Source organism: Bradyrhizobium sp. Kon69, assembly GCF_055807515.1.
On record NZ_JBVVOS010000002.1, the window covers coordinates 334,630 to 391,529 of the forward strand.

Annotated in this window: 54 protein-coding genes and 1 tRNA gene (2 of these 55 only partly in view); 30 read left to right on the forward strand and 25 right to left on the reverse strand. The window is 58.7% G+C overall.

Going from position 1 to position 56,900, the window contains the following annotated elements; translation table 11 throughout:
* From AC0L3U_RS03820 to AC0L3U_RS03845, 6 genes are all read right to left on the reverse strand, one after another.
* Positions 1 to 579: the 5' portion of a branched-chain amino acid ABC transporter permease gene (locus AC0L3U_RS03820; RefSeq protein WP_219683503.1), read on the reverse strand. Its footprint begins 348 nt before the window's first position; 579 of the gene's 927 nt are visible here — the first part of the coding sequence; the start codon lies at positions 577 to 579; its stop codon lies off the left edge, out of view.
* Position 580: 1 nt separating this feature from the next.
* Positions 581 to 1,456: a branched-chain amino acid ABC transporter permease gene (locus AC0L3U_RS03825; protein WP_473360736.1), complete on the reverse strand. Its 876-nt coding sequence runs from the start codon at positions 1,454 to 1,456 to the stop codon at positions 581 to 583.
* Between the two features lie 104 nt (positions 1,457 to 1,560).
* Positions 1,561 to 2,802: an ABC transporter substrate-binding protein gene (locus AC0L3U_RS03830; RefSeq protein ID WP_473360737.1), complete on the reverse strand. Its 1,242-nt coding sequence runs from the start codon at positions 2,800 to 2,802 to the stop codon at positions 1,561 to 1,563.
* Between the two features lie 250 nt (positions 2,803 to 3,052).
* On the reverse strand, positions 3,053 to 4,156 hold the full coding sequence (locus tag AC0L3U_RS03835) for an NAD(P)/FAD-dependent oxidoreductase (protein WP_473360738.1): 1,104 nt from the start codon (positions 4,154 to 4,156) through the stop codon (positions 3,053 to 3,055).
* A gap of 10 nt (positions 4,157 to 4,166) precedes the next feature.
* Positions 4,167 to 5,351 (reverse strand): calcium-binding protein, encoded by a 1,185-nt coding sequence (locus AC0L3U_RS03840; RefSeq protein WP_473360739.1) that lies wholly within the window; start codon positions 5,349 to 5,351, stop codon positions 4,167 to 4,169.
* 198 nt (positions 5,352 to 5,549) lie between these two features.
* Positions 5,550 to 6,770 carry an SMP-30/gluconolactonase/LRE family protein gene (locus AC0L3U_RS03845; RefSeq protein ID WP_473360740.1) on the reverse strand — a complete coding sequence of 407 codons (1,221 nt, stop codon included), beginning with the start codon at positions 6,768 to 6,770 and terminating at the stop codon, positions 5,550 to 5,552.
* 281 nt (positions 6,771 to 7,051) lie between these two features.
* On the opposite strand from AC0L3U_RS03845, the gene AC0L3U_RS03850 reads away from it, so the two are divergent.
* From AC0L3U_RS03850 to AC0L3U_RS03875, 6 genes are all read left to right on the forward strand, one after another.
* Positions 7,052 to 7,315 carry a hypothetical protein gene (locus AC0L3U_RS03850; protein ID WP_247818505.1) on the forward strand — a complete coding sequence of 88 codons (264 nt, stop codon included), beginning with the start codon at positions 7,052 to 7,054 and terminating at the stop codon, positions 7,313 to 7,315.
* A 478-nt stretch (positions 7,316 to 7,793) separates the two neighbouring features.
* Positions 7,794 to 9,035, forward strand: coding sequence for a hypothetical protein (locus AC0L3U_RS03855; protein ID WP_473360741.1), 1,242 nt, complete (start codon positions 7,794 to 7,796; stop codon positions 9,033 to 9,035).
* A 371-nt stretch (positions 9,036 to 9,406) separates the two neighbouring features.
* On the forward strand, positions 9,407 to 10,969 hold the full coding sequence (locus AC0L3U_RS03860) for a 2-isopropylmalate synthase (RefSeq protein ID WP_027519477.1): 1,563 nt from the start codon (positions 9,407 to 9,409) through the stop codon (positions 10,967 to 10,969).
* A 170-nt stretch (positions 10,970 to 11,139) separates the two neighbouring features.
* Entirely contained in the window at positions 11,140 to 12,144 is a 1,005-nt protein-coding gene (locus tag AC0L3U_RS03865) for a TRAP transporter substrate-binding protein (RefSeq protein WP_473360742.1), read from the forward strand.
* A 196-nt stretch (positions 12,145 to 12,340) separates the two neighbouring features.
* Complete coding sequence (locus AC0L3U_RS03870) at positions 12,341 to 12,964, forward strand: Spy/CpxP family protein refolding chaperone (RefSeq protein ID WP_473360743.1); 624 nt, start codon at positions 12,341 to 12,343, stop codon at positions 12,962 to 12,964.
* A gap of 167 nt (positions 12,965 to 13,131) precedes the next feature.
* Positions 13,132 to 13,207, forward strand: a tRNA-Lys gene (locus tag AC0L3U_RS03875).
* Between the two features lie 61 nt (positions 13,208 to 13,268).
* Here AC0L3U_RS03875 and AC0L3U_RS03880 read toward each other — a convergent pair.
* A complete protein-coding gene (locus AC0L3U_RS03880) occupies positions 13,269 to 14,291 on the reverse strand; it encodes a tyrosine-type recombinase/integrase (protein ID WP_354208894.1) in 1,023 nt (340 codons plus the stop codon).
* 550 nt (positions 14,292 to 14,841) lie between these two features.
* A complete protein-coding gene (locus tag AC0L3U_RS03885; protein WP_473360744.1) occupies positions 14,842 to 15,231 on the reverse strand; it encodes a hypothetical protein in 390 nt (129 codons plus the stop codon).
* Between the two features lie 334 nt (positions 15,232 to 15,565).
* Here AC0L3U_RS03885 and AC0L3U_RS03890 point away from each other — a divergent pair, with 334 nt between their 5' ends.
* The 4 genes from AC0L3U_RS03890 (at position 15,566) to AC0L3U_RS03905 (ending at position 19,568) form a co-directional block, all read left to right on the forward strand.
* The gene (locus AC0L3U_RS03890; protein WP_473360745.1) at positions 15,566 to 16,264 is read left to right on the forward strand and encodes a hypothetical protein; all 699 of its coding nucleotides are present in this window, start codon (positions 15,566 to 15,568) and stop codon (positions 16,262 to 16,264) included.
* Between the two features lie 114 nt (positions 16,265 to 16,378).
* Positions 16,379 to 17,185 carry a hypothetical protein gene (locus AC0L3U_RS03895; RefSeq protein WP_473360746.1) on the forward strand — a complete coding sequence of 269 codons (807 nt, stop codon included), beginning with the start codon at positions 16,379 to 16,381 and terminating at the stop codon, positions 17,183 to 17,185.
* A gap of 702 nt (positions 17,186 to 17,887) precedes the next feature.
* A complete protein-coding gene (locus tag AC0L3U_RS03900; RefSeq protein ID WP_473360747.1) occupies positions 17,888 to 18,313 on the forward strand; it encodes a hypothetical protein in 426 nt (141 codons plus the stop codon).
* A gap of 439 nt (positions 18,314 to 18,752) precedes the next feature.
* On the forward strand, positions 18,753 to 19,568 hold the full coding sequence (locus AC0L3U_RS03905) for a DUF5131 family protein (protein WP_473360748.1): 816 nt from the start codon (positions 18,753 to 18,755) through the stop codon (positions 19,566 to 19,568).
* Positions 19,569 to 19,999: 431 nt separating this feature from the next.
* Here the strand turns inward: AC0L3U_RS03905 and AC0L3U_RS03910 are convergent, their stop codons facing one another.
* From AC0L3U_RS03910 to AC0L3U_RS03920, 3 genes are all read right to left on the reverse strand, one after another.
* A complete protein-coding gene (locus tag AC0L3U_RS03910; protein WP_473360749.1) occupies positions 20,000 to 20,341 on the reverse strand; it encodes a hypothetical protein in 342 nt (113 codons plus the stop codon).
* A 46-nt stretch (positions 20,342 to 20,387) separates the two neighbouring features.
* Positions 20,388 to 21,365: a dienelactone hydrolase family protein gene (locus AC0L3U_RS03915; RefSeq protein WP_473360750.1), complete on the reverse strand. Its 978-nt coding sequence runs from the start codon at positions 21,363 to 21,365 to the stop codon at positions 20,388 to 20,390.
* A gap of 134 nt (positions 21,366 to 21,499) precedes the next feature.
* Positions 21,500 to 22,132 (reverse strand): DUF4339 domain-containing protein, encoded by a 633-nt coding sequence (locus tag AC0L3U_RS03920; protein ID WP_473360751.1) that lies wholly within the window; start codon positions 22,130 to 22,132, stop codon positions 21,500 to 21,502.
* A gap of 93 nt (positions 22,133 to 22,225) precedes the next feature.
* Here AC0L3U_RS03920 and AC0L3U_RS03925 point away from each other — a divergent pair, with 93 nt between their 5' ends.
* On the forward strand, positions 22,226 to 22,471 hold the full coding sequence (locus AC0L3U_RS03925) for a helix-turn-helix domain-containing protein (protein WP_473360752.1): 246 nt from the start codon (positions 22,226 to 22,228) through the stop codon (positions 22,469 to 22,471).
* 21 nt (positions 22,472 to 22,492) lie between these two features.
* On the opposite strand, the gene AC0L3U_RS03930 is transcribed toward AC0L3U_RS03925, so the two are convergent.
* The 4 genes from AC0L3U_RS03930 to AC0L3U_RS03945 form a co-directional block, all read right to left on the reverse strand.
* Positions 22,493 to 22,834 (reverse strand): DUF3768 domain-containing protein, encoded by a 342-nt coding sequence (locus AC0L3U_RS03930; RefSeq protein WP_473360753.1) that lies wholly within the window; start codon positions 22,832 to 22,834, stop codon positions 22,493 to 22,495.
* Positions 22,835 to 22,932: 98 nt separating this feature from the next.
* Positions 22,933 to 23,499, reverse strand: coding sequence for a hypothetical protein (locus tag AC0L3U_RS03935; RefSeq protein WP_473360754.1), 567 nt, complete (start codon positions 23,497 to 23,499; stop codon positions 22,933 to 22,935).
* A 237-nt stretch (positions 23,500 to 23,736) separates the two neighbouring features.
* Positions 23,737 to 24,666 (reverse strand): hypothetical protein, encoded by a 930-nt coding sequence (locus AC0L3U_RS03940; protein ID WP_473360755.1) that lies wholly within the window; start codon positions 24,664 to 24,666, stop codon positions 23,737 to 23,739.
* A 128-nt stretch (positions 24,667 to 24,794) separates the two neighbouring features.
* Positions 24,795 to 25,370: a tyrosine-type recombinase/integrase gene (locus tag AC0L3U_RS03945; protein WP_473360756.1), complete on the reverse strand. Its 576-nt coding sequence runs from the start codon at positions 25,368 to 25,370 to the stop codon at positions 24,795 to 24,797.
* Positions 25,371 to 25,737: 367 nt separating this feature from the next.
* Between AC0L3U_RS03945 and AC0L3U_RS03950 the strand changes: the two genes are divergently transcribed.
* The 3 genes from AC0L3U_RS03950 to AC0L3U_RS03960 all read left to right on the forward strand — a co-directional run bounded on the left by AC0L3U_RS03950 (position 25,738) and on the right by AC0L3U_RS03960 (position 27,486).
* Positions 25,738 to 26,145, forward strand: a complete 408-nt coding sequence (locus AC0L3U_RS03950) for a hypothetical protein (RefSeq protein WP_473360757.1) — start codon at positions 25,738 to 25,740, stop codon at positions 26,143 to 26,145.
* A 338-nt stretch (positions 26,146 to 26,483) separates the two neighbouring features.
* The gene (locus AC0L3U_RS03955) at positions 26,484 to 26,927 is read left to right on the forward strand and encodes a hypothetical protein (RefSeq protein ID WP_473360758.1); all 444 of its coding nucleotides are present in this window, start codon (positions 26,484 to 26,486) and stop codon (positions 26,925 to 26,927) included.
* A 394-nt stretch (positions 26,928 to 27,321) separates the two neighbouring features.
* A complete protein-coding gene (locus AC0L3U_RS03960; RefSeq protein WP_473360759.1) occupies positions 27,322 to 27,486 on the forward strand; it encodes a hypothetical protein in 165 nt (54 codons plus the stop codon).
* A gap of 26 nt (positions 27,487 to 27,512) precedes the next feature.
* On the opposite strand, the gene AC0L3U_RS03965 is transcribed toward AC0L3U_RS03960, so the two are convergent.
* Together AC0L3U_RS03965 and AC0L3U_RS03970 are read right to left on the reverse strand one after the other, a co-directional pair.
* A complete protein-coding gene (locus AC0L3U_RS03965) occupies positions 27,513 to 28,922 on the reverse strand; it encodes an SEC-C metal-binding domain-containing protein (RefSeq protein ID WP_473360760.1) in 1,410 nt (469 codons plus the stop codon).
* 18 nt (positions 28,923 to 28,940) lie between these two features.
* Positions 28,941 to 29,618, reverse strand: a complete 678-nt coding sequence (locus AC0L3U_RS03970) for an HNH endonuclease (RefSeq protein WP_473360761.1) — start codon at positions 29,616 to 29,618, stop codon at positions 28,941 to 28,943.
* Between the two features lie 324 nt (positions 29,619 to 29,942).
* Here AC0L3U_RS03970 and AC0L3U_RS03975 point away from each other — a divergent pair, with 324 nt between their 5' ends.
* The 4 genes from AC0L3U_RS03975 to AC0L3U_RS03990 all read left to right on the forward strand — a co-directional run bounded on the left by AC0L3U_RS03975 (position 29,943) and on the right by AC0L3U_RS03990 (position 34,323).
* On the forward strand, positions 29,943 to 31,352 hold the full coding sequence (locus AC0L3U_RS03975; RefSeq protein ID WP_473360762.1) for a DUF2130 domain-containing protein: 1,410 nt from the start codon (positions 29,943 to 29,945) through the stop codon (positions 31,350 to 31,352).
* Between the two features lie 345 nt (positions 31,353 to 31,697).
* On the forward strand, positions 31,698 to 31,931 hold the full coding sequence (locus AC0L3U_RS03980) for a hypothetical protein (RefSeq protein ID WP_473360763.1): 234 nt from the start codon (positions 31,698 to 31,700) through the stop codon (positions 31,929 to 31,931).
* Between the two features lie 614 nt (positions 31,932 to 32,545).
* Positions 32,546 to 32,800: a hypothetical protein gene (locus AC0L3U_RS03985; RefSeq protein ID WP_473360764.1), complete on the forward strand. Its 255-nt coding sequence runs from the start codon at positions 32,546 to 32,548 to the stop codon at positions 32,798 to 32,800.
* Between the two features lie 56 nt (positions 32,801 to 32,856).
* Positions 32,857 to 34,323, forward strand: a complete 1,467-nt coding sequence (locus tag AC0L3U_RS03990; protein ID WP_473360765.1) for a hypothetical protein — start codon at positions 32,857 to 32,859, stop codon at positions 34,321 to 34,323.
* Between the two features lie 26 nt (positions 34,324 to 34,349).
* Here the strand turns inward: AC0L3U_RS03990 and AC0L3U_RS03995 are convergent, their stop codons facing one another.
* Positions 34,350 to 34,592 (reverse strand): hypothetical protein, encoded by a 243-nt coding sequence (locus AC0L3U_RS03995; RefSeq protein ID WP_473360766.1) that lies wholly within the window; start codon positions 34,590 to 34,592, stop codon positions 34,350 to 34,352.
* 110 nt (positions 34,593 to 34,702) lie between these two features.
* Here AC0L3U_RS03995 and AC0L3U_RS04000 point away from each other — a divergent pair, with 110 nt between their 5' ends.
* On the forward strand, positions 34,703 to 34,825 hold the full coding sequence (locus tag AC0L3U_RS04000) for a hypothetical protein (protein WP_473360767.1): 123 nt from the start codon (positions 34,703 to 34,705) through the stop codon (positions 34,823 to 34,825).
* Here AC0L3U_RS04000 and AC0L3U_RS04005 read toward each other — a convergent pair.
* The 4 genes from AC0L3U_RS04005 to AC0L3U_RS04020 form a co-directional block, all read right to left on the reverse strand.
* Positions 34,794 to 35,126 carry a hypothetical protein gene (locus AC0L3U_RS04005; RefSeq protein WP_473360768.1) on the reverse strand — a complete coding sequence of 111 codons (333 nt, stop codon included), beginning with the start codon at positions 35,124 to 35,126 and terminating at the stop codon, positions 34,794 to 34,796. The two genes, AC0L3U_RS04000 and AC0L3U_RS04005, sit on opposite strands and share 32 nt — an antisense overlap.
* 8 nt (positions 35,127 to 35,134) lie before the next feature.
* A complete protein-coding gene (locus AC0L3U_RS04010; protein WP_473360769.1) occupies positions 35,135 to 35,473 on the reverse strand; it encodes a KTSC domain-containing protein in 339 nt (112 codons plus the stop codon).
* A 99-nt stretch (positions 35,474 to 35,572) separates the two neighbouring features.
* Positions 35,573 to 35,806, reverse strand: a complete 234-nt coding sequence (locus AC0L3U_RS04015; RefSeq protein ID WP_473360770.1) for a hypothetical protein — start codon at positions 35,804 to 35,806, stop codon at positions 35,573 to 35,575.
* A 353-nt stretch (positions 35,807 to 36,159) separates the two neighbouring features.
* Positions 36,160 to 36,561 carry a hypothetical protein gene (locus AC0L3U_RS04020; protein ID WP_473360771.1) on the reverse strand — a complete coding sequence of 134 codons (402 nt, stop codon included), beginning with the start codon at positions 36,559 to 36,561 and terminating at the stop codon, positions 36,160 to 36,162.
* Positions 36,562 to 37,191: 630 nt separating this feature from the next.
* Between AC0L3U_RS04020 and AC0L3U_RS04025 the strand changes: the two genes are divergently transcribed.
* Both AC0L3U_RS04025 and AC0L3U_RS04030 read left to right on the forward strand, forming a co-directional pair.
* On the forward strand, positions 37,192 to 37,401 hold the full coding sequence (locus tag AC0L3U_RS04025; protein ID WP_473360772.1) for a hypothetical protein: 210 nt from the start codon (positions 37,192 to 37,194) through the stop codon (positions 37,399 to 37,401).
* A 13-nt stretch (positions 37,402 to 37,414) separates the two neighbouring features.
* The gene (locus tag AC0L3U_RS04030) at positions 37,415 to 38,206 is read left to right on the forward strand and encodes a hypothetical protein (RefSeq protein ID WP_473360773.1); all 792 of its coding nucleotides are present in this window, start codon (positions 37,415 to 37,417) and stop codon (positions 38,204 to 38,206) included.
* A gap of 285 nt (positions 38,207 to 38,491) precedes the next feature.
* Here AC0L3U_RS04030 and AC0L3U_RS04035 read toward each other — a convergent pair whose 3' ends face one another.
* From AC0L3U_RS04035 to AC0L3U_RS04045, 3 genes are all read right to left on the reverse strand, one after another.
* On the reverse strand, positions 38,492 to 39,229 hold the full coding sequence (locus AC0L3U_RS04035; RefSeq protein ID WP_473360774.1) for a hypothetical protein: 738 nt from the start codon (positions 39,227 to 39,229) through the stop codon (positions 38,492 to 38,494).
* A gap of 161 nt (positions 39,230 to 39,390) precedes the next feature.
* Positions 39,391 to 40,092, reverse strand: coding sequence for a hypothetical protein (locus tag AC0L3U_RS04040; protein WP_473360775.1), 702 nt, complete (start codon positions 40,090 to 40,092; stop codon positions 39,391 to 39,393).
* A gap of 300 nt (positions 40,093 to 40,392) precedes the next feature.
* Entirely contained in the window at positions 40,393 to 41,115 is a 723-nt protein-coding gene (locus tag AC0L3U_RS04045) for a metallophosphoesterase (protein WP_473360776.1), read from the reverse strand.
* Between the two features lie 410 nt (positions 41,116 to 41,525).
* On the opposite strand from AC0L3U_RS04045, the gene AC0L3U_RS04050 reads away from it, so the two are divergent.
* The 9 genes from AC0L3U_RS04050 to AC0L3U_RS04090 all read left to right on the forward strand — a co-directional run.
* Positions 41,526 to 42,530 (forward strand): MBL fold metallo-hydrolase, encoded by a 1,005-nt coding sequence (locus AC0L3U_RS04050; RefSeq protein WP_473360777.1) that lies wholly within the window; start codon positions 41,526 to 41,528, stop codon positions 42,528 to 42,530.
* Complete coding sequence (locus tag AC0L3U_RS04055; RefSeq protein ID WP_473360778.1) at positions 42,508 to 43,539, forward strand: hypothetical protein; 1,032 nt, start codon at positions 42,508 to 42,510, stop codon at positions 43,537 to 43,539. Before AC0L3U_RS04050 ends, AC0L3U_RS04055 begins: the two co-directional genes overlap by 23 nt.
* Positions 43,518 to 44,531, forward strand: coding sequence for a hypothetical protein (locus AC0L3U_RS04060; RefSeq protein WP_473360779.1), 1,014 nt, complete (start codon positions 43,518 to 43,520; stop codon positions 44,529 to 44,531). Before AC0L3U_RS04055 ends, AC0L3U_RS04060 begins: the two co-directional genes overlap by 22 nt.
* 545 nt (positions 44,532 to 45,076) lie before the next feature.
* Positions 45,077 to 49,777, forward strand: coding sequence for a DUF3320 domain-containing protein (locus tag AC0L3U_RS04065; RefSeq protein ID WP_473360780.1), 4,701 nt, complete (start codon positions 45,077 to 45,079; stop codon positions 49,775 to 49,777).
* Between the two features lie 208 nt (positions 49,778 to 49,985).
* Positions 49,986 to 50,663, forward strand: coding sequence for a uracil-DNA glycosylase family protein (locus tag AC0L3U_RS04070; protein WP_473360781.1), 678 nt, complete (start codon positions 49,986 to 49,988; stop codon positions 50,661 to 50,663).
* A 166-nt stretch (positions 50,664 to 50,829) separates the two neighbouring features.
* A complete protein-coding gene (locus AC0L3U_RS04075) occupies positions 50,830 to 52,206 on the forward strand; it encodes an HNH endonuclease (RefSeq protein WP_473360782.1) in 1,377 nt (458 codons plus the stop codon).
* 634 nt (positions 52,207 to 52,840) lie between these two features.
* Entirely contained in the window at positions 52,841 to 53,827 is a 987-nt protein-coding gene (locus AC0L3U_RS04080) for an ABC transporter permease (RefSeq protein WP_473360783.1), read from the forward strand.
* Positions 53,828 to 53,888: 61 nt separating this feature from the next.
* Positions 53,889 to 54,911 carry a sugar ABC transporter substrate-binding protein gene (locus AC0L3U_RS04085; RefSeq protein ID WP_473360784.1) on the forward strand — a complete coding sequence of 341 codons (1,023 nt, stop codon included), beginning with the start codon at positions 53,889 to 53,891 and terminating at the stop codon, positions 54,909 to 54,911.
* A 124-nt stretch (positions 54,912 to 55,035) separates the two neighbouring features.
* On the forward strand, positions 55,036 to 56,900 hold the 5' portion of the coding sequence (locus AC0L3U_RS04090) for an ABC transporter permease (RefSeq protein WP_473360785.1). It continues 247 nt past the right edge of the window; only the first 1,865 of its 2,112 coding nucleotides appear in the window; its start codon is at positions 55,036 to 55,038; its stop codon lies off the right edge, out of view.

Below are 56,900 nucleotides of genomic sequence, written 5' to 3' on the forward strand. Positions count from 1 at the left end.
GCCAGCCTGTACCGGATCCTGGCCGCTGGCTTGCAGCACCAGGCCAACAGGCGATTGCGACAGGCCATAGAGGATCGCCGCCGAGATCGTCATGAAGCCGAGCGCGATCCAGTAATTGACGCCGGCATTGATGGAGATGACGTCGGGAATGGTCAGGCCGATCTCGCCACCAGTCAGGTCGGCGAACACCACGATGAAATTCTGCAGCATCAGCACCGCGACCAGCGTAGTCAGGCCGAAATACGGTCCGCGCACCCGAAGCGCCGGCAGCGCCAGCACGAGGCCCGCGATGACGGAGGCGAGCGCGCCGAGCACGATGCAGGCGTAAACCGACCAGCCGAACTGGGCATTCAGGATGCCGGCGGTGTAGGCACCGACGCCGATCAGGAAGGTCGGGCCGAAATTGACCTCGCCGGCGAAGCCGAACAGCAGGTCCCATGCCATCGCGAACACGCCGAAATAGAAGGCGACGGTGAGAAGCCCGAGCACGTAGCCGGAGACGTAGAGCGGCAGCGTTGCCGCGATGACGACGAGCGCGAGCGAGATGAAGAACAGGCGTGTCGTAAAGAAGCTGGCCATCTCAGCGCCTCCCCAGAAGGCCCTGGGGCCGGATGTACATCACGAACACGAGCAGCAGCAGCGCCGGAATGGTGCGGTAGGCCGGTGAGATTAGATAAGCCGTGAGCGTTTCGAGATAGCCGACCACGAAGGCCGCGATCAGCGAGCCGGAGACGCTGCCGAGGCCGCCGAGCACGACGATGGAGAACGCGCTCGCGGTCAGCGGTCCGACGCTGTAGGAGCTGACGCCGAGGAACATTCCGAGCAGCACGCCGGCGATGCCGGCGAGGATGCCGTAGATCGCCCATACCACGACGTAAATGTTGGTGAGCTCGAGGCCGAGCAGGGTGACGCCGCGCGGGTTCATCGAGGCCGCCAGCACCGCCTTGCCGGTGCGGGTGCGGTTCACCAGGAGCCACAGCAGCGCAATGACGAAGCAGCACACGATCGCGGTAAAGATCTCGTTCCTGGGCGTGCGTACGCCAAGGATATCGACGACGCCCTCGACGATCGGCAGCACGGTCTTGGCGTTGTTGGTGAAGAAATAAGCGATCACCTCCTGGATCATGATTCCCCATAGCAGCGTGCCAGTGAGGACGAAGATCTCCTTCTCTTCATTCGGGATGCGCCGGGAGTCCTGGATCGGCTTCACCACAGCGAAATAGGTCGCAAAGGAGGTGAGGAGGGCGACACCGACCCCGATCAGCGCGCCGGCATAGGTGCCGACATTCAGGATGCTGGCGGCGGCCCAGGCCGCCACCGCTGCAGCCACCATGATAGCGCCGTGGGAGAGGTTGAGGACGCCGGACACGCCGAAGATCAGCGTGAAGCCGGTGGCACCGAGAGCATAGAGAGCGCTGATGGCAAAGCCATCGATCAGAATCTGGAAAGCACGCATCTAGAATTGGCAATCTGATTTGTGAGAGACGATGTTGCTGGAGCAACGTGCTGCGGGGGCCGCATGTGGAAGCTCCCGGGAGCTGGTCCCGGGAGCTTGTCCTGCTAGTTCGAGAGCTTGATGAAGCTCGGGAACTTGATTTCGACCTTGGCGACTTCCTTGGGCCAGACCGCGCTCTGCTTGCCGCCCTGCCATTGCAGCATCAGCCCGGTGATCAGGCCCTTGCCGTATTTGATCGAGTGCGTGAACGGATCGTCCTTGCCGTAGAACTGGACGCGGCCGATCGTGCCTTCCCAGTCGGTCGTCTCAAGCGCGGCGACCAGCTTGTCGGCGTCGGTCGAGCCCGCGCGCTTCACCGCGTCGGCGATGTAGTAGACCTCGTCATAGGCGGTGTAGCCGGCATAGGAGGGATAGTTGCCGAACTTCTTCTTGAAGGCTTCGGCGAACGGCACCGATTTCGGCGTCACCGCGACGCCTGGGCCGGAGACGCCCTGGTAGAGCACGCCCTCGGCCGCCTGATTGGTGTCCTTGCCAAACGTCTCGTTGGTGGCCTGCGAGGCGATGCCGAACATCGGGATCGGCACCTGCTGGTTCTTCCACTGCACCGTCGGCTGCACGCCGACATGGGAGATGCCGGTGATGATCACGTCGGGCTTGGCGCCTTCGATCTTGTTGAAGATCGGCGTGAAGTCGGTGGTATCAGGCGAGAAGCGGATGTGGTCGAGCACCTTCAGCCCGATCTTGGGCAGGCATTCCTCGTAGCCGATGTCGAGCGGCTTGGTCCAAGCGGCGTCCTCGCTCATGATGACGGCGGTCTTCATGTGCATCTTGTCGACCAGCAGGTCCTTGGCGCCGTCGCAGACCGAGAGCGCCAGCGCGGCGGAGGTCAGATAGCCGTGGAAGGTGTATTTGTTCTTCTCGTAATCGGCATGCACGCTCTTGCTGATCTCGTTGGACGCGGCACCGGGCGTGACGAACGGCGTCTTCAGCCGCGAGGCCCAGGGCTCCAGTGCCAGCACGACCTCGCTGATGTAGCTGGCGATGACCGCATTGACCTTGTCCTCGTTTACCGCGCGCTGGAAGGCGCGCACTGAATCTGCCGAGGACGAGTGATTGTCGTAAGAGACGATCTCGATCTTGCGGCCGTCGACGCCGCCATTGGCGTTGATCTCGTCGGCGGCGAGCTGTGCCGCCTGGGGGATGGAGGCGCCGGCAATCGCCTGCGCTTCCGCGATCACACCGATCTTGATCGGATCGGCTGCAAGTGCCGCGCCTGACGTCATCAACACAGCGGCCGCGGCGGTACCGAGTGTTATTCGCAACGCAACAGAGAGCGGTTTCTTCATCTTGTTCTCTCCCTTAACAGGCCTCTTATGAGCCATTATGCCGCGACTATACCGGCGGAGACATTCTCGGCAAGTGAAACCGCGTCCAGGATCGTGAGGCACGGACTAAAGTCTAGCGCTGCGCAAATAGCGGGCAGGAAAGCCGTCGGACCCGTTTCACGCGTAGGCATGCAGATTTCGTTGGTAGGCATGCGCAGCTATCGCGGGCGCACAGCAACGCGATCGATGAATGCGATGCCGTCGCGTCGGCTCAGCGCGCTCGCAGCAGCGATGCATCGAGCGGCGCGAGCCGGGCCGGATCAAATGGCGAGATGTCGACGCTGCGCGTCGCACCCTCCGCGATCAGTTGCGCCATGGCCTCGCCCGTGGCGGGCGCATTCAGGATGCCCCATACATTGTGCCCGGTCGCAACATAGAGATCTTCACTTTGCGGCACCTTGCCGATCAGCGGCAGGCCGTCCTGTGTCACTGGCCGGAAGCAGGCTTGCCGCGCAATGATCCTCTCGGAGCGGAACAGTGGCGACAGCCGCTCGGACATGGCCTGCAGGCGCGCGACCGCGTCGTGGTCCGGCGTCACCGCCGCCGGATCGAGCGGAAGCGGCGCGATGTCGGAGAGAGCGGTGATATGCGTGCTGCCGTCGGCGCGAGGGAAGACCTCGATCGGCACGGCACTGCCATTCTCTTCAGACTCCAGGAACAGCGCATCGGCCGGCACATCCGTGCCGGTGTCGTACACGATGCTCGGGCTGCGCTGGCCGTAGACGGCGGGCAGGCTCATCCATTGGGCGGCGAGCAGCGACCATGGTCCCATCGCGATCACGACGGCGTCCGCCTCGACGATGCGGCCGTCGACCTCGACGCCCGTCGCGGTCGTGCCGTTCGCATCGCGCATGATGCCGGTCACCTGGCCGGGACGAAACTCGGCGCCTTCCGCGAGCGCCGCGTTCATCACGGCCGAGGTGAATTTTTTGGGGTGAACGATCGCAGTGGTCTCCGTCGTGCCGATGCGCTGCGCGATGACGACGCCGTTGCTGAGCCAGCCGAGCGCAGACGGTGCATCCCGGCGCGGATGGCCGGCGGCGGCAACGAAGCCGCTATAAGCGGTCATCGGGCGATACCCCCAATCGCCTGCGATCTCGTCCGGCAGCTGCGCATGGATCGCAAAGCTCCGTCGCGCCAGCGCATCGAGCGGCGAGCCCTCGCACCAGTCGCGCGCGAGGAATCCGCCCGCCTTGCCTGACGCTGCGGCCGCGACGTCCGTCCGCTCCACGACGAGGACTTCGATGCCGCGGCGGCGGAGAAACCAGGCGGTGCAGGCGCCGATCACGCCCCCGCCGCAGATCACAACGCGCATGAATGCTCTCTCATACAATGAAGTCCCTTGCATGGAGATCCGCGGTATGGATCCCCTCCAGCGTGATCGTATCGGTCGCCGTCAGGTGGATCACCGCATTTCCTGTGCTGTCATCGCTGATCAGACTTTTCAGCGCCGCCCAGTCTGCGAAGCCGTAATCGTGCACGTTGATTACGTCATGCTCGCGCGCCGTGCTGTCGACAGCCTTGTTGCCCTGGTCGAAATCGTTGATCACGTCCAGGCCGGAATTTTTGTTGAAGACGAATCTGTCGTTGTTCGGTCCGCCCCAGAGCTGGTCATTTCCGCGACCGCCATTCAGCATGTCCTTGCCGCCCGTGATCGAGCCGGCCGTGAACGGAGCGTAGGTCTGTGCATCGCCATACAGCAAATCGTCGCGGCTGCTGCCGTGGAGGATATCATCTCCGCCATGCGCATTGCCTGACATGTTCGACGCATCTCCGACGAGCACGATGGACGTGGAGTCCGGGTTGCCGTCGACGGTAGCGATCAGGATATCGTTGCCGCCACGGGTATCGTCGCTCATATAGCCGGCGTCTCCGACCAGAGACGCGCCCCCGGAATGGGCGGTGGCGCCGACGGTGTAGCTGAGGATGTCGTTGCCGCCGCGCGCATCGCCGCTCATGGAGACGAGGGCATCGCCTGATATCGCAGCGCCGCCGTAACTGCCGACCTGGGTCACGCTGAGGATATCATTGCCGCCATGTGCATGATCGCTCATGGAACTGCCGGAGTCTCCGCTGAACGCGCCGGACGATCTGTTTCCCATCGATGCAATGACGACGTCATTGCCGCCGCTCGTGTCGGCCGACATGGTGGTTTCGGCATCGCCAAAAACACCGAGGGTCGCGTAGATCGATGTCGATGCATCGACATGAAGCACATCGTTGCCGCCATGGGCCTCGCCGGACATCGCCTGCGCGTCGCCGTCGACGAACACATAATCGCCGAAGCCTGTTACGGTCGCAGCGAGATGGTCGCTTCCTCCGTGAGAATGTCCTTGCAGGGTCTGGTCGTCGCCAACGAATATCAGGACCGCGTTGCCCCCGTCGACCGTTGCGATCATCTTGTCGTTGCCGCCGCGGCCGTCGTTCGGCAGGGCCGGGTCTCCGAACTCAGTCACGAATTGCTGGTCCCCAACGCTGACGATGATGGTGTCGTTTGGCATACGGCGCATCGCGCAACTCCCCGTTCAAGTCGGGCGCGGGAACGAAGAGCATCATGCCTTCGCACCGCGCTGCGGCCCTTCCGCGCGATACAATCTTCGTTGGATTGATGGCGGAGATTTGCCCGGGGCGTAGCTTGATTGCGATCAGGGAACCGAGGGCGCCGGCGGTCCACGCCGACGCCCGTGCTTGTGCTCTCTCGCGCGGGCTTAGCCCGGGCCTGCGCCTTGCGTGGCCGTGTACACCGCATAGAGCGACTGGCTCGCGGCCATGAACAGGCGGTTGCGCTTGGGGCCGCCGAAGCAGATGTTGCCGCACACTTCGGGCAGCCGGATGCGGCCGAGCAGCTTGCCGTCCGGCGACCACGTCGTCACGCCGCTATAGCCGACGGCGCGGCCCGCATTGCTGGAGGCCCAGACATTGCCGTTGACATCGCAGCGCACGCCGTCCGGCCCGCACTTCACACCGTCGATCACGCACTCGCTGAACCGCTTCTGGTTGGTGAGCTTGTTGTCGGCGCCGACGTCGAACACGAAAATCTCGCCCTTGCCGCCGGGCCCGGTGTCGCCGGGTCCCTTGCCGGTTGAGACGACGTAGAGCTTCTTGAAGTCCGGCGAGAAGCATAGCCCGTTTGGATCTGGCACCTGCTCCTCGGTGACGACGAGATCGACACGGCCACTAGGATCGATGCGATAGCAATTGGTCGGCAGCTCGCGCTTGCCCGGTGCGAAGCCGGCCGGCTGTCCAATCCGCGGATTGAGCTTGCCACTGGTGTTGCTCGGACCACCCGCGGCGTCGGGCTCACCTTCGTAGAGCTGGCCGCCATAGGGCGGATCGGTAAACCAGTAGCTGCCGTCAGGATGCGCGACGACATCGTTCGGCGAGTTCAGCTTCTTGCCGTTGTAATTGTCGCAAAGCACGGTCGCGGTACCGTCATGTTCATAACGCGTCACCCGCCGGGTCAAATGTTCGCAGGAGAGCTGCCGGCCCTGGAAATCGAACGAGTTGCCGTTGGAGTTGTTGGACGGCGAGCGGAACACGCTGACGCGACCGTCGTCTTCGCTCCAGCGCATCTGCCTGTTGTTGGGAATGTCGCTCCAGAGCAGATAGCGGCCCTGTGCACTCCACGCCGGGCCTTCAGCCCACAGCAGGCCCGTATAGAGACGCTTGATCGCCGTGTTGGGCTGCGCGAGATCGTTGAAGGACGGATCGACCGCGACGACGTCGGGGTCCCAGAAATAGGTGGTCGGCGCGCCGTTGGGACCGAAATCGCGTGGTGGGGTGGTAATCGTCGTCGGCGGCGCGGCAGGTCCGGTCTGGGCCAGCGCGGAGCCGGCGCCGGCTATTGTGGCGGCGCCGAGCGCAAGCCCCTGAACGAGCGTTCGTCGTGAAAGCGCAGCATCATGGTCACGCTGCTTTTGGCGTATCATCGCGTCCTCCCGGTCATGTTCGGCTAGCCGGTTGATCCGGCCGAGCAGGGCGAGGTTAGTCCGGTCCGATGACGGTTGCGAGGGGGAGGTACGCATCCTCAGCGAGATATCGGGGCGGCAAAAGCGCTGCAACATCGAACACGGAAACGACAAATTCGTCCGGCGTGACGGAGTTTACCCGAACTGCGTTCGGGACATTGCCAAGCTGTGGAGCATGTCAAGCCTTGACCTCCTGCGCGAGGCTGGCAGAACCTCATTGGGGGCGTAAGTCGGAGTTTGCTGTGGTCGCTGTCGTCGTACTGGTTTTGCTGCTCGGGATTGCATTTGCGGCCGGCTATTTCACCCGCGACTACGTGTCCCGCAAAAGGCGGGCCGAGGCGCGCCGCTGGCGTGAGTACAGCGAGCCGGATTGGCTGAGTGCCAACGCACCGGCCAATACCAACGAGATCGCGATCGCCGGCAAGGCTGCGCCGGTCGCCACCGGCGAGCTCGGTCAGATGCTGAACCGCTGGGAGAGCAGGGCTCGCGCTCGCCGCGTTGGGTAGCGGCCAGATCGCCTGATGGCTGATCGGTCTGTACCCCTCAGTCCCGAGTGGCTCGGAGCGTAGGGGCGTGTCTGCGCATCGAGTCCGCCTCCCTGAAAGCAAAAGAGGAACGCGTCGGGTGTGACTGCCGCGCTCGCTCTTGTGCCGGTCCTAGGCTCGTTGCGAGCAAGATGACCGAGTCGGCGGCAGCAGACCGGGGGCGGCGCGGGTCATCATGTCGCCAAGTGGGCCGCCGGCGAAAGCGCGTGTGCACTGCCACCTCGCCCGACATGCGGCGATTTGCTCGTGCAATTCTCCCAGGTTGTGTGAACCATTTAACACACCTGATGCGGCAATGCGCCTAATCGTGGTCCGACCGGATTCACCGGCAGGCGCAAAGGAGCCCGTCATGAGAGCGGCAGGGGTTGTCGTCGTTCTGGCTATGATTGCGGGCTCGTCGTGCCAGGCCGATGAGTGTCAGAGCTTTTCGGCGAGTACAATGAAGGCGAATGGCACGGTTGCCGCCGCCAAGTGGCGACTAGACTATCCGCCGGTGCGCCCCAATCCCAATGATCCGCAGCCTTGGGAATCGGTCGATTTTCGCACCAAGCCGGCTGACTACATGAATGCCGTGCTCAGTACCGCGAAGACGTCCTTCAAGATCGTGGACCGCAAGCTCGTCGGCACCGGTCAGGAGCAGTGGTGGATCTCGCAATGGCTCGACTACGGAAACTCCGGGCGCGAGCCGTTGATGGGGCTGACCAAGGAACGCGGCCCCGATCCCGGCGATCTGTCCAAGACCAACACACGAGGTTCCCAGGTCTGGGCGGTCGGCTTCTACAACAGGCCGGGAGCAGCAGTCTTCGGGGAGGTCTTCGCCGAGCCTTGCAATCCGTCTTTCCCGGTCGCGATGAAATTTCCGAATGACACTGTCTCCGTCAAATTTCTGTTCACCGATGCCTCACCCGACGAAGTTGCCTACCTCCAGGGCGCACCCGAATACGACGCCTTTATCGACAATTTGGGCGCTGGCTCCGTCGGTCAGGATCCCGGCACCCGCACGATCCGCTCGGTGCGCCTGCTTCAGGTCGATATTTCAGTGAAGGATTCAGCGAAGACCGGCCGGTCGCTGGACACCGGATGGGTGTTCGGGACGTTTGTCTGGCGCGGCCCGGCAAAGGGCGACGCCCTGTTCGACAATCTCGTGCCGGTATCGCTGCAATGGGGCAACGACCCCGGTGTCTACGACGGCGCGATCCGTGAGAGCTGGATCAATCCCGATTTGCGGAACGTCACCTATGGCTGGGACCAGCGTCTCACCATGGGCTTCATGGGGCGCGCCAACGGACCTGCCGACAATATCCGCTCATCCTGCCTGTCGTGTCACTCAGCGGCGCGCACGCCGCGCGCCTCGATCGGGCTGCTCGACAGTCGCTTCAACATGGACGACCTCGCCAATCCTGCGAAGGTGAAGGGCCACATCGACACCTGGTTCCAGAACATCAAGGGCAGCCAGCTCTTCCAGCCGTCCGAGCCGGCTGCATCGACGCTCGACTATTCGCTCCAGCTCGAGGCGGCGGCGTTCCGAATTTGCCTTGCCTGCCAGGCCGGCGACCTTCGCGGTCCGACGCCCACCTTGTGTCGCAGCAGCGGCTTCTACAATCGGCCGGTCTGCAACGCGCCTCTGGAAGTGAGCGTCCGCAAGCGGTTGCTCGACCTCGTGCCGCCGCCCCGGCAATAGCCGGGGGAAACCAGGTCAATGGTTCTGTCCATCTTTTGGCGTTGCGGTTGCTGCCATTTCTCGTCTAGAAACGGTAGATCGAGCCTCCCGGCAACCAACCGTCAACGGTTTTGACCGAGGATTGAGGGCTCAAAGGGTCTGGTAATGCTGATTCGCGGCCAAATCGATGGGATTTCGGGGGAGGTGGCTCTGGCCGCCGCCACGATCCCGGCCGCGCTGCTGCCCACCCTCCTGATTGGCGGGCTTCTTCTTACTTGCCCCTGAGGGCCGGCTGGGCGCCATGCGCCTGGGCGCTCAGGGGTTGGTCGAGATCACCGGACACCTCAAGCGCCTAGAAGACTGACGGCGCAAAAGCTCAAAAGGAAATTCAAATGGCCCCCGTGAACAAGTCCGATAAGGACCGCGTCATCATTTTCGACACCACCCTGCGCGACGGCGAGCAGTGCCCCGGCGCCACCATGACCTTCGAGGAGAAGCTCGAGGTCGCCGAGATGCTGGACGATATGGGCGTCGACGTCATCGAGGCCGGCTTCCCCATCACCTCGGAAGGCGACTTCCAGGCGGTCAGCGAGATCGCCCGCCGCTCCAAGAACGCCGTCATCGCCGGTCTGTCGCGCGCCCATCCCGCCGACATCGACCGTTGCGCGGAGGCAGTGAAATTCGCAAAGCGCGGCCGCGTCCACACCGTGATCGCGACCTCGCCGCTGCATATGCGCGTGAAGCTGAACAAGACCCCGGAGCAGGTGCTCGAGACTTCGGTTGCCATGGTCGCGCGCGCCCGCAACCAGATCGACGACGTCGAATGGTCGGCCGAGGACGGCACCCGCAGCGAGATGGACTATCTGTGCCGCATCGTCGAAGCCGTCATCAAGGCCGGCGCCACCACGGTGAACATTCCTGACACTGTCGGCTACACCACGCCCGACGAATACACCCACTTCATGAAGACGCTGATCGAGCGCGTGCCGAACTCGGACAAGGCGGTGTTCTCCGTGCACTGCCATAACGATCTCGGCATGGCGGTGGCGAATTCGCTGGCCGGCGTCGTCGGCGGCGCGCGCCAGGTCGAGTGCACCATCAACGGCATCGGCGAGCGCGCCGGCAACGCCGCGCTGGAAGAGATCGTGATGGCGATCAACGTGCGCAACGACAAATTCCCCTACTGGAACAAGATCGACACCACGCAGCTGACCCGCGCCTCGAAGGTGGTGTCGGCGGCGACCTCGTTCCCGGTGCAGTACAACAAGGCCATCGTCGGTCGCAACGCGTTCGCGCATGAGAGCGGCATTCACCAGGACGGCGTGCTGAAGGACGCTTCCACCTACGAGATCATGCGGCCCGAGATGGTCGGCCTGAAGCAGTCCTCGCTGGTGCTGGGCAAGCATTCCGGCCGCCATGCCTTCGTGCACAAGCTGGAGGAGATGGGCTACAAGCTCGGCCCGAATCAGCTGGAAGATGCGTTCACGCGGATGAAGGCGCTGGCCGACCGCAAGAAGGACATCTACGACGAGGACATTGAGGCGCTGGTCGACGAGGAAATGGCGGCTTCGCACGACCGCATCAAGCTGACCTCGCTGACCGTGATCGCCGGCACCCATGGCCCGCAGCGCGCGACCATGAAGCTCGATGTCGACGGCCAGATCAAGATCGAGGAGGCTGAGGGCAACGGTCCGGTCGACGCGGTTTTCAACTGCATCAAGCGCCTGGTGCCGCACGAAGCCAAGCTCGAGCTGTACCAGGTCCACGCCGTGACTCAGGGCACCGACGCGCAGGCTGAAGTCTCGGTACGGCTGTCGCATGAGGGACGTGCGATGACCGCGCGCGCGGCGGATCCGGATACGCTGGTGGCCTCGGCAAAGGCCTATCTCGGCGCACTCAACAAAATCGTCATGAAGCGCCAGCGCGACACCGTGACGACCGCCGCCGCGAGCTGAGGTTGCTAGCACCGCCTCTTCCGGAAGCGGGAGAGGCGGTGCTAGCGGCGTTCACCATGAATGGCTGCCCTGCTAACGGCCAATAGCAGCTGGTGATGTCGACCTGTATTGATGCTAACGGCATTGGCCACCCGCGCGCCGGGCGGCCCAAACAACAACAGGGAGAGATTATGCGCACCTTCGCGATCGCTGCGTCCATCGCGGTCCTAGCTCTTGGCTTGACCGGGCCGGCATCGGCCCAAGCGCCCATCATCATCAAGTTCAGCCACGTGGTGGCCACCGACACGCCGAAGGGCAAGGCGTCGGAGAAATTCAAGGAGCTCGCCGAGAAGTACACCGGCGGCAAGGTCAAGGTCGAGATCTATCCGAACTCGACGCTCTACAAGGACAAGGAAGAGCTCGAGGCGCTCCAGCTCGGCAGCGTCCAGATGCTGGCGCCATCCAACTCCAAGTTCGGCCCGCTCGGCATCCGCGAGTTCGAGGTGTTCGATCTCCCCTACATCCTCCCCGATCTGAAGACGCTGCGGAAGGTGACCGAAGGTCCGCTCGGCACCAGGCTGCTCAAGCTGCTCGAACCGAAGGGCATCACCGGCCTTGCCTATTGGGACAACGGCTTCAAGGAGATGAGCGCCAACAAGAAGCTGGTGACGCCGGCCGACTATCAGGGCGTCAAGTTCCGCATCCAGTCCTCGCGCGTGCTCCAGGCGCAATTCAAGGCGCTCAGCTCGCTGCCGCAGGTGATGGCGTTCTCGGAAGTCTACCAGGCGCTGCAGACCGGCGTGGTCGACGGGCAGGAGAACACCTGGTCGAACATCTATACCCAGAAGATGCATGAGGTGCAGAAGTACATCACCGAGACCAACCACGGCTATATCGGCTACGTCGTGATCGTGAACAAGAAGTTCTGGGACGACCTGCCGGCCGACATCCGCGACCAGCTGACCAAGGCGATGAAGGAAGCGACCGACTTCAACAATACGCAGTCGCAGAAGGAGAACGAGGACGCGCTCGCCGAGATCAGGAAGAGCGGCAAGAGCGAGATCATCAAGCTCACGCCGGAGCAGGATGAGGCGATGCGCAAGGCCATGGAGCCGGTCTACAAGGACGCCGCAAGCCGTATCGGGCAACCGTTGATCGACGAATTCCAGAAGGAAGCGAAGAGCACGACGAACTGATTTGAACGGATGATGAATGGGGGCTTCCGTGCCGGGCGCGGAAGCCCCTTTTTGTTGCGAATGATTTCCGATTGCGACTGAATAAAGGTTCAGGAGCGTTACATCTTCGAAAGAACCCGCTCCCTGTCCAAGTTGTAAGTTGCGCGTAAGCTGCGCTGCGCTCATCCTCACGACATCCTTCCAGAGGAGAGTTCGCATGAGGAAGTTCACCATCGCCGCCATCGCCGTGCTCAGCATCGCCGGCTCGGGCGCGGTCTATGCCCACTATCATCGCCCGTGGATGCACGATCACATGCGCCACATCCGCATGAACCCGGAAGACCGTGCCGCCATGGTCGACGCGCGGATCGCCGCCGTCCATGCCGGGCTGAAGCTCAACGCCGACCAGGAAAAGCTGTGGCCGCCGGTCGAGGCCGCCGTGCGCGACTTCGCCAAGCTGCGCATCGATCGCGCCAATGCGCGGATGAATGCCGGTCCCGGCGATGCCGGCAAGGACGCCAATAAGGACGCCGACAGGCCGGAGGATCCGGTCGCCCGCCTGCGCCAGCGCGCCGAGGACATGGGGGCGACGTCGGCGGCCCTGAAGAAGATCGCCGATGCCGCCGATCCGCTCTACCAGACCCTGGACGAGGGCCAGAAGCGGCGCCTCGCCGTGCTGACCCGCCACCGCGGCCCGTTCGGCGGCGGCGACGACGGCCCGCGCCGCCACTTCATGGAGCGTGGCATGGACCGCATGATGGAGCGCGGCATGGACCACTTCCACCGTGACCGTTTCGACCGCGACGGCGGCCCGGACCGGGACCGCGAGGGCCGGCTCTGAGCCTTCAAGGTTGCCCCGGTCAACCCCGGCGAAGCCGCTGGAATCCAGCGGCTTTTCGCTTTTTTGGGGGATGTGGGCATACCCTTGGAAAACTTACGTGCCATCGCTTGCCAGACCCGGATCGCTTTGCTAAACGACCGGCCTCGCAAGGCTTTTAACCGCCTTTCGGGCGCATAGCTCAGTTGGTAGAGCAGCTGACTCTTAATCAGCGGGTCCCAGGTTCGAGCCCTGGTGCGCCCACCATATAAATCAAACACTTAGCATCAGTCGTGACGCGGTAAGTGGCCTCATTTTACAGGTCATTTTACAGTTTTGTTCGCGCTTCGAGCTTCAGCACCGCAGCTTCGGCGAGCTGAATATCACGACCCAAGTAATGCGCGTCGAGAATGGCTTCGACGTCCTTTAGCGAGTGACCGGTCACGGCAGCGATCTGTGGTACGGTCGCGCCAGCGATCGCCAGCCGCACCACTGCTGTGCCGCGCAGGTCATGAAACGTCAGGCCGCTGATGCCGGCGCGTTCACAGGCCTTGCCCCAGGACGTGCGAAAGCCGTCAGACGTCCACGGCCGCCCGAGCGTGTTCGTCAGGATCAGCGGTCCACGACGCTCAGTGGTGTCGAGGAGAGCGCGCAACGGCCCACCGGCCGGCATCGCAACGCGCCGGCCGCCCTTAGATTGGCGAAGGCGGATATAAGGGCTGTCGTAGGCGGACCAGGGCAACCGCAAGAGGTCGCCCTGTCGTTGCCCGCTCCACAGAGCCAGAATGAGGGCGAGTTGAATCTCGCTCGAAGCGACAGATAGAACGGCGGCAATGTCCTGTTCGGACCAAATCTTGTCTTTGCGGTCGGCCACGTAGAGTCGTCCGCCTCGCTCACATGGGTTGGTTGCGATGATGCCGCGATCTTTCGCAAATGACATGAGGCGCGCCAACGTAGTCCAGGCGTAGTCGGCCTTGCGCGGCGTGTTCGAGAACCTGTCACGCCAGCTCTTGAACTCGCCGCGAACCCTTCGGTCGGTGAGTGCGGCGATCGGCAAGTCACCGAATTCGTCCTCGACCAGCTTGATATAGGCAAGGTACGCGCGTCTCGTCGATTGAGCGAGGCCGTTGAACTCTGGTGCGGCCTTGTACTGGGCGACGATCGACATGAACGTGCCAGCACGCGGCTGTCGAATGCTGGCGTGCGCGTCATTAAATTCGTGGATGAATTCTGGCGTGCCCGGCTTGGCCTTGATTTGCGGCCCGCCGCGCCAAGCATAGTAGTAGGTTTTGACCTCGCCAGCAGCGAGGCGGGCTTTGACCTTATGAATTCCTTTCAGAACGACGCGCACGTTTAGCTCTCCATTCATCTAAGGCGGACGATTCCTGTTGTTGCGGCTGTAGGCCGCTCATCGCGTCCAATGCAAAGTCGATTGCTTTCAGATCCCAGCGCGTCGTGCCGGGAAGGGACGAAGGCAGCTTGCCGGACCGCACCCAAGCCGAGAAAGCGTTCGGTGATAGGTTGCAGTAGGCAGCTGCTTGCTGCCTGCTCAACAGCCGCGGCGTGAGCTGTCGGCAGGGCGCCGAGTCGACGTCCTGGGTTGTGGTTGAGTTTGAGAAGCTGATAGCCGCACGGGTACTTCCACGAGGTGTGCGACGATCAGAAGCGGACGAATGTTCGTCCGTAAGACGCGCGTTGCGCGCGCGACCAGCAGTTTCCGACTCCATTGTGACGTGCCAGTCGCCGGTACCAGCGGCGATTGTTTCACGTGACTCGTCCGCAGACTGAGTGGAGGAGAACTAGCGTAACACCGGATACAACCGTGTGTACTCGTAAGATATGCTAGGTACGAGCAGGGATCAATAGATCATCAGCTCGGCAGTTACGAAGCTCGCGCGCGCTCAGTCGCTATCGTAAATGTCAGCTTCGCTTGCAAGCAAGCGCGCATGCTGAGCGAAATCAAAGTCGCCATTTTGAATGAATCTCAAGTCGTCAGTGCCAACTTCCTCAAACAATCGCTTCGACGATAGGCGGGACCAATTAAGCACTGCTGAGGTCTTGATGGCGGCATATGTGGAGCCCGCAAAGAAAATTGTCCATCCACCTCGAAACAACCACTCCTGAACTTCCTCCACGAATTCTCTATCCAGGCGATGCCGCCCCCATAATCGGCGCAACGTGAGATCAGAGAGACGTACGCGGCTAGTCGGCGTACCTTCCTGATTTCGAAGCTCAATCAGACGCAGCAGCAGGATTGCACACTCCTGTGCGGTCAAAAGACGAGGCGTCAAGGGGGCTCTCATATTCGATCATAACACATAAAAATGCGATTGACAGCATATCGTGTGACCTGTATGAACAAAAAGCCGATGCCGGGCTCGCCCTAGCATCGAAATTGCTCAATGGTCGGAAAGCGGACGAAGCAGGGTGTGCCGGTCCAATACCGGGCTCCATGTTAGACCTTTGATGCGCCTATTGCTGAATTCGTGGCAGCGCAGAGATGCGCGGGGCGCGTCGAAAAGCGATTCCGATCTGGGTTTCAATCAATCGAGTAGCATCTACGCTGCGCGAATGACGAAGTGCCGGCTGGCGTTTTGCTTACACAAAGTAAGGAGACGTGAGCCTATGTCCCAAGAATTAGTTGCTAGACCGCACTCATACGATGAACTGCTAGACCGCCTTGACCATATCAAGGAGGAATACCGACGGGTTGATCAGCGCTATCGCCTAGCTCTGTACCAAATGTTTGCGGACGCAATGAAAATTGCGACGGCGATCGACGCTGACCGCGAGCGCAAGGATCAATTCCTGAAGAGCGTCGGACAAAAATCCGACGTCGTTTACGCAGCAATGATCTTCATCACGGACGCCGAGTCGGAGGAGGCTCGGAAGAAGGCTTCAAAGGCGGCCCGCGCCCTTCGGTACCTCGTCGAGCAAATTGGAGTTCCAGTCGACAACATCCCTGAAGCACTACAGGAGCATGGCGGCATCCAGAAACTTGCTCGGCTGGCGGCTCTCAACGATCCACGCAGGAAGTCACCGCCTATCGCTCCCGGATCCAACAGTGCAGAGCAGGGCGAAGCGGATCGTTCTGAACCGAAGCACGGGCAAGAGCAAAAGCGTGTGCTTGATAGCCAGGTTCAGGTTGGCCTGCCGCCAAAACTCAGAGCTAAATTTGACCGCCTCGCCGATAGCACAGCGATAAAAATTATCGGCCTTGTTCGTGTCCCGGCCGGTGAGCGGCCGACGATCGAAGTACGGGACATCACCGCGTTGAGCGGTTCGGCCGAGCACGAGGAGGACGAGGACGACTGGGGAGACTGATGTCGTGTCGCGTGCCGGGGTTCGCTTAAAGCGAACCCCGGCAGTGACCTGATTTGGTACCGCGTCGCATGGGTCGTTTCCAACGATCTTAACTCTTGATGACCCTGATATCACATGAACTTCAACTTCTACTCCGCCGATATCAACGAAGACTACGATCCTGCAAAACATCTGAAAAAATTCGAGACGCTGAATGAGGCTCACATCCGGCGCCGTCGGGTGGCGAGGTCTCTTCTCGAATTCGGAGAGCCTGGTCGCTCGCTCGCGGAGCGTCTTTCGGGATGTGGTTTCATCAAGTGCCGTTCAGCCGGCTGTCCAGTTTGCCTTCGGGCCTTTCGTCGCTGGTGGGGCTCAACGCTGGCCGGATACATGGCCCGTGACCCAGAGTTCTGGTTTACGGTAAGCATTGTACCACCAGATCTGTTCGACGTCGGTCATCTCGGCGCTTTCGACTGTGACAGGCTTAAAGATCGCGTGCGTAAACAAATCGGCCGAGGCCCAATAAGCGAGCCAATAGTCCTGGGCGGCATCGATTACGACCTCAAGCACTTTGACGATGGCCGCCCTCCAAGATGGTGCCCTCATCTCTACTTGCTTTTCAGCGGAGGGGGGAAAGGTCTAATCGAAAGCACCTTCCGCCGGCACTACCCAAGAAGTGATGACGTAAAGAGGCCGGTGGTCGTAACATCTCAGAAGACATTTCGCGAAGATTTGGTGACAACCGCCACCTATACCATGAAAGCACGTTGCAAAAATCGCAGACCATCTACGGATGACCGGGGTAACGCCGACACGGAAGCCAACGAGTTGACATTGCACCATCAGGCAGAACTAGCGATCCTACTGGATCGACAGGGCTTCCTCGGTCGAATGATCCGGCACGGTGACGACCCGTCACTTCCTGCACTCAAAGTGCGGTGAAAAGAGACGCCCTCGTTTAGCCGGCATTCAGAGACGGGCGTACCGGTCCACGGACCTAACTAGATTCAAGTGGCGGACCGCCTTTCAGACCGCGACTGCCAGCATTGAACCGGTCGCGGACAAGGTGGGGAGTAACGGACTTGTCCGGGACTGAACTTGGTGGGCTGGCCTATTGAACTTCTCTAAGAAGCACAGTTCGGGCCGCCGCTGAGGTGCAGTGTATAATGTAAACTGTAGGCACAAGCCGTGTATAATGTAAACTGTAGGCACAAGCACTAATTTGATGCAGCGATGCGGAATGCGACGCCTTGATACACCTTGATACACCTTGATACACCTTGAAGGCTCGTAGATAGCCCGTCGGCCGCCCTACTTGTTGCCCGATGCGTGAGCTCGACGGGGCAAGTCGCTTGCCGGTATCAGTGCTGCAGTCAGACTTGTGCTGGCATGCGACGAGCCCTCGATGTTACCGCTGACGCGGACGCGCCTGAGCGGCACTTGAGCCGGGGGATTGCTTCGATACCACCTCAACCGATTACCGATCATGATCGTGTGAGAAACAAGACCGGACGAGAAGAGCGGCGTCGTCTTCATCGCGATTGCGCCCGGGCCGTTGGCCTGGCCAAAGAGAATTATGCGATCTTGTAAATGCCCGTTGTGAATGCAGCCGCGACGCCGCGGCGAAGCAACGGAGAAATGATCATGAGTTACGACAGCATCCCCAACGGACTAAACGCGCTTACCGACACTGAGCTACGGGAAAATGCTAGCACATGCAGTCCGCAGCTGTTCCAGGAGCTTACCCACGCTATCGCAGCATGCGAGAGGAGCCCGCTGCTCCCCGACGAGATCGAAGAATTGTTCGATGTCATTGCAGAGAGCGGGAGTTTGAGGTTCGAGGCCCGAAAGATAAAGGACGACTTGCCATTCATTTTGCGGACGAGCTCGGCAGAAGGGTTGGTCGAGTTAACGGCAAGACTATGGGAATGCGCTGGCCTCGCCCGAAAGCTAGCGGACCTACGAGAAGACCTGCGGGTGGCGCTTCGACTCATCGTCGACATCGACCAAGGGATCTCAAAGCTGGCGGCGCACGTTGAGGATATGGCAGCGGAGGCGGAAATAGCGTGAACTTCGACTCGTGCTGTTGGGTCGTTCGCAGTGACTGACGAAGTGCTAGAACAAAAGAAGCGGGCTCCACATCTTTGTGGAGCCCGCTTTCGTTTATTGCAGTATGCCGAGAGCACTGAACACGTCGGTCGGCATTGCCGAGCAATAGTGGTTCTGGAGCAGGGGAGTTTCGTGCATCACAGCGGATATTACGTTGCAGAAGCTCTCGGCTCAGTGATCCCAATCCCCTCTACACGGCATCGTGTTTCCCGTCGTTGAGCTGCGACCGGCAACGCCGAAATGATCCCACGGTTCTTTTTGGAATACCTTCCGAGAAGACGTCTTCCGCTTTTGACATGGTGTGCTTGGCAATCGCGAATGGCGGAAAACGAACTTGTAAAGGATTCCACCGGGACCGTCGTTTCGGGCAGAGCGATGCTCTGAATCTTGGAGATTCGTGATGGGTGAAAACTCGAAAATAGAATGGTGCGATCATACATTCAATCCATGGATTGGCTGCCAAAAAGTCTCGCCGGGCTGTGATAATTGTTATGCCGAAGCGATGATGGATCACCGATATAAAAGGGTACAATGGGGCGCACACGGCGAGCGAAAACGAACGTCAGAACAAAATTGGAAAAAGCCTATCCAGTGGAACGCGCAAGCCCGCGCGTTTAGAAAGGAGAATGGCCGTCGACCGCGGGTGTTTTGCGCTTCGCTCGCCGACGTCTTTGACAATCGGGTCGTTTCTTCGTGGCGCAAGGACCTATTCGCTTTAATCCGCAAATGCGACGCACTAGATTGGCTGGTGCTTACGAAAAGACCAGAAAACATAGAAAAAATGCTGCCGTCCGATTGGCGCGATGGGTATCCTAACGTGTGGCTCGGAACAACAGCCGAAGATCAGCCGCGGTTTGATTTCCGGTGGAAGCGATTAAAGAAAGTACCTGCGGTTATTCGCTTCATATCTTACGAGCCTGCTCTTGGGCCCGTGCGGTTGCCGGCCAACGGGACTTTGCCGGATTGGCTGATATCTGGGGGAGAAAGCGGTGCGGGTGCCCGCACGTTGAGGCCGGATTGGGTTCGCGATGTTATCGCCGATTGCCGCCGCTTTGGCGTTGCGCCATTTCATAAGCAGTGGGGATCTTACGACAACAACCCGCTTGTGGTGGAGAAAGGCATGACAGCCCGTGAAGCACGAGCAATCGATTCAGAAGGAAAAGGTGGCGGGTTGGTCGATGGTCAGCTCGTTCGTGAATTCCCAGATCGGAGATAAAATTCCTTAAGGGGATCCAGCGGGGGGCCTGAAGGCGGAATGTGCCCATATTTGTGCCTTCGTTCGCGGTTTAGCGACAGCGCATTGAGGTCGCCGAGCACAACATCACAGGCCCGCTCCGGTGGTCTACCCGGAGGGGGCAAAGTCTCACTACAGGCTCCTACTTCAAGCCGTAGCGCTCGCAGCTACGGGCACTCTCTGCGGATTCCCAAGGAACCCCTGATCGTTTGGTCGGCGAGCAGTCGGCCATCAGACTCATCGCCATCGCTCATAACGCTTATTGCTAATAATGATCCCCGTATTAGTACTCGTTCGCAGCTCTCGGCGCGACGTTGTTCGCCACTTTTGCTTCCTTGGAGGCCCGAAATTAGATCGAGAACTCAAGCCGCTTTAGAAGCAAAATTGAAGAATATCACCCGTTTTGTCGAAGCTCAGTGAATTGCGCGTGAAATCGCTGTTTCGATCCTGGCTGTTTCCTCGATGGCAGCAACACGCGAAGCTCTCAATATTTCATTGTAAAGCTCCCATCCGATGTTCGGAACAAACAGCGTCACTACCTTGCCCGTGCCGTGAACGCGCCCCACCGGCAATGTCATTCCAAGCGCGGACACCGAGGGAGATTGGCTGATCAAAACGCGGCAATTTAAATCCATGGCCGCGGAGACGATGCTGTCCTTCAGCATGGTGAATCGAGCGCCGCGTGGATTTCCATCGCCGTCTAAACCGAGGACATAGACTTGTTCGAATCCAGACGGTTCTGATTTCTGGCCCAATATTTCACCCGCTCATTGGGAGATGGCATGCTTCGCATTTGGCCCCTTACTGCCGCTCTCTCGCCCATGCTTCAGCCGGTGTCAGCCCCGAGCTGCCGGATGCCGGACTGTTAGCGAGGGTGGCGCTGCGCTCTTCCGTACCCTTGGCGAATTTCTTTGTTTTGAGCGCGGAGATGATGCTCTGCATCATGTCCTTCTCCGCCACTGGATTGTAGCTCAGGTACCAACCCATGAAATCACGCGCCGGTGCATTGACCGGGAAGCCGTGGTTCGCACCATGGTATTCGATCATCTGCACCGGAACGGACCGCTTCTTTTTCGTCAGTTCTTGGCACCACTCTGGTTTATTCGCATCGTCTTGGTCGCCTATAAAGATGATAACCGGTCCCGTATAAACCGCAGAATGCTGCAACGAGGGACTGCAACCTGGAGCAACCGCGAATGCCGCCGCAAAACGGTGTGAATGATCTGCCTCCTGGGTCGTCATTGACACCAATGTCGTCGTGCCGCCGTTACTATAGCCCATGAGGTAGACTTCATCCGCCTTTGCGAGCTTCGTCTCAATCAGGTGGTCGAGTGCGGAGTGGGCGTCGTCGGCGCGACGGCGGCCCCAATGCAAATCGGCGAGGCCGCACGACTTGTCGACATAGCGCGTGGTGAAGCTGTCGAGCACCAGCACGCCGACGCCTTCCTTGTTGAAAAGATCGGCAACGTGCGCCGCCCACTCTTTGGCCTCGGTGCCTAGACCGCCGCAACCATGCAACAGGATGACGAACGGTACCGGACCCTTGGCGTCCTTTGGCGAGTAGATGAAAGCGTTCAATTCGCCGTCCTTCTGCACGTCGCCGAACTCCTCCGGCGTTCCGTTCTTGAAGTGTTTCGAGAAGCCCGAGTCGTAGGGATTGTCCTTGGTCCATTGTTTAGTCGAATTGTGGGGGTAGTCACCTTTCCACGGAATTCTGACTTGTTCGGCCGAAGCTTCCGTGGACAACAGCAGGAAGATCAAAGGGAATATACGTTTCATTTCTTTGGCTCGTTTCGTTTGGATTTTCCGGTGAACGAGGGGCGAAGACGCACGGAGGTTGTCCGCGTGAAGCAGTACGGATGCCCGGATTGAGACGGCCGGGCTCGCGAAGGAGCCCGGCATTAGTGTTGGGCCTAACCCTCGACAGACACGTATATCAGGAGGCCGGCAATAAAACTGATGATCCAGGCGACAGCGTAGTACGGCCGCTGCTTCAGGCGTTTCGCCCTTAGAAATAGATAGACGGGCTGGAATAGCACGGCTGTGACGCGGGTTACCCGAGAACCATAACCTGCCTGCTTCAATTTCCGATCATCGAGCCAGCCGAGTAAAGCATTGACGAGAAGGGGTATCTGGAACGGCAGCCCTTTGCTCGGGTGATATGGAAATCCCAGTACCAAGGACCGAGCCGCAGCTTCCTGGTTGCTCGCGCTCACGGCTGCCTCGATCACACCGAAAACGAGAGGCAAGAGCGCCAGTGTCCATACGTAACCATTACCGATGTGCTGAGCCGAAATCGCGGGCGGCTCCGCGGCAACAAACTCGGCGAGATCGCTCTCACGCAGGCTTTTCCATTCGGACATTCCTTTCCGCCAAACCTGCTTGTCGGCCTCGACCGCCTTCCTGTTCAATAGCTCTCTAATAGCCGCAGCAGTCGTCGGTCCTTGTCGGGTCCCATTCGCCACGTAGTACCACTCGGTTGATGGCTGATTGTTCGGGTCTCCGACGCTTGGCAGCGGGGGCGGTGCAGACAGTTCTTCAGTCATTTTGGATTTCCTGTTTCTAAGGCAGTCTTTTGGAATTCGCCCTCGCCTCGGCCCAAAATCTCGCCGACAGGGAATATAGTCCCTAGAGACTATATGCCCGACGGTGCTCTCTATCCTGCAATGCAGGATTGGCGTGTCATTGTTGGCAAGAACGTCCGGCGTATTCGCCAGCAGCGTCGAATGACCCAAGAGAAGCTGGCGTTCGAAGCTGACCTGAACTTCACCTACATCGGTGGGATCGAGCGAGGGCGACGTAACCCCAGCCTTTTGGCAATGGCTCGAATTGCCGAGGCTTTGTCGGTGCCGCTCGTCAAACTCGTGAGCGAGCAGGCAGGGTAGGCTTGGTCGATTGCGAAGGCGCTAGTATTCGTCCGCCCTCATGATCGTGATTATCCGCTCGGTAACGGAGGGATCTGCCGGGTTAGGCGAATGGAAGGTAAGCGATTTATCGTAGTAATCGATCTTGAATGCGATCCGGATGCCTTCGAATTCAAAGACACCGAAATCGTGCTCCTCATGAGGGTCGTTGGCATGATGAAAGTCGTCGTATACTGCAATTGTTTTGACCAGACGTTTGACGGTCTCAGCCCCTAGTTCGGCGAGCCCCGTAGTGATCACGGCCCCGCCGCCGAGGAGGTGCTGGCGAAGTTCGTGTTGAGCATGCGTATCCGGTCCGTGTGAAAGGACATGGTTGTTCTCCATAATGTCTGCTGGTTGGTCCTGGCTCGCGTCTGCCGAGCGTCAAACAGGGGCAGGTGGTCGCCCGGGCCGTGGTCCGGGCTTGGCGCTAAGCGAGCAGGTTATTCTGGACCGGGGTTTACAAGCCCCACCTGGGCGATGTGCCGGACGTAGGTGCCCTTGTCCGGGTAGTCGCGAAGGCGAAGCGTTAAGACGTCCTTGTTCCGCTCGATCACCAAGCAAGGCCACCAGCCGAATCCGGGATCATCGTCTTCAACTAGCACCAGTTGGCCGACAGCGATGCTCTCCCACGTTCGCGGTAGGCCAGCAGCAACAACGTCGCCTGCCCTTGCCTCTTGGGGGGATGGGGCTGGCGCGGGTTGCTGAACGTGGCTTTTGTCGCCAGGCACCTCTAGCGCTGCTTTGAGCTTGCCCAGGAGATCGCGCCGGATCGGCGGCACGAAGGCCTTGCCGCTCGCGTACAGCCTTCCCACGGGCAGCTTCATCGCGATCTCGGTGACTGCCGGCGAGGCCGGGTGGACCACCGCCAACTTCATTTGCGCCGCGGCGCTGACGACTTTCTCGTTGAACTCCGCAAACCTTGCGCCGCGAGGCTTTCCGTCCTCATCGAGGCCGAAGACAAAGAGCTTGTCTGGTGAGTTCGCCGTCTTCTCTGGCTGCTTTCCCATGTTTCTCCTCCTCAAAAGCAGACGGGGCCCAATAGGGCCCCGTGGTCTGCGGTTCTAGCGATGTCATGGCTTGGCCACGGTGGCGGGCCAGGCGCCCGCCGAGGCAAATTAATCACGAAAGTCTCCACCATAAATTGCAAAGTCGTTGCTGACCTTGTAGAGCGAGTATAGGCGAACCTTGGTGCTGTCTCAAGCGAAATCTGCGCCAAAAATACGTTCTAAGTATCTGTTTTTACGTCAATTTTTCGGTTTTAACGGTAGTCGGCCGCATCTTCGGTGCAGGTGGCAGTAGCCAATCTGGCAGGCTCGACGGTCGTCAATTCTATTACCATTGCAGAGGTTGAGTCCGCTCTCCGAACACAACCTCCAGATGCTATTTTGAACGAAGCGCGGAAACCGCTTTGGAAAGACGGGATTCAACGTGCGGGCATCGATGCGGTCGGCCACGGTCCTGATGATCTCAGCGCAGCCGCCCGGACCATAACAAGCGCCATAAGTGTGAGGAATGCCGCAGTCCTGCAGGATTCCCGAACGAACTAGGAAGGCATGAACGAGGGTATCGACAGCTAGCATGGCTTTGCCAGTCTCGTACCAAATCGGCCGCTGCTCGCGCGCACCGATCAGCAGAGTCGAAAGCGTCATCATAAGTATCTTGTCGGACACCCCGTAGACGTTTCGGAGGGGACCAACCAAGGCTTCCTGCCGCGCCGCCTCTAAGTCGGCCGTGGTCGCGCCTTTTGCGCTTTCCAATTGATGGTCTATCCAACCAACGAGGTCGCCGTCGGCGATGTCGCGGACGAACAAGAAGAGGGAGTACGCGGTCTGGTTCAGTCGGCCGTTGCGAAGGTGCGGCCGGGGCAGGGCGCACGCATCGATGTGGTCGGGCTCCGCGCAGGTGAAGCTGGTCTTGTCGTACCGGCAGCCTTCGAAATGCCAGTAGCTGCGCAGCTTCGGGCAAGAGGGAGCGTCATTTTCACTCGCTGCAATGGCCGACCAGGACGCGGCGCCATGCTTGTGGATGTAGCCGCGCGCGACACGGTCGGAGATGCCTTGGAAGCTAAACGTCGTAACGAGCCAATCGAAAATCGGCGGCGTGTCGGCGAGGGTGACAGCTCGAACCAAGCCTGCGTGCCGAGCCTCGTCGTCGATCTCCTCAAGGAACGACATCGAGCCAGCGACCGCGCAAACGGTCCGGATCAGGCGTTCAGCCCGGCCCAGCGGATCGGAGGTTCTCGCCGCGACCGATTTCTTGCCGGTCGGGGTCTTTGCCGAGCGTCGACCCGAAACGCTGGTTACTAGATGAGGGATACCAGCCTCCGTTGAGCATCACTATCGCCGTCGATGTAGCGTTGCGTTGTCTGAATGGATCGGTGGCCAGCTAGCAGTTGAACGTCTCGCAGCGAACCGCCTGCCTTGTGAACCGAGCGAGCCGCTCGCGTAATGAAAGTTCGACGCCCCGAGTGCGACGAGCATCCCTCGAACCCGAGCTCCCTATAAGCGCGGCTGAACCAGACCACGATGCTCATCGGTGTCATTGCGCTGCCGCGCTCAGATCGAATGAGGGGGCCTTGCGCCCGAGACAGCTGCCGCGCCTCGATGAGAGTTTGCCGAAGCTCAGGATGAATTGGAATCGAGCGGCCGCTGCGCTTCTTGGCGATCTCGTCGCGAACTTCAAGCGTGCTACCGACTTCGCCGCTTGGATCGAGCAGCATCGCCCAGGTCAATTTGGCGATCTCGGCTGCGCGAAGACCTGCCTTGACCGAGAGCAAGACGATGAGACGGTTGCGAAGTGGGTGGCGAGAGCGCGCGGCGAAAAATAAGAGATCGTCGATGTGATCAGTCGAAAGTGTCTTGGCTTGCTTGCCGGCCATCGTACTTAAACCAGTTAAAGCAAGATTCTAGACAATCAGGCTCTGCGTGCAAGGGAAAATCTAGCATGTCTCTGACTGATAGAGTGTCAAGGTTTCCTTATCAGTCCGTAGCTGCAGTGTGCTCCGCCTGCCTAAGATCATGTGCAAAGTGTGCGGCACGGCGTGCACAGACTGCTCGCCGCAACGTAGTCGCCTGTGGCGAATGCAAATTGCAGTTCAGCCACGTTCAGAAAGAGATGGCGAGATTGTCTGCGCCAAAGGCGGAAAAATGAACTTGTAAAGGATGGGACCGTGACCGTTGTCACGGGCAGAGCACCGAGCTGTGACCTGCCTGTTTCTGGGCAGGCAAGAAATCGAGGAGAGAACTATGAAAGACCAAAAGATGGGAATCGAGCTTGATCAATGCGTGCAAGAGCGAAAGGAAATATTCGGCGTAACGTCCGCTCTTGTCGTAGAGTATCCGGGCACGCGCTCCGGAAGTCGACTTTGCGACTACAAGCTGACCTTCTACGAACCCGATCAAAAGGAGAAAAAGAAGGACACGCGTGGGTACCGTGAGATGAGACGAAGTCGAGGAAAGTTCGTTCCGCCAACCGCGAATGGCGCGCTCAGAGACGAATTGATTATATTGGCGGGTGCTGAAATGAGTGCCTCCGATGTTGTGCACACCCTTCGAAATTTTGCGGACCAAATAGAGCAGCGCGGCTTATGGATCGGAAAGTACAAAGATGACTACATCGTTGAAACTACCGATCGCGCCCTAACGGTCGGATAGTTCAGCCGAGCGTCGAGAGCCTTCTCCCTGGGGCAGGCCGTCAAGCCTGCCCCTCTATAGTTTTCTTGAGAGCTGACGTTTCGCCGGGTAAGCATTGACCGTCTCGATGGTGACGGCGGTTAAGGTACCGCGCGGTGCAAGAAGATTGATGTTTCGGGAAGAGGGGCACGTCGCCTCAACTGATAAGGAAATCAGAATTTTACTATCAGTCGTCGGTGGATGGCTTCGCCAATGGCAGCAATGCCTTGCGGTTAGTGCAATCAGTGACCTGTAGTTGATCTTGTAAATTGGCTTCGTGGTCGTAATCGCCACCCTAAAATCAAACCAAGAGGTCTTCCATGAAAACAGGTCAGTCTAAAGTAAGCAAAAAAGCAAACCGTAAGCACGCCGGCGTCAAAGTAAAGAAGCTACGCCGCGCGCAAGGCCTATGTAGAAGCGCGACGACAGCAGAGGAGAAACACATAAAAATGAAAGTGGACACGAACGACAAGTACGAAGACCCCGGGCTGAAGCTGAGCAGCCTGTTCATCGAGGACCTCATAGACAACGAGGACCTCTGGCTGCATCTCGGAGCCACGGCTTCGATCTATGCTGAAAGCCCAAAGGGGCTCCGCAAACTCATCGACGCCGTGCTGATGCAAATGTGCGGCATCACTTTCGCCACGATCATTGCGGCTGCCGAGCAAAACACGACTGTCCTCAAAGCCGAAGTTAAATACGACTACAAGAACTTGCCGTATCTGCGCGTCGAGGAGCTACGGCAATGCTTGGACGAAGTCTGAGTGAAGCGAAAGCCTAATCACGGGCGACCTCATAAATTGAGCCCAGAGCAGGACATGGTCGTCGAATAGGTGCGTCGAACAGTCGACGGTCGCAGCGCGCGACTGATAAGCTTTTGAGAGAAAGCTTATCAGTTCGCGTTCGGTCCGACGTTCGATCGGGCTAAGAGAGAGCCGGACGGCTGCATCGAGGCGTAGTAGGCCTCGCGACGCTGTTCTTCGGCCCTTCGACCCTGATGTCATTGAGGGTGGAGGGTTCGAGGCCCAGAAGGAAATACTCAAGGTCCTTTCAACAAAATACCAGCACTGGCGCTACGAGAACGAACTCCGCCTCTTCACGCAGCTCGATGATCGAGATCCGACGAGTAAGCTGTATTTCGCACAGTTCTCCCCGAAAATGGCGCTGAAAGAGGTCATTGTCGGGGCCCTGTCGACGGTTACTCGCGAGGAGCTGTTAGCGGCGCTGGGCGACCAAGCGAAGCGCATTGACATCTACAAGGCGCGGCTGGCGTTCCGCACCTATACCGTGACCTGTCAGCGTGATCCGTCCAGGTGGGATTAGCGTGATGTTGTCGGACATGTACGGCTCTAATCAGTCTCGGGCTTCTTCTTGGCCTTCTTACGCGCGAAATAATTGATGATCGCGTTGAAGTTAATGCCGATGCCCGCGATGTTCGGCTCAAGCAGGAAGAAGTTGGACACCGTCGCGAGCCCGCCGTCTGGCGTGCTGTCGGATTTTGCTTCAGTCGAGGCCTTGCCGCTTGCGAGCGTCTCCGTCACACGGAGCAACAGGTTGAGTCGCCGCTCATTGAACAGTGGCTCGGCCGTCCCCAATGACTGGAGCAAGGTCTTTGCCTCGGTCAGCCGCTCCGACGCGGCCGACCAGATCGCAATAGCCGCATGGGCGAAGACGAAATCTTCGAATTCATGACGCGGCAGGGTCTCCCGCTTGACGGCGTCGATTTCCTTGCTCGCGGCCTCGATCTGCTTGCGGTAAAGCAGGCACTCCGCCAGGTGCACCTTGTCGAGGTCTGATGCTCCGAGCTGAAGGGCTTCCCGGTAAGCGCGTTCGGCCTGCTCCCACTCATCAGCGTATCGGTAGCTGTCGCCCAACTCGCGCAGCAGCGCGGCCCTGCCGGCCTGCGTCCAGTTGTCCTCAAGCAGCAGCGCATGAAACTGCGCTGCGGAGTCCTTCAGCAACTGCTTGTCGCGCCGCAGATTACCCAGCAGTTGCAGAAGCCGGCCGAAGAGGTGCCGCTCATACGGTCCAAGCGGATCGTCCGTTTCGGTGTCTTTCACGATGTCGAGGACCTCGGCCAAGATTCGCTCGGCCGTCTTGGTGTCTCCGATCAGCAGGTATTGAACCGCTTTCGCTCCGCGATACTGGAGCTGATTATCGCGGTCTTCGTCGAGTTCGAGGATGCGGTCGATGATCTCCATTCGGGCCGCGAACGGCTGATCGTCGAACTCTAAGTCGACGTACAGTTGCAGGAGCTCAAGGTCGGTTTCCGCTTTCGTGATCGGACCTGCCTTTGTCAGCTCCCGGCGGGCTTCCTCCCGGTCACCGCCGAGCGACAGATGATACATAGCCCGGTAGTAGACGATCTTCCTGTACCACGATGGGTGCTGAATGTTGGTGCGCAGCCGGTCCAGCGTCGCCAGCCAATCCTTCGTGAGGCCGAGCCGGAAATACAGCCACGACAGGCGGGAAACGTAGGAGCCGAGGGCGTTCACGTCGATCCTCAACAGCTCGAGCCCGACGCTGATGCGGCCCAGCGCGGGCGCGGTATTGGTCTCGTGCCAGATTGTATATTGTGTGATGTCCGCGCGCGTCGCGATCAGCGCCCGCTCCAGGCTATTGTCCTTGATCGCCTGGTCGTACGCCTTGCCGATGTCAAAGCCTTGCAGCCGCTGCCAGCAGCACTCCTTGTATTTCTTCCCGGACGCGCATGGGCATGGCTCGCTCCATTTTGGCTTCCACATCGGGCGTTTCGGCATCCTGCGGCTCGCCTGCAGCTAAGTCGCAACTGGGGATTCTAGGCCGGCATCGAGCCGTTGGGGGACCCGATGCGACGCGGTAACGCCTCCGATCACCCTCAGCAACGCCTCCGGCTCGTGCGGGTCACCGCTGGTCCGGACGCCGCCGAAGATCCGGAATACCCAGATTGACATCTCCGGGAAATCCACGCCTTGCGCGCCCTCATACACAAGCGCGCCGGCACCGAGATCGCCGGTGATGCGGGAGCGGGCGTTGCCGGCGAGCAGCTGCCCGTGCATCTCCTCGCCTTGTCGATTGAGGAATCCCGCCCAAACGCCGTGCTTCTTCCGATCGAGCATCGCCCGGAAGTGGTGGAACAGCAGCCCCTGCGTGATGAACTTGAACAGTTCGTCGACGCGGGTCGCATCGAACGGCAGTGTCATTGACGGCACGAGCATGCCGTTTTGAACTACCAGCTCCTGCCGCTGCTCAGAGGCCAGTTGGGCCTTTAGCTTCGCGTTTTTCGCCAATCGCGGCTCAACCATCGTGGACAGGACGCCAAGCGCATCTCGATGATTGCCGGCAAACGGCAATACCGCGGTGAGATAGTGCTCATGGCCGCTCTTGACGCCGCTGCAGGCGCCGCAGGCCGGGACCTTGGGCAGGTTGTCCCGGCGGCTGATAGGCAAAAATTCGCGCGCCAGCACGTGGTCCATGATCGCCACAGGTGCGGTGCCGCAGTATACGCAGATTTTGCCAACGTGCCGCTTGCTCATGAGCGCAGTATACCATGACGCCGTTTCTTAGAATTCTAGTCTTTGCAATGGTCAGCCGGGTTTCGATTCGCGTGGTGCTGACTGCTGCCCGCAAACTCGGCCCTTATCGGAAAAACCGGGGGAAATGCCCGGAAGCGATGCGCATCGCTTGACCGTCCAGGTTGGCCTGTTCTAATTTTGTTCTCATGGCGGACAGAGGCTGATTCCCACCGCCCGTTGCCATTTTTAAATGACAACAGCACTCGCCGTACCCGGACCGGAGCCATGCACGAGATCATCTGCCCCCACTGTGACAAGGCCTTCAAGGTCGATGAATCCGGCTATGCCGAGATTCTGAAGCAGGTCCGTAACGCCGAATTCGCAAAGCAACTGCACGAACGGCTGGAATTGGCCGAGCGTGACAAGCAGAGTGCTGTTGAATTGGCCAAAGCCCAGGTCGGCGGGGATCTGCAGAAGACCGCCGCTGCCAAGGATTCCGAAATCCAGGAGCTGAAATCCAAGCTGGAGGCCAGTGAGGTCTCCCAGAAGCTCGCGGTTACAGAAGCACTGAGTGCTGTCGAAAAGGAGCGTGACACGCTGGCGAACGCGCTCGCGCAAGCGGAACGCGAGAAGAAGGCTGCTTCAGAGCTTGCTGATGCGCTCCTGGCCAGCGAGCAGCACAAAATCTCTGCTGCTAAGGAAAAGGAAGTCCAAGAGCTGAAGGCTAAGCTCCAGGCCGTCGAGCTGGAGAAGAAGCTCGCCGTGACCGAAGCTGTTGGTGCCATCGAGAAAGAGCGTGATGAGCTGAAAAACGGCATCAAGCAGGTCCAGCTTGAAAAGCAGCTTTCTGAGCAGTCGCTCAAGGACAAGTACGAAACCCAGATCAAGGATCGGGACGACGCGATCGAACGCCTCAAGGATATGAAGGCCCGCCTCTCGACCAAGATGGTCGGCGAGACCCTCGAACAGCACTGTGAGACCGAGTTCAATCGGGTCCGCTCGATGGCGTTTCCGCGCGCCTATTTCGAGAAAGACAACGACGCGCGGACCGGCAGCAAGGGCGATTACATCTTCCGCGACGCGGACGAAGCTGGCACCGAGCTCATCTCGATCATGTTCGAGATGAAGAACGAGAGCGACAAAACCGCGACGAAGAGCAAGAACGAGGATTTCCTCAAGGAGCTTGACCGCGATCGGACCGAGAAGGGCTGTGAGTACGCGATCCTGGTCTCATTGCTCGAACCCGACAACGAACTCTACAATACCGGCATCGTCGACGTCTTTCACCGCTATCCGAAAATGTACGTTATCCGACCACAATTCTTCCTACCGATGATCACGCTGCTGCGGAACGCCTCGCTCAATTCCTTGAAGTACCGGACCGAGCTGGCGTTGGTGAAGGCCCAGAATATCGACATCACCCAGTTCGAGAACCAGCTGGAGACGTTCAAGAACGGATTCTTGAAGAACACTGATCTCGCTTCCAGGCACTTCCACACCGCGATTACGGAGATTGATAAGTCGATTGATCATTTGCAGAAGACGAAGGATGCCTTGATCGGCGCTGACCGCAACCTGCGCCTTGCGAATGACAAGGCGCAGGACGTGACGATCAAGAAGCTGACCCGGGGTAACCCCACGATGGCGGCGAAGTTTTCGGAGCTCAAAAGCCATACCGCTGAAGCTGCGGAGTGAGTTTCAATCGAGGTCAGGCAGAACATACTTTGACCCGGTGTGATCAAATTCGCCATTTCAGGTTCAGCGCTGGAAGGCTGGCGCTCAGTCGAACATGCGGCTGAGCCAGGCGGCGGAGAAACGCGAGCCACTGTGCAATTAAGAGGCCTGCGGACATTTCAGACGTGCGTCATGGTGTGGAGGTAACGCATTTTTCTTATCTCCTTGAGAACGTTTCGGGATTGTTACGGGGCACTAAATAGCAGCAAATCGCAGAGAAGGGCAGGGATTGCGGGCGGATTGCGGGCGACTAAAAGCACTCATGTGCCCTTTGCGTTCTCAACAGTTCGCGAGCTTCATTGCTCCATGCAAATCGAATCCCTTTCCATCGAAGAACTCGCCGCACTGAGAGACAAGGTCACTCAGACCCTCGCTGACAAGGTTGCCGCGCGCCAGAAAGAGCTTTTGGCGGACGTCGAGAAAGTCGGTGCGTTCGTCACGTCAAAGCTCTCCACAGCGCGTCCTAAGCGGCCGGTGAAATATCGCGATGGCGAGAACACCTGGGCGGTGTCTGCACGATGCCGGCGTGGGCGAAGCTGAAGGGCGATACGCTCGAACAGTACCGCGCATAAAGAACCTGCCTTGCGGCGGGCCTGCGAGCTTTTAGACAGTAGCGCCTCTGTAGCCTTGATCATGTGTACGGAAGCCGGTGATCCAGTGCCATATCCGTTTTGTAGCGCACTCTCGGCAAGGCACAGCTGAAGCCTGCGCCGACCTCGGAATCCCGTCAACGGAAAAAGCGAAAACCCCGCCTGGGGGAAGCGGGGCTTTCTGATGGGGAAGCGGGGGATGGGGGATCTCTGCGCTTCAATAATAAGACGCAACCACGCCGGGTAAGGTTCAAAAGAAAACCCCGCACTCCGGGGGGAATAATGCGGGGCCTCTTACTGAACTAAAGCGGGGGCGGCCCGCTCGTATATCCAATCCACGGTCTGCAAAACCGTTCCTAATGGGTCGCTGGGTCACGGCCCAAAGCACAGTGCCAGTCCGAGCCCGTGTCTTGTCGGAACGCCCGGTATCGAGACCCAGCCATCGGGTGGGTTGGGGCCTTGCGGGGCGGCTTGGGTGTTCTCCTGGCGGAACATCAATCCCTAGCGGCTGGACTCATGGTTCTGGTTTCGTTCTAATCGCCTCGTTCAATCACGGGGCGGGACATGCCGGACATCAACTACATCCGGGGCGAGATCGAGCGCATGCGGGTACAGGTCGGGCGGCAGCGGAAGGAGATCCTCCAGCTCCAGAGAGCGGGTATCGGGTCGGCCTCGGCTGAAGCCTTGCTTTCCAGGATGCTGGCCAAGATCGACGACCTCTGTGAGCAGCGGGACGCGCTCAAAAAGACGGAGCCGCAGGGTTCTCGGCGGGAGAAAGTGGTGATGTCTGGGGATTTCCGAATAAATCTTATTCCCTAGCAAGTTGAGGTAAGGCCTTATCTGCACCGGGAGCGAGGATCGGTCCGGGGCTGTTGATGGCGACATTCTTCAACGAGTTTTTCGGAGTGACTTCCGATCAGGTCGATGACTACGGGGCTTTCAACGTCTCGCTCATCAACGATCTTCCGCTTTTCATCGATCCCTTTCTCCTTTTCAACAGTGAGAAGCCCGAGTACCGACAGCTCCATGGTGAGATCCTGCGCTACATGATCTTCCTTCGGGACAGGGTCGTTGCAGGCAAGATCAATCCGGACCTCGTCAAAGCCTGGTTCATGTTTCCGGAGGTAAAGCAGAACTGGCTCGGCTTCTCACTGCACGGGAATGGCGGTAGCGGTCTAGGGAAGGACTTCGCCGAGGCCCTCAAGGAGAATCTCGAAAAGCTGTTCGCTGATTTCGGGCAGGAGAGAATCACGAAGGGTAGCCATATTGAAAAGGTATGCCTCGTTCGTAGCGGTGTGGGCCGCGATATGATCAGCGACTTCACGACTAACCTGCTGAAAGATTACCTGTGCCGCTATACAGAGCGCTTCGCTATCGCGCACATTGATCCAGCTCGACGGCGCAAGATCCCGGTCAACAAGGCCGTCTTCAACTATGAGACGGAAACGTGGGAGCGCCGTACTTACGACCTCCCGTGGGTCGATGATTTCGTTTTACTCACGCCCAAGGACATGCTGACGCGGGATGAAAACTGGATCAACAGGACCGACATGATCCGAGACTTCGAGAGCATTCCGGTTGCCATTCCGGACTCCGAACTGCGCGGCCAAGTATTCAACTACTTCCAGAACCAGCTCGTTCGCCTCCGCGATCGTCCAATCACACAGCGTGAAAAAGATGAAGCCGCTGCTCGCACGATTATTCAATTCCCGGAGCTGGTCGATTACTACATCAAGAACAAGGAAAATTCTGGCGACGAAGCCAAGGACATCAGCTCTGAGAAGGTCAGCGAGACCAAGCGGGCCTTCGAGACGCAGGTTAAAGAGCTGCAGGCTGCTCTTGCCCAGGAAACGACATTCTACAAAACGGGCAAGTCCACCTACGAGGAAGCTCACCAGCGCTTGGCCTACCTGAAAGATGTCATCGAGAATAAGGGTGGGCACCGGATCTTCTATCACAAGGGAAAGGCGGTCCAGCGGGAGAGTGATCTCCAGATCATCTTCCGATTTGTCTGGTTTGGCTCTCCGTCGGATGTTGGGACCGAAGCGAACGACGGCCGAGGGCCAGTCGATTACAAGATCGCTCGCGGAGCCAAAGATAAGACCCTGATCGAAATGAAGCTCGCTAAAAATACTGCGCTCGAACGCAATTTGGAGAAGCAGCTCCCGATATATCAGGCGGCAAGCGACGCAAAAAACGGCATCAAGGTCATCATCTACTTCTCGGAAGAGGAGAAGCTGAGGGTGGATGCTATTCTCCGCAAGCTCAAGCTGACCGACCATAAGGACGTCGTTCTGATCGACGCGCGAAACGACAACAAGCCGTCAGGGTCCAAAGCTTAAATCGTTACGTCCACGTTGAGCGGCTTCTAAGTCGCTTGCGGCTTCGCGGAATACTCGAGGTCGACTTGCTCCCAGCCCGTCAACATCGGCGCTTTCTCAAGCGCGGCGTCGTGGGCCTCGTCGGCGAATAAGTCACCCGGGTAGCGCTTCAAGCCAATGCCCGATGCTTTCTTCAGGCGCTCGTCAGTTTCCTCAACCTCTACAGGAATTGACGACCGCAACGATTTAGGACGCAGGGTTGCAGGCTGATATAATGCTTGTGAAAACAATGAGTTATGCCAGAATTGTATAGTTATATCGAGCGATACCGAGCGCTTATGACCTGTTCACAGATATGTCTCCCAAAGGACAGCTCAAGGTTCCTCAATGGAGAGCTATCATGTCGGACAAACTTCTGGTCAACCTCTGTGGTGCAAGCATCAGTGCCGATGGCGTCTGGGCGATCGGGGCTGCGGTTCTGATCGTGGTGGTTATTGCGATTGCCCGACGAACCCGCGCCTGATCCAGCGTGTCAACCAGACCACGATGTAGACCAGCAGCCACGCGATCGGGACCGGGGCAAAGGCCACTATCGCCACGTTCCCCCAACTGGGCTCTGCGAACACGCGAAACGTCTTGTTGAACTCGTCGCTGCAACGCGAGAAGTCGTAGGAGCCTTTCAGCTTCTGCGTCTCCATGCAGGTGCGCATGGCGAAGCCGCCCATATCACTAGCCCTCTGCATGTCGGAGCTTCGCTGATAAAACCCTCCGCCTAAAATCCAGAGGACAGAGAGAATGACGCCGATCCGTTGCCAACCGTTCATTTGCAGCCTCAGTAAGCGGGCACCTTGTGCGTCCGGCAATCGTAGGGCCCGTCCTTACCCGAGCCCTTGATGTTGGCGTTGTAATATCGCCCCATGGAGTCTGAGGCCAACCATTCATCCACGATCGCCTTCGGCATTTCGCAGTAGTGGTAGTAGGTCGTCTTAAGTTGGACGATGGCGTATTGGCTTGAAGCGTCATAGCAGAGCCGGTTGACGACGCTGCTTCGGGTAATGTCCTGGCAAGTGAAGGGCTTTAGATCGACCGGCCCGCGATATTTCACATTGACGGTCTCGGCGTCTGCCCAAGTGGCGCTGAGGAAAACAAAGATGATGATAAGGTAGCGCATCTGCGTCTCCAACAACCGATCGTTAAGAGTTGCTCCGCGCCGATTTTCCCGACTCCGATTCGTTCTTTGAGAACGGAATAGAGTCAGACGGTGAACGTCTCATGCATCATTGAGGTTTTTCAGTTTTTCCAGCGTTTTCTTGTACTGCTGCTGACTGGCTTTAAGCGTAACAATGACGATATCCATGTTGCGTTTTGCAACCCGCTTTTGCGTAGGTGATTTTGGATTGTCGTAGAGTTTCTTATAGCGATCGAACCGCTTCTTCGCTTCTGCGAGAACGCGATCATTTTGCTTTTTGGTCATGTGAATCGCTACGTCGATCAAATCTGGCATTCTAGTCCTCCAAAAAAAGCCCCCGAAGGGGCTGTACCAATGCGTGTACTATTTCAGGCCTTCGCCTTCTAAGCAATCTATCTCGATGCAGGCGATGCGCGTATGTCCGTGGGATACGTAATCATCCGCCATTTTACGCGTATGCGATCCCCAAGACCAAGTACAGCCGGGTCTCCAACCTGTTTTCGACTCAGCTCGATGCACGCCGTGAGAAGAAGGTCTGAAGGCAAGTAGTGGGAGAGGAGGGGATGGGGATAATACCCGGGACGATCTGGGGGACTGCGGGCTTGGTGCTCGCAGTCCCCTCTTGCTTACGCAGTGCGCGGCCTGCCTCCGTTCCAGATAGGCGAGAGTTAAACGCGTCCAAGCTGGAAGGTTAGTCCGGCACCGCCGAGTGGAGCAGTAAGGGTCTGGCTCCGGTAATTGGGCTTCTCTTTGAGGACGTAATAATGGATGTCGATCTTGGCATCCTTCGCGTTGGCTGTCTTACCGCGAAAGAGCACGGCCTGAACTGAAGTTGTCTCGTCCGGGTCAACGACAATACCGGCCAGCGTCATCTTGAGGTAAGTGTCTCTTCCCTGGACCAGCCGCAGAGCATCTGCAGGGTTCGCCTGAATGGCTGCCGCGATGTCATCGTAATCCCCTAGCAGGAAACTCTGAAGGTTATCGACTGGCACCCGCTCAATATCAACTTTCAAGCTTCGAGGCGGATTGAGTACTGTGTCCGGTTCCGAACCTTCACCGTTGCGCGCCACGTATTCTCGGCAAGTTTATCCAGTTCCAGCCAAAAGACAGGCTTCTGCTCGATGGCGTCGATGCGCCTTGAGGCTGAGTACGAGGCCCTCACGGTGTAGATCATGGAGACGACAGCGATGAGCAGCGATGCAAGCGCAATGGTGTCACTGCTATTCAGTCCGAACGGCATCTCACGGCTCGCTGCTAGGTGGCCTCGGGCGTCATTCTGAACCAGTCACGCACCGCGAGGTCAAGACGCCGACGAAGCGCAGGCCTAAGCAGCCCGCCGGCAAGTAAAACTGGGTCGTACAGCGTTCTAGGCCAAAGCGGCTTGCGAGGCCGATTTATTTGCAATCACCTGAAAACATCCTTGTTCTGATAATCCGTAAAACCGCTTGGCGCCGTCGGGCAAAACAGTGGTTCTATGTGGCGTGGATAAGCAGGCGGCGGGCATGTAACCCTCTGTCAGGACAATAGAAATCCACAAAATAGGTATTTATCAACTTCATTTTTGCCCAACCTTCGTATGGCGGTGGGCAGTGCGTTGTTGCGGTTGACGGTCCTCAGTGGGCCTTAAGGCATCAGAGTGCGTTGCGGATTTAGTTCGGGCGGACATCGTGTGCGGACACCGGCGAAGACAGGAGATCGACGTGTCGGACCAGGATATGAGGTATTCGGATTTGGTGGAGATCGCCAAATGCAGCGGCGATCTCAAGGCGAACTACGGGGAGACCAAAGGGGCTCTACTGACAGCTTGGTTTGGCCATCTGGCCACTCGTCCTCGATCTGTTGTGCGGCCCTGGTGGATTGCTGCTGGGATCGCAATTATCTATGGGGCTTTGAAGCTGTGGTTGCACTAACGGGGTGATTCGCATGCCGTATGATCCGGCCTATTTGGGCGAGAGCCTGAATGATCGCGCGTATGACGCTGCTAAGGCGGGTGACGCCGCACTAAACGCAATCATGCGTCAGAACGCTGAGGCGGGAAGGCTGGCTAGCGGGGCGACGCTTACGATGTTCGGTGAGGCCATCCGCAAGGCGTTCCTTGAAGAGTTCGACAAGGCCGCACAATTCACTTTCAACTTGACCGGGGGCAACGATCCCGAAGCTATCAAGCCGCTCGACTACTTCGCCGGCAGGGTCGTCGATCTCCTTATGGACAAGCTAATCTTGTGCGGGAAGCGGACAGGTCTCGATGAGCCGACCGTCGCACCCCAATTCAACAAGATCAGAGTGGAGCTGGGCGAGTTGCGGGCTCGGAAGGTTCGAGACTTCAAGAACGGCATGATGGGGAATGAGCGGATGAAGAAGGACCCGGTCGTCAGTATCGTCAACACGCAGTCCAATAGTCCAGGCGCGGTCCAGCAGGTCGGCGTCGGCGAGTTCTCGCAGTCCGCGGTCATCAACCACCATCAACAACTCGTGGCTGCGATCGACAGGGCCTTGGCCTCGCCGGAGTTCAACCAGCTCGAACAGGCGCAGAAGAACGGCTTCCGCGACATGGCGGAGGTCGTGAAGGATGAGGCGACAAAAGCGAGCCCTGACCCCGTCAAACTGAAGCGCTGGTCGGAACGGCTAGTCGGCCTGGCCAAGGAAATCGGAATGAAGGTAGCGGTCAGCGAGATGGGGCAGGCAATCACCCATATGATCGCCAGTTTCGCTTAAGTCGGCTCTGACGGCGGTCTCGCGCGGCGACGCGGCCTAGCCTGTCTCTGCTCATTCTGCTCGTCGTCAGAATACAGGATGGTAGCCAGCGCAGCCTCGATATCTCGTTGGTATCGTCGGAATTCGAAGCTTTCGTGGAAATACTGCTCATACTCGGTTTGCCCCTCTCGCGGCGGAGGCGGGGTGTACCTGACTTCTAGGATGGCTGAGAGGACCATTCGATAGAGCGGCGACGCATACATCTCGATGGATTGCTTGCCCGGCGGCACGATCAGGCGTTCCAGCCTAAGCGGGTTGCCGTGGAGGGCATCGTTGCGCAGGCGAGTGATTTCGCCATAAATCCAAACCGGCAGCTTGCGCCGCGCATCCTGGGCGTCGCCAAACACAGTGTAGATTTTCTTGATTGCAGTCGGTCAGATTCCAGCCGATGCCCTCCAGCACTTCGTAGATCAAGCGGAACGCCTCTCTACGGGATGGCCGCAATATCTCGAATGCCGAAGCCCAAAGCGCAACAGAACGCAGCACGTCGTACAGTTTGCTGTCCACGCCCGCCGGCATGAGAGAGGCAGCGTGCGACACATTCAGCGACCGAAATAGGCGCTCATCCTCCTCGCTAGGCGCTTCAGTCGCAAAGCAGCGCTCCCACCTCGACAGCAGCTCTCTTAGCAACGGGAGGTCCAGCTCTCTCGTCGATACGTTCTGGGGCGAAACCGCTGGAGTCGTCACGGCACGCAGCTTCTTGACCTCATGGATACCGAACATGAGCGGGGTGCGGGTAATTAGGTTCTTGTTCTGGTTATCGACCATCCATGGGTAGAAAGAGAAATAGTCGCCGTAGAGCGGTCCCATGTTGCGCTGGTGCTTGAGCGTCAGCGCCCACGCCATAGGTATGACGCACATCGCTATTGCATCGCGGAAGCCCGAGATGGCCGCTATGGTCCGATAGGTGTCGGGCTTGTCGTTCCGCCAGAGGATGACGAGCCGGCTCGACTGGAACGCCGAACTCCGTCTTAAATCGACCAAGGAAGCTCCGGAATCGCCGGTTGCGCGACATCTCTTGAACGCGCTGGTCCGTGACAGGAGCAACGGCGAAACCATCAACCTCGATTGCTTCCTGAAGCCTGATGTTCGGCAGCGCAAACATCGGCTGCCATGGCTGAACTCTTCGGGTTGATCTCGCCATTTCACCCAAGCTCAGTCGAGTCAGTGATGGCGTCGAGGCTCGTCTCCATCTTGTCCAGCTCACTGTAGACGGTGAGGAACAGGACAGCAGCGCCAGTTAGGGACTCCATTGCTCTCTCAGGGATGGCGCCTTGCGGGTAGAACGTCAGAACCTGGCCGTCGTGCTTGCCGAAGTAGACAACCGCTCCGAGCCCGTTTGGATGAACGATCTCGCACAGGTGGTCGTACGCCTCCCGGTACGTCTCAACCTTCTTATTCATCTTGTCGATTTGGCCGAGAATTTGCGGCGCTTTGTATTCCGGACCTTCCTCCAGGAAGGCAGGTAACCGCGTGGCGAAGGCGTACTTGTTTGTCAGGTCGGCTAATCCGGCGTAGTCCCCAGCTTCGCAGAGAGCCTGAAGCTTGGTCGAGTAATCGCAGAAGGCGGCAACGTTCTCGTAGATCGCCCTTGTGGCCATCTCGGTCATCAGCGGGCGTCCGGCGCGGAATTCAGCAACGCCGCCTTCCACAAACATGAGCATGCGGCGCAGATGGGCTTGGATGAAGCAACGCGCCAAGGCTGGCGCATACAGCCCCTTTGGCGGTGAGCCAATCACCATGGTATCGAGCAGCTTCGCCTGCAAGCGCTCGATCGCCTGGTTGGTGAGCGACAAGAGGCTGCCGGGCATCTCTGGCGGGCAGTCAGATATGAGGAATAACGGCATGTCTTGCCAACCCAGCGCGCCCTGTGTGCATAACTACGGGGTGAAAAGCGGAAAAGCTGCGACGAAAAAACGAGCGGACGGTAAGCCGGTTGGCAAGCCGATTCAACCCGGCGCGAGCGGCAATAAGGGCGGCCGACCATCCGATTACAAAACCTGAGTACGCAGATCAGGCCGCGAAGTTAATTCGCAGACTGATAAGCTTTCTAACAAAACGGAGTCAGTTGGCGTACTGATAAGGAAAACAGCGAAAGCTTATCAGTCGAGGCACGGGTAGCTCGGGTCATTTCTCAAACTCGCAAACTAGGGGAAACTCTTGGGATTTCGCCGCGTTGCAGGCTCGGGCTTCTGTTGAAACTTCAATCCGTCGCTGTTGAGAAAGAACAGGGGGCCCGACTGGACCGAACCAAAGGCCGCTGCCGTGAGAGGCCCACCGAAGCAGGCTCCCGTATCGATGTTGACGCGATTGGCTTGAACGTCGGGAGCACGCGTTGCCGTTGGCGTATGGCCGTGCACCACGAGAGCACCGTGCCACAGCCTCGAGGACAGGAACGGCTCACGTATCCACAACAGGTCGTCCTTGGACTGGGCCTCCAATGCAACGCCGGGTCTTACTCCGGCATGAACGAACAACCTGTGCTCGTCGCGAACTTGAAGAGGCAACGCTCTCATCCACGCGAGGTGCTCCGCCGGGAGATCGGAGGGGTCGTCCATGCCGTAGGCATCCAGTGTCTGCTCGCCACCGTTCGTCCACCACTGAATGAGCTCGGCATCGGAGCGGCTCCGATCAGCGGCGCGGCAAAGCATATGGTCGTGATTCCCCATGATGCAGCGGAATCGCGACGGGGCGCTGGCCTGTTCTCGCATCAGATAGGCAATCACCTGGTCGGAGGCGGGCCCCCTGTCGACATAGTCGCCCAGGAACAGGAAATCGTGCGCGATGGCGCCCGCGCTGCTTCGGCAGATTTCGAGCAGAGACCTGAGCTCCTCGAAGCATCCGTGGATGTCTCCAATCGCGAAGGTCATTCGTTCGTTCATATTGACCGTCCATTGCAATCAATCTAGGTGACATCAGCAGGGGGTCTTCGCCAGGCAAATATTTTTTGAAAATATTCCATAACGTGTAAATTTCTCGGGGACTCGATTGAATATAGGAAGATTGGAATGAGCGGGGGCGAGGTCGCGTAGTGAGATTGCGAATCCATCGGGGTACGCGGGAGATTGGCGGCAGCTGTATCGAGTTGGAGAGCGAGGGGGCCCGAATCCTGCTCGATCTCGGTCTTCCGCTGAACGCCAAGGACCTTGCTTCCACACCGCTGCCCGACGTCGATGGGCTTTCCGTCCCCAGTGGCAGCCTTCTCGGTATCGTCTTGTCTCATGGTCATCGGGACCATTGGGGCCTAGTGCCGAAGGTAAACCCTGCGATTCCGCTCATCATGGGACAGGCGACCGAGAGCATCATCCGGGCGGCCGCCGATTTCGTTCCCGATGCCGTGGCCTTGAAGGCAAGTAACCACCTCGAGCACCGCAAGCCGATCCAGCTTGGCCCCTTCACCGTCACGCCCCGCCTCGTGGACCATTCGGGCTTCGATGCCTACGCCATGGAAATCTCGTCCGGCGGCAAGCGCGTGTTCAATTCCGGCGATTTGCGCGCCCACGGCCGCAAGCGCAAGCTGTTTGACGCCCTTATCAGCGATCCGCCCCGCGACATCGACCTCATGTTGATGGAAGGATCGAGCCTCGGCCGCCTGGCTGACGACGCGACGTTCCCGTCCGAGGAGGACCTTGAAGAGACATTCGTCGCGCGGTTCGAGCAGACCGAAGGCTTCGCCCTGGTCGCCTGCTCCGCCCAGAACATCGACCGGGTGGTCACGATCTATCGCGCGGCGAAACGAACGGGCCGTAGCGTCGTCATCGATGCCTACGCCGCCGAAGTGCTGAAGGCCACGGGACACGACAGCATTCCCCAGCCCGCGCCAGGATGGTCGAATCTCGCGGTCTACATCCCGCAGAGGCAGCGCGTTCAGTTGAAAGCCAAGGGGATCGCCGCCCTGGTCGATGGCTATCGCGGCTTTCGGGTCTGGCCCGGGCAACTCGCCGGGAGCGCCCCGCGCTCGGTCATGCTGTTTCGGGGCTGGATGATGTCCGATCTGGCGCAGGCCAACGCGCTCACGGGCGCGAGAGTGTTCTGGTCGCAATGGGACGGCTATCTGGCCGACGGCCAGGCGGGAGCAGCCTTGAAGGCTGATTGCGGCCGCCGCGGCATCCCGTTCGAAACGATTCATACATCGGGACACGCCGGTCCGTCCGACCTGAAGCGCCTTGCCTCGGCCGTGGCGGCGAAGCGGCTGATCCCGATACATACGTTTGAACGGCTTCGGTTTCCGGATCTCTTTAGCAATGTGGAATTGGTGGACGATGGTGAATGGATTGACGTCTGAACTAAACTTTCTCAAGCGCGGTCTTTCTTCCCCGCAAATCGATGGTCTGAAGGTGCTCGCGGAGAGCTCGATCGACAATTGGTGGAAGGAGGTGCTGGAGAGCAAGGACCTGTTGCTTGCGGTCCGGAACGGATACCTGAACGCCTATGTCAAAGGTCAGAGCGTCTTCAAGATTGCGTTCGCGAAAGGCGGCAGCAATGGCAGCCAGCCCCGTCTTGCGATCCATTACAAGTATCTGGTGAAGCCGGAGCTTGAGAAAAAGGATCCGTATGTGTCGTTCGATGGGAAGGCGTTCGATCTCAACCCTGCCGACATCGTGAACACCGATTACCAGTCCAAGCTCACCTTGCCGCAATTGATCAAGACGGCTGCGCGATTTGCCGGGCCCGAAAAAAGCGGGGTGCACAAGATTGCCAGGAAGGAACCGAAGGTCGTTGATCTCGAAATTGCCTTCACGAAGGCTGGAGAGAACGGCGATCTATCCGCGCCGCGGATGGATATCGCAGTGCTGGTCCCGGGGAAACCGGGCAAAGCCGAGTTGGCCTTCTGCGAAGCAAAATGCGCGGATAATCGTGAGCTGTGGGACCTGGAAAAGCTTCCCAAGGGAGCAAAGAGCCTTCCACTTCCGGAGCGCTCCACGGCTGTGATCGCTCAAATCAGAAAGTATGAGCAGTTCATCCAGGCCAAAGAAACCCAGGAAAGCCTGATTGGGGGCTATGTCAGCACCTGTAGGAATCTGATGGAGATCAGCGGTCAAAGTCGGGGCAGGCGGGTCGATGATCTCGTCAAACAGGTTGCCGAGGGGAAGGTCGAGCTGTCGATTCATCCCCACGTTTATCTCCTGATCTACGATTTCGGCCAGGACGAGAAGGAAGGCCGTATCAAGAAAAAGCGGCTGGAGCTGAAAAAGGAAGGCGTCAGGACCATCGCCAAGGGCAAGCCCGAGGACTTCCAGTTGACCAACGATATCTTGAGCGAGAATGCGAAATGGACTGGTTCGAGCGACTGACGGGTTTTCGCGAGAGCAGCTACGCCGACACGCGTGCCAGGATGAAGGTCGAGGGCCGTGAGCTCCGGTCCCTCGTCAACGGAAAGAGCTATGGCATCGGCGAACTCGAGCTGGTGTCGTTGCAGTCGTTGCGTGAGCGGGCAGCTTCCCTCAGTCGGCCGGAAGGGCACCTGAGACTGGAAGTGGTTCGCGGCGATGTCCGACAGATGCATCGACAGCCCGCGAACGCCGGTGCCTTGTTTCAGGTTGCCTCCCAATTCAACCTGCTGGAGATGACCGGTCCCGCCGTGACTCCTGAGGACGGGGTCACCCGCTATCAAGGCGACCCGACCCAAGGGCCGGCCTGCGCGATCGCTGCCGGAGCGGCGACGATCTACAGGAACTACTTTGCTCCAGTTGGTGACAGTTACGGACAGACAGCAACGCGCCAACTCGACGCACTGGCCGACGTTGGCGAAGCCCTGGCCGCGAACCTGAATAGGCCGGTCGAGGCTTTGTGGCAGATGGCCAACGGCTACGCCCTGTGCACCCGCATCGGACTTGACGCTATTGCGGAGCACCTGAAAGGGCTGGCGCCAGCCCAGCTCGATACGCTGCGTGGCAGGCTGCGGGTCGGTGTGCATAGCGACGTGGAGGTCACTGACGCTGAGGGATCGCAGCGACCGCGGGTTTCGCAGGTGTTTTGCTCGGCGCTTCCGCTCGCTTATTCGCAGGTTCCGTCGGCGCACTGGAAGCCCTTCGCGTCGCTGGTTCTGGAGGCGGCCTACGAGGCCACCTTGTTGGCCGCCGTCCTGAATAAGCAACGAGGCATGTCCAACGTTGTCTTGCTTACACGTCTTGGCGGGAGTGCGTTCGGCAACGAGGGCGAGTGGATCGATGCTGCCATCAGGCGAGCGCTGACAACAATGTCGCGTTTCGAGCTGGATGCGAGACTTGTAAGTTACAGCGCGCCAACGCAAAAAACTCGGCAGTTGGTCAAAGACTTTGTTTGAAAAATTGCTTCACCACCGAGCCACAGGATGGCTTAGTCGCCGCCGGTTGATGCAGCGCCAGTACAGCTTTCGTCAAGTACAATGAATTTCACTGACGTAAACATCTACAACTTAGAACGGGATCGCTTGACATCTATTGGACCTTGCAAAGGACGCTGACACGGCAAGAAGACCTTGAGTGAAGAGTTTCGTGCAAGGAACTTGCACCATCCCAATCTGTCCAGGCGCTCGATCCATTGGGGCAGATGTAGCGTTGTCGTCTCAAGCGTCGCGGACAGCTCGAGCATAGACGTCCGTAGGAATCCGGATTCAGGCCCTGAAAGCCTATCCACATCGCCTTTGGTCTAATTACCCGCGGAAGGGAGATGACTCGCCTCATTTCTCGTTATATTCATTCACAACTAGAAGAGGAATTGGGGCAGGGCCGGTATTGAGCGTAAAGCGAACGCAGCATCTGCAGAATGCTGTGCGGGTCAAAATGTGCGGCGCGGCAGAGGTGAGCCCTTACGCGTCAGACGAGTTTCCAGAGAGGGGGAGCAGTTAGCTTGGCGAGCGTCGGCACGCGGCCGAAAGGCGAGGATCAGGAAACACGATCGGCTGTAATCAAGCTGTTCGATGATACGCGGCGCAGGTTGGTCGAGACGGGTACTCGCAATCGCCTTGTTCACGTCAATCGCGCGAACACGCGCGGTAATGTACTGAACATTGTGAACGAGCATTCGGATGATGTTCACGCCTTGCTTTCCGGTGGCAAGGCCATGCGCTTCTTCGCGCTTGGCAAAGACAAGGTCGAGGATAGCCGCGAAGTCGTCCTTACCGACGTTATGCAGCAGGGGCCCGACGAAGATCGCTACACCGATTCATGGCTTGAAACGCGGCTCGGTCCTGACGCACTGCAAAAAAAGCTGCTGAAGATAGCGCGGGAAGCCCAAACTGCGGAGGAGGAATCCGGCGTCAACGTCCTTTACCTCGCGATGGGCTTTCTGACCTGGTATGAGGATAAGGCGTCGAGCTTACCCCGCGAAGCACCGCTCGTCCTCCTTCCCGTAGAACTCGTGCGCAATGCCAGGACGTCGACATTCGACCTTCGAGTGCGGGACGAAGACGCTCTCACGAACCTGCCGCTCCAGCAGCGGTTGAGGGACGATTTCGGAATCGAACTTCCCGAACTCGAAATCGAGGAGGACTGGAAACCTTCCGACTATTTTACGGAAGTTCAACTAGTCACCAATTCGCGTGATCGCTGGAAACTCGACCCCAACGCTATGCAGTTGGGATTCTTCAGCTTCAGCAAGCTGCTGATGTATCGTGATTTGGCCATTGAAACGTGGCCCGACGACGCGTTGGCAGGCCATGCGCTGACTCGTGGTCTACTCTACGAGGGGTTTGAACGCGAGGAACCGCTATTTAACTCAAATGATAAACTGGACGAGGTCCTGCCGCCCGAAAAGCTATTCCATGTCGTCGATGCGGATGCGTCGCAAGCGAAAGTGATCGAGGAGGTGCGGTCGGGGCGCAATCTGGTGGTTCAAGGGCCGCCTGGAACGGGCAAATCTCAGACGATCACTAACATCATTGCGGCTGCAGCCAAGGAAGGTAAGCGAGTCCTCTTTCTCGCCGAGAAAATGGCGGCGCTCTCTGTGGTGCACGACCGCCTCGTGAAGGTCGGGCTACGCGATGTATGCCTCGAATTGCATTCGAGAAGCGCAAATAAGAAGGCTGTTTTAAGCGAGCTGGCGCGCACCTTGTCGCAGGCCAGCGTCGTGCCAGGAGTGCCGGGAGCGCCAATTGCCGTGACGGAAAGCCGCGACCGGCTGAACAATCTTGCGGGGGCGTTACACCGACCGATCGGAGCAACCGGAGAGACAGCCTACAGCGTGCTTGGACGGCAATCCCAGTTTATCGGGAAAGGTATCTTGCCTCCAAGTCTGGAGGTCGAAAGCCTGAGTTCGATGTCGCGGCAGCAAGAGATCGATTTGCTAGCGACAATCGAGGAATATGGCGCACTCCTCGCGGAAGAGGGACGAGCAACCATTCACCCTTTCGAAGGCACAGGTAATCTTCACCTTCAGCCGGTGGACTTAGCTCGTCTGAAAGCTACGCTGACTGAAGCTCAAGCTGCCGTGACCTCGCTTGCAGCGTCATTGCGCGTGCCTGTCGACACACTTGCTTTGCATGTTACCGCCGCCCTGGATATCGTTGCTCCGTTGGCCGATGTACTAGGGCGGCTCGAAGGACTGCCTCTTGGCGCTGCCGACATTGCGCAGAAGGTGCTCGACGCACCGGACATTCATCGCCTTCACCAAGCATTGCGCGCTGGGATGGCCTGGCGGCAAGCGCTCGATCAAGCGTCAGAAGTATTCGTTGAAACCGCGTTCAGCATTTCGTCGGGCCATCTACGCGCTCCGCTCGCGGCAGGTACTCGTTCATATTTTGCTCGCTGGGGTGGTCGCTATCGCGGCGCTTCACGCGAACTTGCCGGCCTATTGCGGGGAAGCCTACCCAAAACAGCAGCCGAGAGGGTTGCGCGGATCGACCAATTGATCACTTTGGTCTCGTTGAGATCCGAATGGGAAGGCGATCGCGAAAATTGCGGTCGTATTCTCGGCGATGCCTGGCGTGGAGAGAAATCCGACTTTGGGAGACTGGTAACCATCGTCGAATGGTGCGAGAGACTTTCTAAAGCCCCGATTTCCGTGAGTTCAGACAAGTCGGTCGCGCTGGCTGCTCGGGCTGATAGCCTAGCCGCAATGCGACGGGCATTGCAAGAGGCCGCGCAAACTGCACGCTCGGCGTTGCAAGCCATCGTGAAACTGCTTGATCTTAATCTTGCTAGTTTTGGTGACCTAGGCCTAGAGCATACCGATCTCGGCGCAGTCGCGGCGCGCTTTGGCACGATGGCCGCCGCGACTGGGCGGTATACGTCGTGGACCCAGCTAGCGCGGCGTCGCGAAGCGCTCGTCTCAGCGGGATTGTCCAGCCTTGAGGAGCGGATGCGATCTGGGGAGCTAGACGGAGCTGCTGCGGCAATCGAGCTGCGCTACGCTCGTGCCGAACGCCTTTGGAAGATCGCTCTTGAGCAGAACCCCGACCTTCGTGGCATTGGCCTGGAAAGGCGCCATGATCTGGTTGACACCTTCGCGACGCTAGAGCGACAGCAGCTCACGGACAATGTAACTACCATCCTAGCCGGCCACCTTGCGCAAGTGCCTCAAGGCGCCATGGGCGAGATGAAGGTTCTCCGTGGTGAGATCGGGAAAAAGCGCGGCCATATGGCACTGCGACGATTGGTCGAAAGGGCCGGCACAGCGATACAACGCATTAAGCCCGTCTTGTTGATGAGCCCAATATCCGTCGCTCAATACTTGCCGCCGGGCACGATCTCGTTTGACCTTCTAGTTATCGATGAGGCTTCGCAAGTCCGCCCAGAGGATGCGCTTGGGGCGATCGCGCGAGCTGCCCAAATCGTAGTTGTGGGCGACAAGAAGCAGCTTCCACCGTCTTCCTTCTTCGATCGGGTGTTGGCGGACGAAGAGGATGACAAGGAAGGCGATGACGAATATGTCGGCCCGGACTTGCTGGAAGGTGCTGCCACTATCGGGAGTATGGAGAGTATCCTCACTCTTTGCGAGGCGCGCGGCCTCGCAGGTAGAATGTTGAAATGGCATTATCGATCACGCGATCCATCACTGATCGAGGTTTCGAATCGCGAATTTTATGACAGTGATCTCGTTCTTCCGCCATCCCCTCTACAGAGGGATCCGGCCTATGGCTTGTGCTTCACCCGGGTCGATGGCGTTTACGACAAAGGTGGAAAGCGGGACAACCGCAAAGAAGGTGAGTCCATCGTTGATCGGATAGCGGAACACGCGAGAACAAACCCATCACACTCTCTCGGTGTAGTCACGTTTTCGTTTGCACAGCGAAATCTCATCACGGAGCTTTTGGAGCTTCGTCGTCGCCAAGACTCCACGCTGGACCAATTTTTGCGTGAAGGACAATCGGAAGATCTGTTCGTCAAGAACATCGAGAACGTGCAGGGCGATGAGCGCGACGTTATTCTCGTTAGTGTTGGCTATGGCCCCGTTATCGCCGGCGGAAGGTTGAACAGCATGTCATTCGGTCCGGTTAACGGCGAAGGCGGCGAACGACGTCTCAATGTGTTGTTCACCCGAGCTCGGATCCGCTGCGAGGTGTTTGCATCGTTCGATCCCGGTGACATTGATTTGAACCGCACCTCGAGAGAAGGCCCGCGAATCCTCAAGCGTTTTCTTGATTTTGCAAAGAATGGTCGCCTGGAAGTAGACTCGCCGACGGGCCTCGATGCAGATTCGCCTTTCGAGGAAGATGTTGCTGACGTGATCCGGGGGTACGGTTTCCTCGCAGACGCGCAAGTCGGATCTGTTGGTTTCCGAATCGATCTGGGAATTCGTCACCCTGACAAGCCGGGCAGCTACATTCTCGCCGTCGAGTGTGATGGCGCGACATACCATAGCGCTCTTTGGGCCAGAGAACGGGACCGTCTGCGTCAGGACGTGCTTGAACGCCTGGGTTGGCGGTTTCATCGCATTTGGAGTACCGACTGGTTCTATAATCGCCCCTTTGAGATAGAGCGACTGCGCACGGCGCTTTCGGAAGCGCGGGATAGGGCTGACCAGGGACTGCGGGTCGAGGGAGCAAATCAGGCGCGATCGATCGAACCAGCGGAGGTGGAAGCTACACCGATCGTAGTTCCCGAGGTCGTTGTTCGGCAGATGCCTCCATATCAGCGGGCGATCTTTCGCGTCAGCACTTCGAACGAGCCGCATGAAGCACCTGTCTCCACGCTTGCGAATCTGGCTCGAAGGATCGTGGATGCCGAAGGACCGGTCCATGTGGAAGAAATCGCTCGACGCGTCGCATCCTGCTTTGGCAAGGAAAAGGCGGGATCGCGAATATTGACTGCGACTGAAACGGCTTTGTCGGTCGCCCGATCCGGAAGTGCCGATCTACTCACCGATGGAATATTCTGGTACACACGAGGTCAGTCGGATGCGCCTCCGGTTCGCGATCGTTCTGCGGAAAGCGGTGCAACTCTCAAGGCTGCGTGCATTTCTATTCTGGAGATACAGGCCGCGTTCAGGATAGCCCGTGAAGATAATGCCGGGGGTGAAGACGAGGAGCTTGTCAGAACAGTGGCTCGCCTACTTGGTTTCAAGCGGGTGGGGGCGGATCTGCAGGCGCGACTAGCCGAGGGCTTAACTTGAGCGGGTCATCACATCGATGGAGCCAAGGATCAGTCGCAAGCGGAGTCTTTAGCTTGACTAATTAGTTAGCCGACAAATGGAGTCAGTCCGCTAACAGATTAGCGTTGGTCGCAAATGGAGTCCGTTGGCCAACTGATTAGGGAACAGCGTTTGCCTATCAGTTAGGCCCTTTGCAAGGGCGTCTGCTTTGTTGAGCGGGGAGAGCACAATGTCGGATGTGGAAACGCACCCTTACAATTCGGAGCTCATGCCCCCTAACGTTCGATTGCTAGTTGTCGGGACTGCGCCGCCGCCGAGGTTCTCGAGCCCTCAATGCGAAGGGGTGGGAGCGCACAAACTCGATTTCGAGTTTTTCTATGGTTCTGGACATAACAACATGTGGCTTTGGCTAAACCAAGTTGCCGCGGAACGGGGAATGCCGCTGCCGAATGACGAAGCGGAGGCACAAGAATATCGCAGAGCGGCACGGGACTATCTCAAACGAAATCGTCTGTGGATGAAAGACGTCTTAAACACCTATCGCAGAAAGTCCGGGCGCGAGTGCAGTTCGAGCGACGACGATATCATTAAGCCCCAGTCCGGCGAGTGCGTAGATTTTGAAGAAGTCTTGATGCAACATCCCTCAATCGAGGCTCTGGCTTTCACGAGCCATAGAGCATCGGAATGGTCGTTCATGGCCATGAGGCGGACGGAGCGCTGGCGTGCTTTCCGCGAACGGTGGGCCAATGACCGCACTATTGACCGGAGCCAGCCGTTTGAGCGGATGATAATAGGCGGTCGCAAGATTAAGTTCTTTCTGCTGCCGTCTCCCAGCGGTCGGGCACTGTCGAACTCTGAAGCGATCAATATCTATAAGGCCGTGCTTTTCGAGCCGGCTGATCGTTAAGGTCGGTTTGGCCCGCACTAGGTCGCTAATGGAGCAAGTTGGTGTGATATCGTGTAAGTCTTCCGCAAAACCTGATCCAGTCTCATCGCGCTGGGGCAAATAGCGGAGATCGCTGGTCGAAGCCGCTCTGCATATGGGCCGAAGTGCCTGCTCTCACGAGTCAGTGGTGGCTCGTTTACTGCGCGAAGACGCTTTTGCTTCGAGTAGGGTCTATTCTATCATAAGTTCAAACTGGTATGAAGTCATAGGGCAAGACAAGTGCCGATTCTATGCCGGCCGCCCGCAGCACTTGTTGCAAGAGACGATCGAATTGGAAGCGCCCAGCGAAAGTGCAGCCGAAGAGCGATGGAGTGTTGAAGAGATAGCGCTCGCGGCTGAAGCCTATTTGAGCATGCTCGAAGACGAAATCGTGGGCCGCGAAATCAACAAGACCGCTATGCGTGAAAAGCTCCGGGCCGGAGGGCTTTCCGGACGCAGTGATGGCGCGATCGAATATCGCATGCAGAACATTTCTCACGTCCTTGAAACCATGGGGCGCGCTTGGGTATCCGGCTACAAGCCGGCGGGAAATGTTGGTCCTACAAACACCAAGGTTCTCAAGCAGAAGATCGAAGAGCTGACCGAAGGAAAAGTTTATCTTCCCCGGGCGCGCGCGGCCGTCTTTTCCCAGCTCGTGCCGTCGCTCGATCAGTTGATGGGCGTGAAAGCAGTTTTTCGGCAGGTCTCTTCCTTTGTGCTCTGTTTCGGAGGGCGAGGCGATCCTAGCAGTAAAGGCTACTACTCATTACCGGCGGCGGCGGCAAAGAAGGTTTCCGATCATCCATTTATCATTACAATTGGAGGCGGGAAAAACGTCCTCCCTGAGAATGAAGGTCGAGTCATCGATCTGGTTCGCCTCAGTCCTATTTACGGCCCGACAGCTCTGCTTCTCTCCGATCCGGAAGAGGTGAGGCGGCTTGCCCAATGGCCTGTCGCGATCGCATTGCGTGAAGTTTGGCGATTCGTGGCAATGCCTCACTTAATCGAAGATCTGGAATTCGACGATCGTACGATCCTCGCCGGCGCGCAGGACGGAATAATCAGACCGCAGAAAATCAGGCAACTGTACGACGTGTTGAAGAACTTCGAGCTGGTGCCGGCCAGACTCCCGGCAGGCGCTAACTTTTTTGATGATGGCACTCCCCGGCTCGTCAGCACGAAGTTGCCCTCACTACGGGTCGCAGCGAAGGAGGAGGGCAAGCGGTATTGGAAGCTTCAGCAATTGACGGAAAGAGATGCAACTCTGAGCCGAGAAGCGAAGCGTCTGAATGCACTAAAGCATGGTATGTTCACTTGCGAGGCGTGTGGTTTCGCCAACGCGGATCCTGCCATGTTTGACGCGCACCATCCGTCTCCCCTGGCGGTAGGTATACGGACGACTTTCGCCGAGCATTTAGAAATCTTGTGCCCCACATGCCATCGAAAGGCACACCGATCGCCCGATCGCCTCAAGCCCGTACCGCTGCTTGATTTGAAGAAGTGGTGCGTGGACGGTCGACCTTAGCGGATTTGTAGTCGGCACCGAATCGACCGCGTCCGACCAAGCCTATTGGGTCGATTTTGTCGTGGGCCGAAATGCAGTTCAGATCAGCGTGAGATCAAGCTCACGGTTGACGTCACATGGGTAATGCTTTGCTGTTCACGGGTCGACTGCCAAGCCGAACTTTCGGAGGTCGCGGGACATGGTCGGCGGCATTGGGAATCGTCGCGATCGTCAGAAGCCGTCTTAGTCTCAGCAGATCAGACGCGTAAACGCCGGATACGACTATCGGAGCCGACTCATAAGGTTTCTAACAAAAAGGAGTCAGTTAGGCGACTGATAAGGAAAATGCCGAAAGCGAGGCGCCCAAACGTTCGCGCGAGCTGCCACCAATCTCGAAGCGGCAACGTAATGTATCCAAAAACAGCAGAATGGCTTCATGCCGGATTTTAATCCTCATCAATGTCGTTAGGGACGATCTAAACTTCACGAGTAAGTCTCAAGTTATCTAGCTGAATATACTAATAAATGCCTTTCCACGTGGCTTTTAGTTGCGCCCGTCTGAAATCCGAATCACGAATTCTGGATACGGTTATTGACTTTTGGATACATTCTGGTCAGTTTCCTGCCACAATAAGATCGACTTCGGGAGGACCTGGTGACCGGCAGCTCGGGCGCACGCGTGCCGAAATTGACGCAGACGACGGCCGTGCTGGTGATGTGCGCGGTCTTGATCGTCGTCTTCTCGATCTTCCTGAAGGGCTTTCCGACCCTCGGCAATATGTTCGCGCTTGCGCGCAACATTTCCATTCTCGGCATCCTCGCGCTCGGCATGGCCGTCGTCGTGATCGGGCGTGGACTTGATCTTTCGCAAGTCGCCTCCTTCGCCGCCTCTACCGCAATTGCAATCATCCTGATGAATTCCGGTTACGCGACGCCGGTTGCCCTGCTGGTCGGCTTCGTGATGGCAATCGTCATCGGTATCTTGAACGGATTTCTCATCTCGGTGATCGAGATGCCGCCGCTTCTCACGACACTGGCGTCGAGCCTTGCGGTGCTGGGCATCGTCCGTACCACTGCGGTGCAGCACTACGTCGTTTATCTGTCCAAGGGACATGACGATTTTCTGAAGCTCGGCGGAAACATCTGGGGCGGCGTGCCTATCTCGGTCCTGATCTTCGCGGCCACCGCGATCGTCGTGCATCTCTTCCTGTCGCGCACCGTGATTGGGCGTTTCGTTTACGCCCACGGCGACAATCCGGACGCTGCGCGTCAGACTGGTCTGCCGACCCGCCCCTTGACCATGATCGAGTATGCGCTGTGCGCCGCGATCGGTTATGTCGGCGGCGTCGTCATGGTCGCGCAGACGGCGCTCATGCATCTCCAGGTCGCGGAATCGACGATCATTTTCGATGTCATCATGGTTGTGGTGCTCGGTGGCGTCAGCCTCGTCGGCGGCCGCGGCAATGTGATGAGCGTCATTGCCGGAACGCTGCTGATCGGTGTGCTGCTGAACGGCATGACCATCATGGACATGGACGTGCAGACCCAGAACATCGTCAAGGGAATCGTGCTGCTGATCGCGATCCTGCTAGATTCCCGGCTGCACCCGCGGGATGAGGAGACGTCAAAGCAGGGCGACTAAAGCTCATCGCCCATCAACCGGCCGCAACAAGCGGTCACTACATAAAAAGAGAGGGAGAGACATGACGAAAACAATCCACGGGAAGGCGCTCGCCGGCATCGGGCTGGCGGCAATGATCGTAACCGCCGTAGTTGCTGCGGCGCCATCGCAGGCGGCCGGGCCGCGTGACCAATTGCGCGAGAAATTCGACAAGGCGCTCAAAGGTAAGACGGTGGCCTGGTCACCGGTCTGGATGGGGGTTCTGGAATCCGAATGGACGCGCGTGATGAAGGATCGTTTCGACGATTACGGCATCAAGCTCGTCACCCGCGACGCCAACATGAAGTCTGACATCCAGCTTCAGACCGTCAGCGACTACATCAACGACAAGCCCGATGTGATCGTGGTGCAAAACCCGAACGTCACGCTACTGGCCAAGGAACTGAAGCGTGCGATGGACGCGGGCATCTATGTCGTGCAGGTCAACATGGCATCGAATACGCTGACCGACGCCTATGTCGGTGTCGATGCCAAGGATCTGGGTACCAAGATCGCTCGCGAAGTGATCAATCAGTGCGGCGGCGGCAAGGGCTCGGGCGAGATCGCGATCCTCGAAGGCGAGGCGACTGCAGCCTATTCGCTCGACATGAAGAACGGCGCGATGGAGGTGTTCAAGACCGATCCGTCGATCAAGGTCGTGTCGTCGCAACCGACCAGCTGGGACGCCAACAAGGCCGGCGACATCACTACCACCGTGTTGCAACAGCATCCGAAGCTGTGCGGGATCCTCAGCGTCTGGGGACCGCAGACGGCGGGTGCGGCGCAGGCGATCAAGGCGGCCAATATGGGCGACAAGGTGAAGGTTTTCGTCGCCAGCGACGGCCAGCCCGCCGATTGCGACCTTCTGGAGCAAGGTGCGTTCTCCGCGAACCTGTCCTATCGCGCCGACGTGCAGGGACAGACCATCGCTGACGCGGTGATCGCGCTGCTGCAGAGCGGCGACAAACCGGGCGCGAAGAACATCGCCTATTACACGACCCCCGCCTGGGTGAAGTCGAAGGACGATCGCATGTACTGCTTCAGCATCCCGAAGGGCACGAAGTAGTCCTTCCGGCGCCCGCGCCATCTTGCCCTCTTGGGCGCGGGCAGGCCGGACTTGTCGATCCCCATCCCCCCTGCGTCGTCCCGTCGTTCGGCCGCCTGCGCGCCGGACCCGTCGGAGTCTGTTGATGAAAAGCCTGCAACGCGCCTGGCATCGCCATTCGCCCCAGCTGTTCCTGGGCGAACTGCTTGAGAAGCGGTGGATGGAGCCGGTCATTCCATTCACGTTGACGATCATGGTCTTCTTGGCCTTCGCGGTGATGATTCCACGCTACCTGACGGCAGGCAGCCTTCAGGAATTGATGCGGAATTTCGCCGAGCAGGGGATGGTCGCGGTGGCGATGGCGTTCTCCGTGCTCTCCGGCGGCATCGACCTGTCCGTCGGCGCAGTGTTCGCAATGTCGAATTTCCTGACGCTCTACCTCTATCTCATTCTCGGGCTGCCGCTCCCTTTGACGATCGTGCTCGTCATCCTGTTCGGCGCGGCGATGGGCGCGATCAATGGTGGCTTGATTGCCTACGGCAAGACCCGGCCGTTCCTGACGACCCTGGTTGTCCTCATCATCGTTCGCGCCGCTTACAACAAGGTGACAGTCGCGTATACGAACGAGCTCGCTAGCATCGACAATGGCTCCAGTGCATGGGACTTCATGGGGGCCGGCAAGGTTTTCGGCGTGCCCTTCAACATGCTGGTGCTGATCCTGCTTGCCGCCGGCACGCATTTCTTTCTCACCCGCATCAAGCCCGGCGTCCACATCATGGCGGTCGGGTCGAGCCGCAAGGCAGCCCGCCACGCCGGCGTCAACGTCAAGCGCGTGCTGTTCTCGGCCTATGTGATGTCGGGGGCGATCGCGGCACTGGCGGGAACTCTCTATGCCGCCCGGCAGAGCAGTTCGGGCACCGACACCGGCGTCGGCTGGGAGATCAACGCGCTGGCCGCGGTGGTTCTCGGCGGTATCAGCCTCTCCGGCGGGCGCGGCACCATCGCGCGCGCCATCATGGGCGCGGCGATCATCTTTATGCTCACCAGCGGCATGGTGCGGCTGGGCATCTCCGGCAACCTGACGACGGCCGTCATCGGTGTCATCCTGCTGTTCGCGGTCGGCTTCAACGTGAAGTGGGTCAAGAACAAGGGCAAGGTGCTGCAAAAGGTCTATGTGACGCCAAGCTGGGTTGATTTCGAGCCGCCGCCGTCCGTCGAGCGCGGTAGTGGCACGCCGTTCGCGGAGAATGACCGCCTGAAGAATGCGGAAGCGATCGCGCTCAACATGATCGAGGGCCCGGAGGACGTCATCCTCGACCGCAAGGACAACCTCTACACGGTCAACCGCAACGGCTCGATCATCCGCTTTTTCGCGCCGGACTATACCGTCCGCGAGGAATTCGCGCGGATCGGCGGCCGACCGCTCGGGTTGGCGTTCGATCGGGATCAGAACCTCCTCGTCTGCATCGCCGGCATGGGCGTCTACGGCGTGAAGCCCGATCGCTCGGTCTTCAAGGTGACCGATCGCACCACGCGTACGCGCACACGCCTCAAGGACGACTCGCGGCTCTATCTCGCGGACGATCTCGACGTCGCGCCCGACGGCAAGATCTATTTCAGCGAAGCATCGACCCGTTACGAACTGACCGACTGGGCGCTCGACGGCTTCGAGGGGCGCGGCAACGGACGGCTGATCTGCCATGATCCGAAGACCGGCATAACCAAGACCGTCCTCAAGAACCTGACGTTTCCCAACGGCATCTGCATTTCGCATGACGGTCAGTCGGTGCTGTGGGCCAGCACCTGGCTGTGCCAGATCAACCGCTACTGGATCGCCGGCCCGAAGGCGGGCACCAGCGAAATCCTGATCGACAACCTTCCGGGCTATTGCGACAACATCAACCGCGCCTCCGATGGCAAGTACTGGCTCGCCTTCGTCGGCCTGCGCACTCCGGTCTATGACCTTGCCATGCGCAACCCTGTTTTCCGCACCCGCATGGTCAAGCAAAT

Bases quoted from the DNA above. Each gene is read 5' to 3' on its own strand.
- AC0L3U_RS03825 (WP_473360736.1), bottom strand. From the start codon at position 1,456: ATGCGTGCTTTCCAGATTCTGATCGATGGCTTTGCCATCAGCGCTCTC.
- AC0L3U_RS03830 (WP_473360737.1), bottom strand. From the start codon at position 2,802: ATGAAGAAACCGCTCTCTGTTGCGTTGCGAATAACACTCGGTACCGCC.
- AC0L3U_RS03835 (WP_473360738.1), bottom strand. From the start codon at position 4,156: ATGCGCGTTGTGATCTGCGGCGGGGGCGTGATCGGCGCCTGCACCGCC.
- AC0L3U_RS03840 (WP_473360739.1), bottom strand. From the start codon at position 5,351: ATGCGCCGTATGCCAAACGACACCATCATCGTCAGCGTTGGGGACCAG.
- AC0L3U_RS03845 (WP_473360740.1), bottom strand. From the start codon at position 6,770: ATGATACGCCAAAAGCAGCGTGACCATGATGCTGCGCTTTCACGACGA.
- AC0L3U_RS03855 (WP_473360741.1), top strand. From the start codon at position 7,794: ATGAAGGCGAATGGCACGGTTGCCGCCGCCAAGTGGCGACTAGACTAT.
- AC0L3U_RS03860 (WP_027519477.1), top strand. From the start codon at position 9,407: ATGGCCCCCGTGAACAAGTCCGATAAGGACCGCGTCATCATTTTCGAC.
- AC0L3U_RS03865 (WP_473360742.1), top strand. From the start codon at position 11,140: ATGCGCACCTTCGCGATCGCTGCGTCCATCGCGGTCCTAGCTCTTGGC.
- AC0L3U_RS03870 (WP_473360743.1), top strand. From the start codon at position 12,341: ATGAGGAAGTTCACCATCGCCGCCATCGCCGTGCTCAGCATCGCCGGC.
- AC0L3U_RS03890 (WP_473360745.1), top strand. From the start codon at position 15,566: ATGTCCCAAGAATTAGTTGCTAGACCGCACTCATACGATGAACTGCTA.
- AC0L3U_RS03895 (WP_473360746.1), top strand. From the start codon at position 16,379: ATGAACTTCAACTTCTACTCCGCCGATATCAACGAAGACTACGATCCT.
- AC0L3U_RS03900 (WP_473360747.1), top strand. From the start codon at position 17,888: ATGAGTTACGACAGCATCCCCAACGGACTAAACGCGCTTACCGACACT.
- AC0L3U_RS03905 (WP_473360748.1), top strand. From the start codon at position 18,753: ATGGGTGAAAACTCGAAAATAGAATGGTGCGATCATACATTCAATCCA.
- AC0L3U_RS03915 (WP_473360750.1), bottom strand. From the start codon at position 21,365: ATGAAACGTATATTCCCTTTGATCTTCCTGCTGTTGTCCACGGAAGCT.
- AC0L3U_RS03920 (WP_473360751.1), bottom strand. From the start codon at position 22,132: ATGACTGAAGAACTGTCTGCACCGCCCCCGCTGCCAAGCGTCGGAGAC.
- AC0L3U_RS03925 (WP_473360752.1), top strand. From the start codon at position 22,226: ATGCCCGACGGTGCTCTCTATCCTGCAATGCAGGATTGGCGTGTCATT.
- AC0L3U_RS03930 (WP_473360753.1), bottom strand. From the start codon at position 22,834: ATGGAGAACAACCATGTCCTTTCACACGGACCGGATACGCATGCTCAA.
- AC0L3U_RS03935 (WP_473360754.1), bottom strand. From the start codon at position 23,499: ATGGGAAAGCAGCCAGAGAAGACGGCGAACTCACCAGACAAGCTCTTT.
- AC0L3U_RS03940 (WP_473360755.1), bottom strand. From the start codon at position 24,666: ATGTCGTTCCTTGAGGAGATCGACGACGAGGCTCGGCACGCAGGCTTG.
- AC0L3U_RS03945 (WP_473360756.1), bottom strand. From the start codon at position 25,370: ATGGCCGGCAAGCAAGCCAAGACACTTTCGACTGATCACATCGACGAT.
- AC0L3U_RS03950 (WP_473360757.1), top strand. From the start codon at position 25,738: ATGAAAGACCAAAAGATGGGAATCGAGCTTGATCAATGCGTGCAAGAG.
- AC0L3U_RS03955 (WP_473360758.1), top strand. From the start codon at position 26,484: ATGAAAACAGGTCAGTCTAAAGTAAGCAAAAAAGCAAACCGTAAGCAC.
- AC0L3U_RS03960 (WP_473360759.1), top strand. From the start codon at position 27,322: ATGGCGCTGAAAGAGGTCATTGTCGGGGCCCTGTCGACGGTTACTCGC.
- AC0L3U_RS03965 (WP_473360760.1), bottom strand. From the start codon at position 28,922: ATGCCGAAACGCCCGATGTGGAAGCCAAAATGGAGCGAGCCATGCCCA.
- AC0L3U_RS03970 (WP_473360761.1), bottom strand. From the start codon at position 29,618: ATGGACCACGTGCTGGCGCGCGAATTTTTGCCTATCAGCCGCCGGGAC.
- AC0L3U_RS03975 (WP_473360762.1), top strand. From the start codon at position 29,943: ATGCACGAGATCATCTGCCCCCACTGTGACAAGGCCTTCAAGGTCGAT.
- AC0L3U_RS03980 (WP_473360763.1), top strand. From the start codon at position 31,698: ATGCAAATCGAATCCCTTTCCATCGAAGAACTCGCCGCACTGAGAGAC.
- AC0L3U_RS03985 (WP_473360764.1), top strand. From the start codon at position 32,546: ATGCCGGACATCAACTACATCCGGGGCGAGATCGAGCGCATGCGGGTA.
- AC0L3U_RS03990 (WP_473360765.1), top strand. From the start codon at position 32,857: ATGGCGACATTCTTCAACGAGTTTTTCGGAGTGACTTCCGATCAGGTC.
- AC0L3U_RS04000 (WP_473360767.1), top strand. From the start codon at position 34,703: ATGTCGGACAAACTTCTGGTCAACCTCTGTGGTGCAAGCATCAGTGCC.
- AC0L3U_RS04005 (WP_473360768.1), bottom strand. From the start codon at position 35,126: ATGAACGGTTGGCAACGGATCGGCGTCATTCTCTCTGTCCTCTGGATT.
- AC0L3U_RS04010 (WP_473360769.1), bottom strand. From the start codon at position 35,473: ATGCGCTACCTTATCATCATCTTTGTTTTCCTCAGCGCCACTTGGGCA.
- AC0L3U_RS04015 (WP_473360770.1), bottom strand. From the start codon at position 35,806: ATGCCAGATTTGATCGACGTAGCGATTCACATGACCAAAAAGCAAAAT.
- AC0L3U_RS04030 (WP_473360773.1), top strand. From the start codon at position 37,415: ATGCCGTATGATCCGGCCTATTTGGGCGAGAGCCTGAATGATCGCGCG.
- AC0L3U_RS04040 (WP_473360775.1), bottom strand. From the start codon at position 40,092: ATGCCGTTATTCCTCATATCTGACTGCCCGCCAGAGATGCCCGGCAGC.
- AC0L3U_RS04045 (WP_473360776.1), bottom strand. From the start codon at position 41,115: ATGACCTTCGCGATTGGAGACATCCACGGATGCTTCGAGGAGCTCAGG.
- AC0L3U_RS04050 (WP_473360777.1), top strand. From the start codon at position 41,526: ATGGGACAGGCGACCGAGAGCATCATCCGGGCGGCCGCCGATTTCGTT.
- AC0L3U_RS04055 (WP_473360778.1), top strand. From the start codon at position 42,508: ATGGTGAATGGATTGACGTCTGAACTAAACTTTCTCAAGCGCGGTCTT.
- AC0L3U_RS04060 (WP_473360779.1), top strand. From the start codon at position 43,518: ATGGACTGGTTCGAGCGACTGACGGGTTTTCGCGAGAGCAGCTACGCC.
- AC0L3U_RS04070 (WP_473360781.1), top strand. From the start codon at position 49,986: ATGTCGGATGTGGAAACGCACCCTTACAATTCGGAGCTCATGCCCCCT.
- AC0L3U_RS04085 (WP_473360784.1), top strand. From the start codon at position 53,889: ATGACGAAAACAATCCACGGGAAGGCGCTCGCCGGCATCGGGCTGGCG.